General features: G+C 63.1%; 52 protein-coding genes and 1 other RNA gene (1 of these 53 running past the window's edge). 25 read left to right on the plus strand and 28 right to left on the minus strand.

Annotated features, from left to right (window positions below; genetic code table 11):
- From carB to grpE, 6 genes are all read right to left on the minus strand, one after another.
- Positions 1-950 carry the start of a carbamoyl-phosphate synthase large subunit gene (gene carB / locus LOY22_RS23050; protein ID WP_045199739.1) on the minus strand. 2,272 nt of this gene lie to the left of the window's left edge, so 950 of the gene's 3,222 nt are visible here — the first part of the coding sequence; the start codon lies at positions 948-950; its stop codon lies beyond the left edge, outside the window.
- Between the two features lie 106 nt (positions 951-1,056).
- A complete protein-coding gene (gene carA / locus LOY22_RS23055) occupies positions 1,057-2,193 on the minus strand; it encodes a glutamine-hydrolyzing carbamoyl-phosphate synthase small subunit (protein ID WP_045199740.1) in 1,137 nt (378 codons plus the stop codon).
- A 302-nt stretch (positions 2,194-2,495) separates the two neighbouring features.
- On the minus strand, positions 2,496-3,299 hold the full coding sequence (dapB, locus tag LOY22_RS23060) for a 4-hydroxy-tetrahydrodipicolinate reductase (protein WP_038998653.1): 804 nt from the start codon (positions 3,297-3,299) through the stop codon (positions 2,496-2,498).
- 13 nt (positions 3,300-3,312) lie between these two features.
- Positions 3,313-4,437, minus strand: a complete 1,125-nt coding sequence (gene dnaJ / locus LOY22_RS23065) for a molecular chaperone DnaJ (protein ID WP_045199742.1) — start codon at positions 4,435-4,437, stop codon at positions 3,313-3,315.
- Positions 4,438-4,647: 210 nt separating this feature from the next.
- Positions 4,648-6,567: a molecular chaperone DnaK gene (dnaK, locus tag LOY22_RS23070; protein ID WP_038998651.1), complete on the minus strand. Its 1,920-nt coding sequence runs from the start codon at positions 6,565-6,567 to the stop codon at positions 4,648-4,650.
- A 101-nt stretch (positions 6,568-6,668) separates the two neighbouring features.
- A complete protein-coding gene (grpE, locus tag LOY22_RS23075; protein WP_045199745.1) occupies positions 6,669-7,223 on the minus strand; it encodes a nucleotide exchange factor GrpE in 555 nt (184 codons plus the stop codon).
- A gap of 231 nt (positions 7,224-7,454) precedes the next feature.
- Here grpE and recN point away from each other — a divergent pair, with 231 nt between their 5' ends.
- A complete protein-coding gene (gene recN, locus LOY22_RS23080; RefSeq protein WP_195885067.1) occupies positions 7,455-9,128 on the plus strand; it encodes a DNA repair protein RecN in 1,674 nt (557 codons plus the stop codon).
- A gap of 89 nt (positions 9,129-9,217) precedes the next feature.
- On the opposite strand, the gene fur is transcribed toward recN, so the two are convergent.
- Complete coding sequence (gene fur / locus LOY22_RS23085) at positions 9,218-9,622, minus strand: ferric iron uptake transcriptional regulator (RefSeq protein ID WP_045199750.1); 405 nt, start codon at positions 9,620-9,622, stop codon at positions 9,218-9,220.
- A 97-nt stretch (positions 9,623-9,719) separates the two neighbouring features.
- On the opposite strand from fur, the gene LOY22_RS23090 reads away from it, so the two are divergent.
- The gene (locus LOY22_RS23090; RefSeq protein WP_045199752.1) at positions 9,720-10,244 is read left to right on the plus strand and encodes an outer membrane protein assembly factor BamE; all 525 of its coding nucleotides are present in this window, start codon (positions 9,720-9,722) and stop codon (positions 10,242-10,244) included.
- 56 nt (positions 10,245-10,300) lie between these two features.
- Here LOY22_RS23090 and LOY22_RS23095 read toward each other — a convergent pair whose 3' ends face one another.
- The gene (locus tag LOY22_RS23095) at positions 10,301-10,618 is read right to left on the minus strand and encodes an RnfH family protein (protein ID WP_045199754.1); all 318 of its coding nucleotides are present in this window, start codon (positions 10,616-10,618) and stop codon (positions 10,301-10,303) included.
- Entirely contained in the window at positions 10,611-11,045 is a 435-nt protein-coding gene (locus LOY22_RS23100) for a type II toxin-antitoxin system RatA family toxin (protein WP_045199756.1), read from the minus strand. Before LOY22_RS23100 ends, LOY22_RS23095 begins: the two co-directional genes overlap by 8 nt.
- 160 nt (positions 11,046-11,205) lie before the next feature.
- Between LOY22_RS23100 and smpB the strand changes: the two genes are divergently transcribed.
- On the plus strand, positions 11,206-11,688 hold the full coding sequence (gene smpB, locus LOY22_RS23105; RefSeq protein WP_028944546.1) for an SsrA-binding protein SmpB: 483 nt from the start codon (positions 11,206-11,208) through the stop codon (positions 11,686-11,688).
- 68 nt (positions 11,689-11,756) lie between these two features.
- Here smpB and LOY22_RS23110 read toward each other — a convergent pair whose 3' ends face one another.
- Positions 11,757-12,524: a GntR family transcriptional regulator gene (locus tag LOY22_RS23110; RefSeq protein WP_045199761.1), complete on the minus strand. Its 768-nt coding sequence runs from the start codon at positions 12,522-12,524 to the stop codon at positions 11,757-11,759.
- Positions 12,525-12,778: 254 nt separating this feature from the next.
- Here LOY22_RS23110 and LOY22_RS23115 point away from each other — a divergent pair, with 254 nt between their 5' ends.
- From LOY22_RS23115 to LOY22_RS23145, 7 genes are all read left to right on the plus strand, one after another.
- Entirely contained in the window at positions 12,779-14,446 is a 1,668-nt protein-coding gene (locus LOY22_RS23115) for a lactate permease LctP family transporter (protein ID WP_093379286.1), read from the plus strand.
- Between the two features lie 67 nt (positions 14,447-14,513).
- Positions 14,514-15,659, plus strand: a complete 1,146-nt coding sequence (lldD, locus tag LOY22_RS23120; RefSeq protein ID WP_045199765.1) for an FMN-dependent L-lactate dehydrogenase LldD — start codon at positions 14,514-14,516, stop codon at positions 15,657-15,659.
- Positions 15,660-15,737: 78 nt separating this feature from the next.
- A complete protein-coding gene (locus LOY22_RS23125; RefSeq protein ID WP_093379281.1) occupies positions 15,738-18,548 on the plus strand; it encodes an FAD-binding and (Fe-S)-binding domain-containing protein in 2,811 nt (936 codons plus the stop codon).
- A gap of 74 nt (positions 18,549-18,622) precedes the next feature.
- Positions 18,623-18,901, plus strand: coding sequence for a hypothetical protein (locus LOY22_RS23130; protein ID WP_045199770.1), 279 nt, complete (start codon positions 18,623-18,625; stop codon positions 18,899-18,901).
- Between the two features lie 104 nt (positions 18,902-19,005).
- Positions 19,006-19,397, plus strand: a transfer-messenger RNA (tmRNA) gene (gene ssrA, locus LOY22_RS23135).
- A gap of 217 nt (positions 19,398-19,614) precedes the next feature.
- Entirely contained in the window at positions 19,615-20,394 is a 780-nt protein-coding gene (locus tag LOY22_RS23140) for a class I SAM-dependent methyltransferase (protein WP_045199772.1), read from the plus strand.
- Between the two features lie 26 nt (positions 20,395-20,420).
- Positions 20,421-20,831 carry a DUF4952 domain-containing protein gene (locus tag LOY22_RS23145; RefSeq protein ID WP_258594979.1) on the plus strand — a complete coding sequence of 137 codons (411 nt, stop codon included), beginning with the start codon at positions 20,421-20,423 and terminating at the stop codon, positions 20,829-20,831.
- A 7-nt stretch (positions 20,832-20,838) separates the two neighbouring features.
- Here the strand turns inward: LOY22_RS23145 and LOY22_RS23150 are convergent, their stop codons facing one another.
- On the minus strand, positions 20,839-23,859 hold the full coding sequence (locus LOY22_RS23150) for an FAD-binding and (Fe-S)-binding domain-containing protein (RefSeq protein ID WP_213603196.1): 3,021 nt from the start codon (positions 23,857-23,859) through the stop codon (positions 20,839-20,841).
- 159 nt (positions 23,860-24,018) lie between these two features.
- Here LOY22_RS23150 and LOY22_RS23155 point away from each other — a divergent pair, with 159 nt between their 5' ends.
- Positions 24,019-24,903 carry a LysR substrate-binding domain-containing protein gene (locus LOY22_RS23155; RefSeq protein WP_195885075.1) on the plus strand — a complete coding sequence of 295 codons (885 nt, stop codon included), beginning with the start codon at positions 24,019-24,021 and terminating at the stop codon, positions 24,901-24,903.
- 9 nt (positions 24,904-24,912) lie between these two features.
- Here LOY22_RS23155 and LOY22_RS23160 read toward each other — a convergent pair whose 3' ends face one another.
- A complete protein-coding gene (locus LOY22_RS23160; RefSeq protein WP_045199781.1) occupies positions 24,913-25,923 on the minus strand; it encodes an NAD(P)-dependent alcohol dehydrogenase in 1,011 nt (336 codons plus the stop codon).
- 140 nt (positions 25,924-26,063) lie between these two features.
- Between LOY22_RS23160 and LOY22_RS23165 the strand changes: the two genes are divergently transcribed.
- From LOY22_RS23165 to LOY22_RS23175, 3 genes are all read left to right on the plus strand, one after another.
- The gene (locus tag LOY22_RS23165; protein ID WP_045199783.1) at positions 26,064-26,564 is read left to right on the plus strand and encodes a sigma-70 family RNA polymerase sigma factor; all 501 of its coding nucleotides are present in this window, start codon (positions 26,064-26,066) and stop codon (positions 26,562-26,564) included.
- A gap of 1 nt (position 26,565) precedes the next feature.
- Complete coding sequence (locus LOY22_RS23170; RefSeq protein ID WP_258594982.1) at positions 26,566-27,513, plus strand: FecR domain-containing protein; 948 nt, start codon at positions 26,566-26,568, stop codon at positions 27,511-27,513.
- A 106-nt stretch (positions 27,514-27,619) separates the two neighbouring features.
- The gene (locus tag LOY22_RS23175; protein WP_093379261.1) at positions 27,620-30,091 is read left to right on the plus strand and encodes a TonB-dependent siderophore receptor; all 2,472 of its coding nucleotides are present in this window, start codon (positions 27,620-27,622) and stop codon (positions 30,089-30,091) included.
- 72 nt (positions 30,092-30,163) lie between these two features.
- On the opposite strand, the gene LOY22_RS23180 is transcribed toward LOY22_RS23175, so the two are convergent.
- The 3 genes from LOY22_RS23180 to LOY22_RS23190 form a co-directional block, all read right to left on the minus strand.
- Complete coding sequence (locus LOY22_RS23180; protein ID WP_093379258.1) at positions 30,164-30,757, minus strand: HAD family hydrolase; 594 nt, start codon at positions 30,755-30,757, stop codon at positions 30,164-30,166.
- The gene (gene tesB, locus LOY22_RS23185; RefSeq protein ID WP_045199789.1) at positions 30,754-31,623 is read right to left on the minus strand and encodes an acyl-CoA thioesterase II; all 870 of its coding nucleotides are present in this window, start codon (positions 31,621-31,623) and stop codon (positions 30,754-30,756) included. Before tesB ends, LOY22_RS23180 begins: the two co-directional genes overlap by 4 nt.
- 77 nt (positions 31,624-31,700) lie before the next feature.
- Entirely contained in the window at positions 31,701-32,270 is a 570-nt protein-coding gene (locus tag LOY22_RS23190; protein ID WP_093379253.1) for a GNAT family N-acetyltransferase, read from the minus strand.
- A 142-nt stretch (positions 32,271-32,412) separates the two neighbouring features.
- Here LOY22_RS23190 and LOY22_RS23195 point away from each other — a divergent pair, with 142 nt between their 5' ends.
- Both LOY22_RS23195 and LOY22_RS23200 read left to right on the plus strand, forming a co-directional pair.
- Entirely contained in the window at positions 32,413-33,105 is a 693-nt protein-coding gene (locus LOY22_RS23195; protein ID WP_258594986.1) for a histidine phosphatase family protein, read from the plus strand.
- A 3-nt stretch (positions 33,106-33,108) separates the two neighbouring features.
- The gene (locus LOY22_RS23200) at positions 33,109-33,957 is read left to right on the plus strand and encodes a phosphatase PAP2 family protein (protein WP_258594987.1); all 849 of its coding nucleotides are present in this window, start codon (positions 33,109-33,111) and stop codon (positions 33,955-33,957) included.
- Here LOY22_RS23200 and LOY22_RS23205 read toward each other — a convergent pair.
- On the minus strand, positions 33,923-34,351 hold the full coding sequence (locus LOY22_RS23205; protein WP_123565145.1) for an EamA family transporter: 429 nt from the start codon (positions 34,349-34,351) through the stop codon (positions 33,923-33,925). The two genes, LOY22_RS23200 and LOY22_RS23205, sit on opposite strands and share 35 nt — an antisense overlap.
- A gap of 98 nt (positions 34,352-34,449) precedes the next feature.
- Between LOY22_RS23205 and LOY22_RS23210 the strand changes: the two genes are divergently transcribed.
- Both LOY22_RS23210 and LOY22_RS23215 read left to right on the plus strand, forming a co-directional pair.
- Entirely contained in the window at positions 34,450-35,364 is a 915-nt protein-coding gene (locus LOY22_RS23210) for a histone deacetylase (RefSeq protein WP_093379240.1), read from the plus strand.
- A gap of 149 nt (positions 35,365-35,513) precedes the next feature.
- Positions 35,514-36,749, plus strand: a complete 1,236-nt coding sequence (locus LOY22_RS23215) for a TIGR03862 family flavoprotein (RefSeq protein ID WP_213603190.1) — start codon at positions 35,514-35,516, stop codon at positions 36,747-36,749.
- 11 nt (positions 36,750-36,760) lie between these two features.
- Here LOY22_RS23215 and LOY22_RS23220 read toward each other — a convergent pair whose 3' ends face one another.
- The 3 genes from LOY22_RS23220 to yedA all read right to left on the minus strand — a co-directional run bounded on the left by LOY22_RS23220 (position 36,761) and on the right by yedA (position 40,049).
- Positions 36,761-38,092 (minus strand): DEAD/DEAH box helicase, encoded by a 1,332-nt coding sequence (locus LOY22_RS23220; RefSeq protein ID WP_045200051.1) that lies wholly within the window; start codon positions 38,090-38,092, stop codon positions 36,761-36,763.
- A gap of 74 nt (positions 38,093-38,166) precedes the next feature.
- Entirely contained in the window at positions 38,167-39,075 is a 909-nt protein-coding gene (locus LOY22_RS23225) for a hypothetical protein (RefSeq protein ID WP_143013258.1), read from the minus strand.
- Positions 39,076-39,116: 41 nt separating this feature from the next.
- Entirely contained in the window at positions 39,117-40,049 is a 933-nt protein-coding gene (yedA, locus tag LOY22_RS23230; RefSeq protein WP_258594991.1) for a drug/metabolite exporter YedA, read from the minus strand.
- A 153-nt stretch (positions 40,050-40,202) separates the two neighbouring features.
- On the opposite strand from yedA, the gene LOY22_RS23235 reads away from it, so the two are divergent.
- On the plus strand, positions 40,203-40,661 hold the full coding sequence (locus LOY22_RS23235; RefSeq protein ID WP_045199806.1) for an Lrp/AsnC family transcriptional regulator: 459 nt from the start codon (positions 40,203-40,205) through the stop codon (positions 40,659-40,661).
- On the opposite strand, the gene LOY22_RS23240 is transcribed toward LOY22_RS23235, so the two are convergent.
- The 3 genes from LOY22_RS23240 to LOY22_RS23250 form a co-directional block, all read right to left on the minus strand.
- A complete protein-coding gene (locus LOY22_RS23240; protein ID WP_045199808.1) occupies positions 40,658-41,260 on the minus strand; it encodes a PolC-type DNA polymerase III in 603 nt (200 codons plus the stop codon). The genes LOY22_RS23235 and LOY22_RS23240 overlap by 4 nt on opposite strands.
- Before the next feature lie 19 nt (positions 41,261-41,279).
- Positions 41,280-41,759, minus strand: coding sequence for an NYN domain-containing protein (locus tag LOY22_RS23245; RefSeq protein ID WP_036996945.1), 480 nt, complete (start codon positions 41,757-41,759; stop codon positions 41,280-41,282).
- Between the two features lie 101 nt (positions 41,760-41,860).
- Positions 41,861-42,607, minus strand: a complete 747-nt coding sequence (locus tag LOY22_RS23250) for a DUF2076 domain-containing protein (RefSeq protein WP_213603186.1) — start codon at positions 42,605-42,607, stop codon at positions 41,861-41,863.
- 153 nt (positions 42,608-42,760) lie between these two features.
- On the opposite strand from LOY22_RS23250, the gene LOY22_RS23255 reads away from it, so the two are divergent.
- Positions 42,761-43,429: a membrane protein gene (locus tag LOY22_RS23255; RefSeq protein WP_045199812.1), complete on the plus strand. Its 669-nt coding sequence runs from the start codon at positions 42,761-42,763 to the stop codon at positions 43,427-43,429.
- Positions 43,430-43,440: 11 nt separating this feature from the next.
- A complete protein-coding gene (locus LOY22_RS23260) occupies positions 43,441-44,520 on the plus strand; it encodes an endonuclease/exonuclease/phosphatase family protein (protein WP_258594995.1) in 1,080 nt (359 codons plus the stop codon).
- Here the strand turns inward: LOY22_RS23260 and hrpB are convergent, their stop codons facing one another.
- Complete coding sequence (gene hrpB / locus LOY22_RS23265) at positions 44,521-47,046, minus strand: ATP-dependent helicase HrpB (protein WP_258594997.1); 2,526 nt, start codon at positions 47,044-47,046, stop codon at positions 44,521-44,523.
- 118 nt (positions 47,047-47,164) lie between these two features.
- Between hrpB and LOY22_RS23270 the strand changes: the two genes are divergently transcribed.
- Both LOY22_RS23270 and LOY22_RS23275 read left to right on the plus strand, forming a co-directional pair.
- Positions 47,165-47,584, plus strand: a complete 420-nt coding sequence (locus LOY22_RS23270; RefSeq protein WP_093379221.1) for a polyribonucleotide nucleotidyltransferase — start codon at positions 47,165-47,167, stop codon at positions 47,582-47,584.
- A gap of 25 nt (positions 47,585-47,609) precedes the next feature.
- Positions 47,610-48,482 carry a cation diffusion facilitator family transporter gene (locus LOY22_RS23275; protein WP_093379218.1) on the plus strand — a complete coding sequence of 291 codons (873 nt, stop codon included), beginning with the start codon at positions 47,610-47,612 and terminating at the stop codon, positions 48,480-48,482.
- A gap of 53 nt (positions 48,483-48,535) precedes the next feature.
- On the opposite strand, the gene LOY22_RS23280 is transcribed toward LOY22_RS23275, so the two are convergent.
- Entirely contained in the window at positions 48,536-49,285 is a 750-nt protein-coding gene (locus LOY22_RS23280; RefSeq protein ID WP_258595000.1) for a DUF6515 family protein, read from the minus strand.
- A 406-nt stretch (positions 49,286-49,691) separates the two neighbouring features.
- Here LOY22_RS23280 and LOY22_RS23285 point away from each other — a divergent pair, with 406 nt between their 5' ends.
- The gene (locus LOY22_RS23285; RefSeq protein ID WP_010222927.1) at positions 49,692-50,168 is read left to right on the plus strand and encodes an Lrp/AsnC family transcriptional regulator; all 477 of its coding nucleotides are present in this window, start codon (positions 49,692-49,694) and stop codon (positions 50,166-50,168) included.
- Positions 50,169-50,223: 55 nt separating this feature from the next.
- Positions 50,224-50,427: a DUF2788 domain-containing protein gene (locus LOY22_RS23290; RefSeq protein ID WP_010222926.1), complete on the plus strand. Its 204-nt coding sequence runs from the start codon at positions 50,224-50,226 to the stop codon at positions 50,425-50,427.
- On the opposite strand, the gene LOY22_RS23295 is transcribed toward LOY22_RS23290, so the two are convergent.
- The 4 genes from LOY22_RS23295 to LOY22_RS23310 all read right to left on the minus strand — a co-directional run bounded on the left by LOY22_RS23295 (position 50,424) and on the right by LOY22_RS23310 (position 56,325).
- Positions 50,424-51,053: a pseudouridine synthase gene (locus LOY22_RS23295; protein WP_045199823.1), complete on the minus strand. Its 630-nt coding sequence runs from the start codon at positions 51,051-51,053 to the stop codon at positions 50,424-50,426. The genes LOY22_RS23290 and LOY22_RS23295 overlap by 4 nt on opposite strands.
- Before the next feature lie 6 nt (positions 51,054-51,059).
- Positions 51,060-52,565 (minus strand): AMP nucleosidase, encoded by a 1,506-nt coding sequence (gene amn / locus LOY22_RS23300; RefSeq protein WP_371128634.1) that lies wholly within the window; start codon positions 52,563-52,565, stop codon positions 51,060-51,062.
- A gap of 32 nt (positions 52,566-52,597) precedes the next feature.
- A complete protein-coding gene (locus tag LOY22_RS23305; RefSeq protein WP_093379208.1) occupies positions 52,598-54,250 on the minus strand; it encodes an acyl-CoA dehydrogenase family protein in 1,653 nt (550 codons plus the stop codon).
- Between the two features lie 83 nt (positions 54,251-54,333).
- Positions 54,334-56,325: a hybrid sensor histidine kinase/response regulator gene (locus LOY22_RS23310; protein ID WP_258595004.1), complete on the minus strand. Its 1,992-nt coding sequence runs from the start codon at positions 56,323-56,325 to the stop codon at positions 54,334-54,336.
- Positions 56,326-56,433 lie beyond the last annotated feature (108 nt).

Here is a 56,433-nt window from a genome sequence, read left to right on the forward strand (position 1 = left end):
AAGCCGGTGGCTTTCGAGGCCAGCGCCGAGGAACGGGAAACCCGCGGGTTCATCTCGATCACGACCATGCGGCCGGTGTCCGGGCAGATACCGAACTGCACGTTGGAACCGCCGGTCTCGACACCGATTTCACGCAGCACCGCCAGCGAGGCGTTGCGCATGATCTGGTATTCCTTGTCGGTCAGGGTCTGTGCTGGCGCCACGGTGATCGAGTCACCGGTGTGCACGCCCATCGGGTCGAAGTTCTCGATCGAGCAGACGATGATGCAGTTGTCCTTTTTGTCGCGGACCACTTCCATCTCGTACTCTTTCCAGCCGATCAGCGATTCGTCGATCAGCAGCTCTTTGGTTGGCGACAGGTCCAGACCACGGGCGCAGATTTCTTCGAATTCTTCACGGTTGTAGGCGATGCCGCCACCGGTGCCACCCATGGTGAAGGACGGACGGATGATGCACGGGAAGCCGAGCTTCTCGAGCACCGCGTTGGCCTCTTCCATGCTGTGGGCGATGCCGGAGCGCGGGCACTCAAGGCCAATGGCCTTCATGGCGGTGTCGAAGCGCGAACGGTCTTCAGCCTTGTCGATGGTGTCGGCGTTGGCGCCGATCATCTCTACGCCGAACTTTTCCAGAACGCCTTCGCGCTCCAGGTCCAGGGCGCAGTTCAAGGCAGTCTGGCCACCCATGGTCGGCAGCAGCGCGTCAGGACGCTCCTTCTCGATGATCTTGGCAACGGTCTGCCACTTGATCGGCTCGATGTAGGTGGCGTCGGCCATGGCCGGGTCGGTCATGATGGTGGCCGGGTTGGAGTTCACCAGGATGACGCGGTAGCCCTCTTCGCGCAGGGCTTTACAGGCCTGGGCGCCGGAGTAGTCGAATTCGCAGGCCTGGCCGATCACGATCGGGCCAGCGCCGAGAATCAGGATGCTTTTGATGTCTGTACGTTTTGGCATGGGTTGTCACTCAATTCCGCAGGTCAGTCGGCAAGCCGCATTGAACAATCTTGGGGGCGGCACCTGAACGCGGCTTGCACCGGTCCAGGGCCTTCTCGCCAGATGCTCAGCGGCGCTTGGCCATGGCATCGATGAAACGGTCGAACAGTGGCGCGACGTCGGTCGGGCCCGGGCTGGCTTCAGGGTGGCCCTGGAAGCTGAACGCGCTCTTGTCGGTGCGCTCGATACCCTGCAGGGTACCGTCGAACAGCGACTTGTGGATGGCGCGCACGTTGCCCGGCAGGGTCGCTTCGTCAACCGCAAAGCCGTGGTTCTGGCTGGTGATCATGACCACGCCGGTGTCCAGGTCCTGGACCGGGTGGTTGGCGCCGTGGTGACCATGACCCATTTTCACGGTCTTGGCACCGGAGGCCAGGGCCAGCAACTGGTGGCCCAGGCAGATGCCGAATACCGGGATCTCGGTTTCGAGGATGTCCTTGATCGCCTGGATCGCGTAGTCGCAAGGCTCCGGATCGCCAGGGCCGTTGGACAGGAACACGCCATCAGGGTTGAGTGCCAGAACTTCGCTGGCCGGGGTTTGCGCCGGCACTACGGTCAGGCGGCAACCGCGGGCAACCAGCATGCGCAGGATGTTCAGCTTGACGCCGAAGTCGTAGGCAACCACGTGGTAAGGCAGCTCGGACGCCTCGATTGTGGCGTGGCTGTCGGTCTTCAGCTCCCAGACGCTGGAGCGCCATTCGTAGCTGCTCTTGGTGCTGACGACTTTCGCCAGGTCCATGCCCTTCAGGCCCGGAAAACCGCGAGCGGCGGCGATTGCAGCCTCTTCGCTGATGTTGTCGCCGGCGAGGATGCAGCCGTTCTGCGCGCCCTTCTCACGCAGGATGCGGGTCAGGCGACGGGTGTCGATACCTGCGATCGCCACTACGTTGTTGGCCTTGAGGTAGTCAGGCAGGGATTGCTTGTTGCGCCAGTTGCTCGCGATCAGAGGCAGGTCGCGAATCACCAGGCCCGCCGACCAGACGCGGTCGGACTCGGCGTCTTCCGGCGTGGTGCCGGTGTTGCCGATGTGCGGGTAAGTCAGGGTAACGATTTGCTGCGCATAGGAAGGGTCAGTCAGGATTTCCTGATAGCCGGTCATTGCGGTGTTAAACACCACCTCACCAACGGTTTGTCCGTCGGCTCCAATGGCTTCACCGCGAAAAATGCTGCCATCGGCAAGGGCGAGTATGGCTGGCTTAGTCAAGAAGACCTCCCGTAAATCAAGCCTGAAGGGGCGATCGCAGGTTGCAAAAAAGCGGAATGACGTATAGACACGTCACCCCGCTTTCTTCGTCGAATTATCTGCGCGCTTTTAGTGGACACACTAAAGCTGTAGCTTACAGAAAAACGCTTTTTTGGTCTACCACTGATGTGCCTGAAAGGCGCAGGAATGCGACAGGGCGCACTGGGAGGGTCTTGTGGGAGCGGGCTTGACCCGCGATTGCGGCGTGACAGACAAACCGCAATCGCGGGTCAAGCCCGCTCCCACAGGGGATACAGCGCAGGTCAACGCAGGTCGAGCACGTCCTGCATGTCGTACAAGCCAGGCTCGCGCCCGTCCAGCCACAGCGCGGCACGTACCGCACCCTTGGCGAAGGTCATGCGACTGGAGGCCTTGTGGGTGATCTCCAGGCGCTCACCTTCGGCAGCGAACAGCACGGTGTGATCACCGACCACATCGCCAGCGCGCACAGTGGCAAAACCGATGGTCTTGCGATCACGCGCGCCGGTCTGGCCTTCACGGCCATACACCGCCACTTCCTGCAGGTCACGGCCCAGGGCATTGGCAACCACTTCACCCATGCGCAGCGCGGTACCCGACGGCGCATCGACCTTGTGCCGGTGGTGCGCCTCGATGATCTCGATATCGACATCATCGCCCAGCACCCGCGCCGCCATGTCCAGCAACTTGAGGCTGAGGTTGACGCCAACGCTGAAGTTGGCGGCGAAGACGATAGGAATGTCCTTGCCCGCCTCGGCCAGCAGTTGCTTTTCTTCGACCGAGAAACCGGTGGTGCCGATGATCATCGCCTTGCCTGCCTTGCGGCAGAACGCCAGGTTCTTCAGGGTCACCGAGGGGTGAGTGAAGTCGATCAGCACGTCGAACTCGTCGGCAACCTTGGCCAGGTCGTCCGACAGCAACACACCGATTCGGCCCAGAGCCGCCAGTTCACCGGCATCAGCGCCGACCAGCGAACTGTCCGGGCGATCGATCGCTGCGGTCAGCCCGGCACCCGGGGTTTGCTGCACCGCTTCGATCAGGGTCTTGCCCATGCGCCCTGCAGCGCCCATTACCGCTATACGTCGCATGCCCTATTCCTTCTTACAGATCGCCGAAGAAGCGTTTCACGCCTTCGAACCAGCCATTGGCTTTCGGCGAGTGGGAACTGTCGCCCTCCAGCGAATCACGCAGCTCTTCGAGCAGCTCACGCTGGCGACGGCTGAGGTTGACCGGGGTTTCCACCGCGACCCGGCACATCAGGTCACCGGCACCACCACCGCGAACCGGTGCCACACCTTTGCCGCGCAGACGGAACTGCTTGCCGGTCTGGGTGCCTTCCGGGATCTTCAGCTTGACCCGGCCATCGAGGGTCGGCACTTCCAGCTCGCCACCCAGGGCAGCGTCGGTGTAGCTGATCGGCACTTCACAATACAGGTGCTTGCCGTCGCGCTGGAAAATCGGGTGCTCACGCACGTTGATGACAACGTAAAGGTCGCCAGTCGGTCCGCCGTGCGAACCGGCTTCACCTTCACCAGACAGACGAATACGGTCGCCGGTATCAACGCCAGCCGGGACCTTGACCGACAGTGTCTTGTACTCTTCGATGCGCCCTTCGCCGTGGCACGAGTCGCACGGGTCGGTGATGATCTTGCCCTGGCCGTGGCAGCGCGGGCAGGTCTGCTGGACCGAGAAGAAGCCCTGCTGCATGCGCACCTGGCCGATACCGCCGCAGGTCGGGCAGGTCGACGGCGACGAGCCTTTCTTGGCCCCGGAACCGTCGCACGGCTTGCAGTTGACCAGCGTCGGCACACGGATATTGACCGTGGTGCCGCGCACGGCTTCTTCCAGGTTCAGTTCCAGGGTGTAGCGCAGGTCGCTGCCACGCTGGGCGCCACCGCGCGAACCACCACGGCCACCGCCGAAGAAATCGCTGAACACATCGCCGAAGATATCCGAGAAGTTCGCGCCGCCGAAACCGGCACCGCCGCCACCCATGCTCGGATCCACGCCGGCATGACCATACTGGTCATAGGCCGCACGCTTGCTGGCATCGGAGAGCACTTCGTAAGCCTCGTTGGCTTCCTTGAATTTCTCTTCCGAGTCCTTGTCATCAGGATTACGGTCCGGGTGATGCTTCATCGCCAGGCGGCGATAGGCCTTCTTCAGGTCCGCTTCACTGGAGCCGCGCTCAACTCCCAGAACTTCGTAATAGTCACGCTTTGCCATAAGTCTTTGCACTCTTGAGGACGTTCGGCAAACCTCTGCGCATTCCGCGCTGTGCCGCCAGCACCCGCCTCACCTGCCCCACGGGCGGCTGACAGATGCTGTAAAAATTCGGGTATTGCAGACACGCCAACGCGGGAGCAAGCCCCCGCGCGGCGACATCCTACCAGCCAACCATCAATAAACAGTCAACTGGCCGACAACCTGTAGCAATTACTTGTTGTCTTTGACTTCTTCAAACTCGGCATCGACGACGTCGTCGTGCTTGGCTTCCGGCTCAGCTTGCTGGGCGCCACCCTGAGGCTGTTCAGCCGACTGCTCGGCGTACATCTTCTGGGCAACCGGAGCCGAGACCTTCGACAGCTCTTCGACTTTAGCGTCGATGGCAGCCTTGTCGTCGCCCTTGATGGCGGCTTCCAGGGCAACCACGGCCGCTTCGATCGCGGTTTTCTCGTCAGCAGTGACCTTGTCACCAGCGTCAACGACCATCTTGCGAGTCGAGTGAACCAGTGCATCACCCTGGTTACGGGCAGCGGCCAGCTCTTCGAACTTGCGGTCTTCTTCCGAGTTCGCTTCAGCGTCGCGGATCATCTGCTGAATTTCTTCATCAGACAGGCCGGAGTTGGCCTTGATCACGATCGACTGGGTCTTGCCAGTGGCCTTGTCTTTGGCGCCGACGTGCAGGATGCCGTTGGCGTCGATGTCGAAGGTCACTTCGATTTGTGGCACACCACGTGGAGCAGGTGGAATGTCGGCCAGGTCGAACTTGCCCAGGGACTTGTTCTGTGCAGCCTGCTTACGCTCACCTTGCAGCACGTGAATGGTCACGGCGCCCTGGTTGTCATCGGCAGTCGAGAACACTTGCGACTTCTTGGTCGGAATAGTGGTGTTCTTCTCGATCAGCGCGGTCATCACGCCGCCCATGGTTTCGATACCCAGGGTCAGCGGGCTGACGTCCAGCAGCAATACGTCCTTGACGTCACCGGCCAGTACCGCACCCTGGATGGCAGCACCCATGGCAACCGCTTCGTCCGGGTTGACGTCTTTACGCGCTTCTTTGCCGAAGAAGTCGGTAACCGCTTTTTGCACCAGCGGCATACGGGTCTGACCGCCGACCAGGATCACGTCGTCGATCTTGCTGACGTCGATACCGGCGTCTTTCATGGCGATGCGGCATGGCTCGATGGTGCGCTGAACCAGGTCTTCTACCAGCGATTCCAGCTTGGCGCGGGAGATCTTCACGTTCAGGTGCTTAGGACCGGTGGCGTCTGCAGTGATGTACGGCAGGTTGACGTCGGTCATCTGGCTCGAAGACAGCTCGATCTTGGCCTTTTCAGCGGCTTCTTTCAGGCGCTGCATAGCCAGCGGGTCACCCTTGAGGTTCATGCCGCTTTCTTTCTTGAACTCGTCGACGAGGTAGTCGATCAGGCGGATGTCGAAGTCTTCACCACCGAGGAAAGTGTCACCGTTGGTGGCCAGAACTTCGAACTGGTGCTCGCCATCGACTTCGGCGATTTCGATTACCGAAACGTCGAAGGTACCGCCACCCAGGTCATAAACGATCACGGTGTGATCGCCCTTGGCCTTGTCCATGCCATAGGCCAGCGCAGCCGCGGTCGGCTCGTTGATGATCCGCTTGACGTCCAGACCGGCGATACGGCCGGCGTCTTTGGTGGCCTGGCGCTGGCTGTCGTTGAAGTAGGCCGGAACGGTGATCACCGCTTCGGTCACTGGCTCGCCGAGGTAGTCTTCGGCGGTCTTCTTCATTTTTTTCAGGATTTCAGCCGAGATTTGTGGCGGCGCCATTTTCTGGCCGTTCACTTCAACCCAGGCGTCGTTGTTGTCAGCTTTGACAATTTTGTACGGAACCATCTGGATGTCTTTCTGCACCACTTCTTCTTCGAAGCGACGACCGATCAGACGTTTTACCGCGTACAGGGTGTTGTGCGGGTTGGTGACCGCCTGGCGCTTGGCCGACTGGCCAACCAGGATTTCGCCGTCGTTGGCGTAGGCGATGATCGACGGCGTGGTACGAGCGCCTTCGGCGTTCTCGATGACCTTGACGTTGCCGTTTTCCAGAATGGAGACACAGGAGTTGGTGGTCCCCAGGTCGATACCGATGATTTTACCCATGTTAACTCTCCCGAAACTTGAATTTGGTTGCCGCAGCAGTGGTGGCTAACTGCGGTAATACTTGAATGCTTGACACCTAGATGGGGGCGCCGAAAACGATTTCAAGCCTGCTCGTCAATCGACGGCGAAACCGCTGCCGGGGCCTTGCTGACCACGACCATGGCCGGGCGCAGCAGGCGACCGTTGAGCTGGTAGCCCTTCTGGAACACCTTGAGCACGCTGTTGGGCTCGACCTCGGCGCTTTCCTGCATGGCCATCGCCTGATGGTGCTCGGCATTGAACGGTTCGCCGTGCGGGTCGATGGCCTCGAGGTTGTAGCGCTTGAGGGTGTCGTGGAACATCTTCAGGGTCAGCTCGATACCTTCGCGCATCGGGCGAATGCTCTCGTCGTCGGGGCTGGACAGTTCCAGGCCGCGCTCGAGGCTGTCGATGACCGGCAGCAGGTCACCGGCGAATTTTTCCAGGGCGAACTTGTGCGCCTTTTCTACGTCCTGCTCGGCGCGGCGGCGCACGTTCTGCAGGTCGGCGGCGGTGCGCAGGGATTGATCCTGGGCCGCCGCCAGCTGCTCTTCGAGCACCTGCACGCGGGCGCTCAGCTCTTGGTCGCCAGTCGCTTCGGCGTTCAGATTCTGTTCATCCAGCTGTTCGTCAGCCATAAAATCTCTCCTCTCGAATAAGGTCTGCGAGCATTACTCGCGCGTCTGCCGGCTATATGGGGTCGCAAAACCCAGGTTCAAGGGCCGGCAACACAGCTTGTACACATTCGCTCATAACCCAGCGCAATCAGAACCGCGCCGCGATTACCAAATTGAACTAAACATCAGCATTGTCAGCGGATTTGAAAACACTGTATAAATAACCAGACCTAACGCCTGGGAGCCGCCCCAATGCTGGTGCACCTGTCCGTACACAACTACGCCATCGTCGAACACCTGGACCTCGAGCTCGCCCGCGGGATGAGCGTCATCACCGGTGAAACCGGGGCCGGCAAATCGATCATGCTCGACGCCCTGGGCCTGACCCTGGGCGATCGCGCCGACAGTGGCGTGGTGCGCCCAGGGGCCGACAAGGCCGACATCCTTGCCACCTTCGACCTGGTCGACATCCCCGAGGCGCGCAGCTGGCTCGCCGAACGCGACCTCGACAGCGACGGCCCGTGCATCCTGCGCCGGGTGATCACCGCCGAAGGCCGTAGCCGTGGCTATATCAACGGCACGCCCTGCCCGCTCGGCGACCTCAAGGCCCTGGGCGAGCTGCTGATCGATATCCACAGCCAGCACGAACACCAGTCACTGCTGAAAACCGACACGCATCGGCGCCTGCTCGATGAATACGCCGGCGCCACCGACCTCGCCCGCCAGGTCCAGCTTGCCGCCCAGCGCTGGCGCCAGACCCGCCAGGAGCTGGAGCGGCTGTCCAATTCCGGCGACGAGCAGCGCGCGCAGCACCAGTTGCTCAGCTATCAGCTCGAAGAACTCGACAACCTTGGCCTGGGCGAGAACGAGCTGGAACTGCTGGAGCAGGAACACAAGAACCTGACCAACGCCGAAGCACTGTTCGGCATCTGCCGCCAGGTCATCGACCACTGCAGCGAGAACGACTCGGGCAACGTGCTCAATGCTCTGACCGCCAGCCTTAACCGCCTGACCGCCGTGCACAACGCGCCCAAGGCCCTGGGCGAGGCAGCCAGCATGATCGCCAGTGCGCAGATCCAGGTAGAAGAAGCGGTTGGCGAGCTGAACCGCTTCCTCGACAACTTCGACGCCGACCCGGCGCGCCTGCAACAGCTCGAAGAGCGCCTCGACACCATCTATACCCTCGCCCGCAAACACCGGGTGCACCCCACTGAGCTGGCTGGCCTGCAGCAACGCCTGATGGAAGAGCTGGAGAACCTCAACGCCAACGACGAATCGATCGAGCGCCTGGGTGAAGAACTGGCCGCCTATGCCCGCCACTACCAGGACAAGGCCGGCGAACTGAGCGCCCTGCGCCAGCAAGCCGCCAGCCAGCTGGCCAGTGCAGTGGAGCAGGAAATCCAGCGCCTGGGCATGCCGGGCGGGCGTTTCAGCATCGAGCTGCGGCCCAACAGCAGCGACGAACTGCAACCCCAGGGCCTGGAGCAGGTCGAGCTGCTGGTCAGCGCCAACCCCGGGCAGCCGCTCAAGGCCCTGGCCAAGGTGGCTTCCGGTGGCGAGCTGTCGCGGATCAGTCTGGCGATCCAGGTGATTACTGCACAGACCTCGCGCATCCCGACCCTGGTGTTCGACGAAGTCGACGTCGGCATCGGCGGGCCAACGGCAGAGATCGTCGGCCAGCTGCTGCGCCGCCTGGGCGAGCGCGGCCAGGTGCTGACCGTCACTCACTTGCCGCAAGTGGCTGCCCAGGGCCATCACCACCTGTTCGTGCACAAGGTGCGCGACAGCGATGCCACCCACACCGCAGTGGCCAACCTGGGCAAGCGCGAGCGCGTTGAAGAGGTTGCACGCATGCTCGGCGGCATCGACCTGACCAAAGAGTCCCTGGCCCACGCCCGCAAGATGGTGGTCACCAGCAAGGCCTGAAGCGCGCAGCTATAAAAAGCTGCCAGCCAGAAAGCACGAAGGCGACCCCAGGGTCGCCTTCAGTACATATGCAGCAATGTAATAATTGCTTACTTTTTCTTGCGTACGTACAGGACCAGATTGTGGTCCACCAGCTCGAAACCGTGCTCTTCCACGATTTGCTTCTGGCGCTTCTCGATTTCACTGTCGAAGAACTCGATGACTTCGCCGGAATCGACGTTGACCATGTGGTCGTGGTGACCACCGTCAGCCAGCTCGAACACGGCGTGGCCGCCATCGAAGTTGTGGCGCACGACCAGGCCTGCGGCTTCGAACTGGGTCAGAACACGGTAAACCGTGGCCAGACCGACGTCCTCGCCTGCCTCCATCAGCGCTTTGTAGACATCCTCAGCACTCATGTGACGCTGCTCGGTAGAGTCGAGCATCTGTAGAATTTTCACTCGAGGCAGTGTCACCTTGAGACCGGCTTTGCGCAGTTCGCTATTTTCAACCATGGTCAGCTTTCTCGCCGATGCTGCTTCGCAGCTTCTCTGAATACGGGTATGATCGGGGTTTACGTTGTCCAGCCAAGATAGTGGAAGTCGCCCACCGATGCAAAACACCAAGCTCTTGCTAACCAGCCTCACCTTCGTGGGACTGCTCGCACTCGCCGGTTGCTCGTTCCCCGGGGTTTACAAAATCGACATCCAGCAGGGCAATGTCGTCACGCAAGACATGATAGACCAATTGCGCCCCGGAATGACCCGTCGGCAAGTACGGTTTATCATGGGCAACCCGCTGATCCAGGATACGTTCCACACCAATCGCTGGGATTACCTGTACAGCCTGCAGCCTGGCGGCGGTGAGCGCCAACAGGAACGCATGAGCATCTTCTTCAACGAGAACGACCAGCTCAGCAGCCTGTCCGGCGACTTCATGCCGGGTGTCAGCCGCGACCAGGAAATCCTCGGTGGCAGCGGCGATACGACTGTCAGCCCGACCGGCAGCACCGAACCCGCTGCGCAGGAAAAACCTGCCAAGCCAGGCTCGCTGGAAGACACCATCCAGAAAGACGTCGATACCATTGAGGTTATCCCGGTGCCGGTGCCCGAGCCACTGGATACCTCGCCGCAGTAAGCCTGCAGCGCGTACAAAAAAGCCCGGACCCGTCCGGGCTTTTTATTGCCTGAAATTCAGCGCTTGGCTTTCTTGAAGACCCTTGCAACCTTGGCCGCGCGCTGCTTGCGCACCTCTTTCGGGTCCGCCAGCAAAGGCCGATAAAGCTCGATGCGATCACCCGCCTCAACCTTGTGCGCTTCAGGATTGGCGATCACCCGGCCAAAGACCCCGACCGGGCAGGCCTGAATATCGGCCTCGGGAAAATGCGCGGCGATCCCCGACAGTTTTACTGCTTCATTGATAGTCGCACCCGCCGGCACCTCAACACTGAGCAGCACCTGCCGCTCAGCCACGGCATACACCACCTCGACGGTCAGCAAGGCTTCAGACATGGAGCTGCTTGGCACGCTGGCAGAAAGCATCGACAAGAGTGTTGGCGGCCTGGTTGAACAACGGCCCCAAGGTGGCACGCACCAATGGCCCGGCGTAATCGAACGACAGGTCGAGGCTGATCTTGCAGGCTTTCTCGCCCAACGGCTTGAACACCCAGACACCATGCAGCTGGGAAAATGGCCCTTCTTCAAGGTTCATTTCGATGGACTGGCCCGGCACCAGCACATTGCTGGTTACAAACTGCTGGCTCATCCCGCCCTTGGCTACCTCAAGGCGTGCGCGCATGTGCGTGTCGCTTTCTTCGATCACGGTGCTGGACGAACACCAGGGCAGGAACTCCGGGTAGCGCGCGACATCATTGACCAGGTCGTACAGGGCCTGGGCGGGATATGGCAGCAGGGCCGAACGTTGAATATGGGTAGTCATCCAGGGGTCGATTCCAAAGCTGAGCGGCAAACGCAACCCGAATGCCGATGGGCGCCATTGAGCGCATCAAGTGCGCGCATTGTCCGGGATTCACGGCAATGGCTCAAGCGCACCGCTACCCATAGCCGACAGCGCGGCGACTGCCTATAATGCCGCCCCTATGGCTAAACAAAAGAAACATCCGACAGGGACTATCGCGCAGAATAAAAAGGCGCGTCACGATTACTTCATCGAGCACAAGTTCGAGGCCGGATTGGTCCTGTCCGGTTGGGAAGTAAAAAGTCTGCGTGCCGGCAAGGCGCACCTGACCGACAGTTACGTGGTGCTCAAGGATGGCGAGGCCTGGCTGATGGGCAGCCACATCACGCCGCTGACAGCCGCCAGTACTCACGTCATCGCCGACCCGACACGTACCCGCAAACTGCTGCTCAACCGTCGAGAGCTGGAACGCCTGCACGCGGCTGTCCAGCAGAAGGGCTACACCTGCGTGGCCTTGTCGATCTATTGGAGCAAGCACTTGATCAAGTGCGAAATCGCACTGGGCAAGGGCAAGAAGGAATACGACAAGCGCGATACCCAGCGCGAGCGCGATTCCGACCGCGAGTTGCAGCGCGCGGTACGCAACAAGGGCAAGGAAGACTGATTCCAGCCTGAAGCGCCCTCATCGCGGGGCAAGCCCGCTCCTACAGGGGCGAGTTTGCCCCACGATTGCTAGCGCCCGCTGCGCCGCTCCGCCCGCGCCACCCGCTGAACCTCCTGGCGCACTTCATCGAGCACTTCCTGCACATAGGTGATGTGCCGGCTGGAGACTTCGCGTGCATCTTCGGCACGCCCTTCGACAATCGCCAGGTACAGCTCGCGGTGCTGGCTGATGAGCATGTCGCGGGTTTCGCTGCGCTGTTTGTACATGCCGCCGATGTTGGTCACCACGTTGCGCTTGAGCAGGTCGAACAGGCCACGAATGGTGTGCAACAACACCGCGTTATGACTGGCTTCGGCGATTGCCAGATGAAAACGCGCATCGGCCGCGCCCTCTTCGGCCCGGTCGACTTCATCAGCGCGGGCGTAGCAATCCTGCAAAGTGTCGAAGGCCGCCTTGAGCCGCAGGCGATCCGGCTCGGTGGCGCGGATCGCCGCATAATAGGCGCAGGATGCCTCCAGGGTATGCCGGAATTCCAGCAAGTCGCGCTGCGCTTCAGGGTTGCTTTCGAGCAACTGCAGCAGCGGGTCACTGAAGGTCGAGCCGAGCGATTCGGCCACATAGTTACCACCGCCCTGGCGGCTGACCAACAAGCCCTTGGCCACCAGCTTCTGGATCGCTTCGCGCAACGACGGTCGTGACACGCCGAACTGCTCGGCCAGCGCCCGCTCGGCAGGCAGGCGCTGACCGGCCGTCAAGGTGCCTTCGAGAATCATCCCTTCCAGCCGTTCGACGATATCGTCGGACAAACGGCGTTGGCGGACCTGATCAAAAACCATCACATGCTCTCCACAATCCCGAGTGCGTTCGGGGCTGTCTATTCTGGCGCATCCGCGACCCGCCGACACTAATCAGTTGGCAAATTTCCCTGCCGTTCAGGCCCGCTCCCCTTCAACCATCCCAAGAAAAGTTTCCTGGGACAAATTGACACAGCCACTTCGAGGCTTTTAACCTAGCGCCTCGACATTGTAAATTGGTCTTACCAATTATCCAATGCCAGTGCCTGACCAACAACAATTAGGGGCCACCCCATATGCAAACCTGGCAACAGCTTTACAGTCCGCTTGGTAGTCTTGGCCTGTCCGCGCTCGCGGCAGTCATCCCGATCGTGTTCTTTTTCCTCGCGCTGGCGGTGTTCCGCCTCAAGGGTCACGTGGCTGGCAGCATCACGCTGGGCCTGTCGATCCTGGTGGCGATCTTTGCTTTCCAGATGCCTGCCGACATGGCCCTTGCCGCCGCCGGATACGGCTTTGCCTATGGCCTGTGGCCGATTGCCTGGATCATTGTCGCCGCAGTGTTCCTGTACAAGCTGACGGTCAAGAGCGGCCAGTTCGAAGTGATCCGCAGCTCGGTGCTGTCGATTACCGACGACCAGCGCCTGCAGGTGCTGTTGATCGGTTTCTGCTTCGGCGCCTTCCTTGAAGGTGCGGCAGGCTTCGGCGCCCCGGTGGCGATCACCGCCGCCCTGCTCGTGGGCCTGGGCTTCAACCCGCTGTACGCCGCCGGCCTGTGCCTGATCGCCAACACCGCGCCTGTGGCCTTCGGCGCCCTGGGCATCCCGATCATCGTGGCCGGCCAGGTCACCGGTATCGATGCGTTCAAGATCGGCGCCATGACCGGCCGCCAGCTGCCCTTGCTGTCGCTATTCGTACCGTTCTGGCTGGTGTTCATGATGGACGGCCTGCGCGGCGTCAAAGAGACCTGGCCAGCCGCCCTGGTGGCCGGCCTGAGCTTTGCCGTGACCCAGTACTTCACCTCGAACTTCATTGGCCCAGAACTGCCGGACATCACCTCGGCCCTGGCCAGCCTGATTTCCCTGACCCTGTTCCTCAAGGTCTGGCAGCCCAAGCGTTCGTTCGCCGCCGCCCCCGGTAGTGTTGGCGCCGCTGTGGTACAGAGCGGTGGCAGCCAGCCTTCGCCGTACAGCTTCGGCGAGATCTTCAAAGCCTGGTCGCCGTTCCTGATCCTCACCGTGCTGGTCACCATCTGGACCCTCAAGCCGTTCAAGGCCGCTTTCGCCGCCGGTGGCTCGATGTACAGCTGGGTATTCAACTTCGCCATCCCGCACCTTGACCAACTGGTGATCAAGACCGCACCGATCGTCGCCACCCCGACGGCGATCCCGGCGGTGTTCAAGCTCGACCCGATTTCTGCCACCGGTACCGCGATTTTCTTCTCGGCGCTGATCTCGATGCTGGTGCTGAAGATCAATTTCAAAACTGGTCTGACCACTTTGAAAGAGACCTTCTTCGAACTGCGCTGGCCGATCCTGTCGATCGGCATGGTCCTGGCCTTTGCCTTCGTCACCAACTACTCGGGCATGTCGTCGACCATGGCCCTGGTACTGGCCGGCACTGGCGCGGCGTTCCCGTTCTTCTCGCCGTTCCTCGGCTGGCTGGGCGTGTTTCTGACCGGTTCCGATACTTCGTCGAACGCCCTGTTCAGCTCGCTGCAGGCCACCACCGCGCACCAGATCGGGGTCAACGACACCCTGCTGGTGGCCGCCAACACCAGCGGCGGCGTGACCGGCAAAATGATTTCGCCGCAGTCGATCGCCGTGGCCTGCGCCGCTACCGGCCTGGTCGGCAAAGAGTCGGACCTGTTCCGCTTCACCCTCAAGCACAGCTTGTTCTTCGCCACTATCGTTGGCCTGATCACCTTGATCCAGGCTTATTGGCTGACCGGCATGCTGGTTCACTAAAGTGTCAGGGGCCGGGCGCGTTGTGGTGCGCCCGGCAGCTCCCCTTCACCCAACGCTGCGAGACCCCATGATCATTTCTGCCGCTACCGATTACCGCGCAGCAGCCCAACGCAAGCTGCCGCCATTCCTGTTCCACTACGCCGACGGCGGTGCCTACGCCGAGCACACGCTGCGCCACAACGTCGAAGACCTGGCCGGCATCGCCCTGCGCCAGCGCGTATTGAAGAACATGTCCGAGCTGAGCCTCGAGACCCAACTGTTCAACGAAACCCTGAGCATGCCGGTGGCCCTGGCGCCGGTCGGCCTGACCGGCATGTACGCACGCCGCGGCGAAGTCCAGGCGGCGCGGGCGGCAGCGGCCAAAGGCATTCCGTTCACCCTGTCGACGGTGTCGGTGTGCCCGATCGAAGAAGTGGCGCCGGCCATTGACCGGCCGATGTGGTTCCAGCTCTATGTGCTCAAGGATCGCGGCTTCATGCGCAACGCCCTGGAGCGCGCCAAGGCCGCTGGCGTTACCACCCTGGTGTTCACCGTGGACATGCCGGTGCCCGGCGCCCGCTACCGCGATGCGCACTCCGGCATGAGCGGCCCGAACGCGCCGCTGCGCCGCGTCTGGCAGGCCATGACCCACCCGCAGTGGGCCGTGGATGTCGGCCTGCTGGGCAAACCCCATGACCTGGGCAACATCTCCGCCTACCGCGGCAGCCCCACGGGGCTGGCCGATTACATCGGCTGGCTGGGCGCCAATTTCGACCCGTCGATTTCCTGGAAAGACCTTGAGTGGATCCGCGAATTCTGGGAAGGCCCGATGGTGATCAAGGGCATCCTCGACCCGCAAGATGCCAAGGACGCCGTGAAGTTCGGCGCCGACGGCATCGTCGTCTCCAACCACGGCGGCCGCCAGCTCGATGGCGTGCTGTCGAGTGCCCGCGCCCTGCCGGCGATTGCCGACGCGGTCAAAGGCGATCTGAAGATTCTCGCCGACTCCGGCATCCGCAGCGGCCTGGACGTGGTGCGCATGATTGCCCTGGGCGCCGACACCGTGTTGATCGGCCGTGCATTCCTCTACGCCCTGGCCACCGCCGGTGAAGCCGGGGTGAAGAACCTGCTGGAGCTGTTCGAAAAAGAAATGCGCGTGGCCATGGTGCTGACAGGCGCCAAATCGATCAGCGAAATCACCCGCGACTCGCTGGTCCGCGAACTGGGTGCCTGATAGCCGCGCCTTCGAATCACCGCCTGATTGACCGGGGCACGCGGCGCACCAGACGCCACGGCCCCGCGAGGAGATTGCATGAGTCTGCCCGCCGCGTTTCTCGACTCGGTAGCACGCCTGATACCCGCCGAGCGCCGTTTCGACGATCCGCTGTCGACCCTGGCTTTCGGCACCGATGCCAGCTTCTACCGGCTGATTCCCAAACTGGTGATACGGGTCGAATCCGAAGATGAAGTGGTCGCCCTGCTCAAGCTGGCCCAGCGCGAGCGCGTGCCGGTCACCTTCCGCGCCGCCGGCACCAGCCTGTCCGGCCAGGCCATCAGCGATTCGGTGCTGATCGTGCTCGGCGATAACTGGAACGGCCGCGAGATTCGCCACCAGGGCCAGCAGATCCGTCTGCAACCGGGCGTGATCGGCGCCCAGGCCAATGCCTGGCTGGCCCCGTTCGGGCGCAAGATCGGCCCGGACCCTGCCTCGATCAACGCCTGCAAGATTGGCGGTATCGTCGCCAACAATGCCAGCGGCATGTGCTGCGGCACCGCGCAGAACACCTATCACACCCTGGCCGGCATGCGCCTGGTGCTGGCCGACGGCACGCGCCTGGACAGCGAAGACCCGGCCAGCGTCGCCGCCTTCGAACAGAGCCACGCCGACCTGCTCGATAAGCTCGCGCGCCTGGCCCGGGACACCCGCGCCAACACTGAGCTAGCCGCCAGAATTCGCCACAAGTACCGCCTGAAGAACACCACCGGCCTGTCGCTCAATGCCCTGATCGACTATGACCAGCCGCTGGATATCCTCAGCCACCTGCTGGTCGGCTCCGAGGGCACCCTGGGCTTTATCAGTGCCGTGACCTACGACACGGTGATCGATCACCCGAACAAAGCCTCGGCACTGATCGTCTTCCCGGATGTAGAAACCTGCTGCAACGCCGTTACCGTACTCAAGAGCCAACCGGTATCGGCGGTGGAACTGCTCGACCGACGCAGCCTGCGCTCGGTGCAGGACAAGCCCGGGATGCCGGCCTTCGTCCAGCAACTGTCCGATGGCGCCTGCGCACTTTTGATCGAATCCCGCGCAGCAACCCAGGCGCTGCTGCACGAGCAACTGGCGCAAATCATGGCCTCGCTGGCCAGCTTCCCGGTGGAAAAGCAGGTCAACTTTACCGAAGACGCCAAGGAGAACGCCAAGCTCTGGGCCATCCGCAAGGACACCTTCCCGGCCGTTGGCGCGGTGCGCAAGACCGGCACCACGGTGATCATCGAAGACGTGACCTTCCCGGTCGAGCAACTGGCCATCGGCGTCAATCGCCTGATTGCGCTGTTCGACAAACATCACTATGACGAGGCGATCCTGTTCGGCCATGCCCTGGAAGGCAACCTGCACTTCGTCTTCACCCAGGGCTTCAACAGCGCCGAAGAGGTCGCGCGTTACCAGGCCTTCATGGACGACGTGGCGCAACTGGTGGCGGTCGAATTCGGCGGCTCGCTCAAGGCCGAACACGGCACCGGGCGCAACATGGCACCCTTTGTTGAGCTGGAATGGGGCAGCGATGCCTACCAGTTGATGTGGCAGCTCAAGCGCCTGCTCGACCCCAATGGCATTCTCAACCCGGACGTGGTGCTCAGCGAAGACCCGCAAATCCATCTGAAAAACCTCAAGCCGCTACCGGCGGCTGACGAGATCGTCGACAAGTGCATCGAATGCGGCTTCTGCGAGCCGGTCTGCCCGTCCAAGGGGCTGACCCTGAGCCCGCGCCAGCGCATCGTCATGTGGCGCGATATCCAGGCGAAAAAACGCGCTGGCAGCGATACCCGCGAGCTGGAACGCAACTACCAGTACCAGGGCATCGACACCTGCGCCGCCACCGGCCTGTGCGCCCAACGCTGCCCGGTGGGTATCAATACCGGTGAGCTGGTGAAAAAGCTGCGCGGCCAGGCTGCCGAACACGTGAAGACTGCCGATTGGCTGGCTGACAATTTCCATACCGCCCTCAGTGGCGCGCGCCTTACCTTGCAAGCCGCCAACGGCGCCCGTCGCCTGCTTGGCGCGCCGCGCCTGAGTCGCCTGAGCGCCAGCCTCAGTAAGCTCAGCCACGGCCGAGTACCACAGTGGACGCCGGCCATGCCACAACCGCTAAAAGCGGTGCAGCTCAGCCCGGCCAGCAACGATGCGCGGCCCCGAGTCGTCTATCTGGCCGCCTGTGTTTCAAGGGTGATGGGTCCGGCGGCGGCGGATCGCGAGCAAACCTCGTTGCTGGACAAGACCCGCGCCCTGCTGGAAAAGGCCGGCTATCAAGTGGTATTCCCGGACAACCAGGACAACCTGTGCTGTGGCCAGCCGTTTGCTTCCAAGGGCTATGCCGAGCAGGCCGAGCACAAGCGCCAGGAGCTGATCAACGCCCTGCTGCACGCCAGCCGCGGCGGCCTTGACCCGATCTACTGCGATACCAGCCCGTGCACCTTGCGCCTGGTCCAGGATCTCGCCGAAACGCGCCTGGACCTGTATGACCCGGTGCGCTTCATCCGCACCCACCTGGTCGACAAGCTGGAGTTCACCCCCCAGGACGAGCCGATCGCCGTACACGTGACCTGCAGCACCCAGCACCTGGGTGAAAGCCAGGCGCTGATCGACCTGGCGCGGCGTTGCAGCAAACAGGTGGTGATTCCCGAAGGCATCCATTGCTGCGGTTTTGCCGGTGACAAGGGCTTTACCACCCCGCAGCTCAATGCCCATTCGCTGCGCAGCCTCAAGGATGCGGTGCAGTACTGCAGCGAAGGCATCTCTACCAGCCGCACCTGCGAGATCGGCCTGTCGAACCATGGCGGGATCGATTATCACGGGCTGGTGTACCTGGTGGACCGGGTAACACGGGCGCGGGCTATCTGAACCTTTGTGAGAGCGGAGCAGTCCATCAAATTAGGCCCCCCTTTCCCGAGGCCTTCCCAGCCAAGGAGATTCACATGAAGCGTACTGCGATTTCCGGACTGTTCATTGCCGCCGCACTGCTTGCCTCCCCTGTGTTTGCGGAAGAAGACCTGTGCGCCCTAAACCTACAGAAGATTGAAGATGCCACGGCTACCGCCGGAGCTACCTCCGAAGGTATGGACAACGCCGTGGCCGAGCATGTCAAGGACGCCAAGGCTGCCCAGGCAGCGGGTAACACGAAAGACTGCATTGCTATTACCAGCAAGACTCTGGAGCGCCTGGAGAAAACCGAGAAAGGCAGCAACGGCCAATAACCCGTCTGCCGGGCGATGTCAGACCAGCAGTCGACGTCGCCCGACCGATGGCGTATACTGGACCTCGAGCGTTGAAAAACGCTTACAGCTAGAGCGCAACACATGGGGCCGATTAGGATTCGACGCCGGTAGTGAAACTCTAGGTGCATGCCGAGTTGGTAACAGAACTCGTAAATCCACTGTTGCAACTTTCTATAGTTGCCAATGACGAAAACTACGAGGGTTACGCTCTCGCTGCGTAAGCAGCCGAGCCCGCTCTCCTGGTAGCTTCGGCTCCAGCAATCACTAGGGGATGCCTGTAAACCCGAAGTGATTGTCATACAGAACAGGATCGCCGTGCAGTACGTTGTGGACGAAGCGGCTAAAACTTACACAACTCGTCCAAAGCACCCTGCCCGTCGGGCGGCTGCGGATTAACTCAATAGACACGGCTAAGCATGTAGTACCGACAGCGGATCACTGGCGGACGGGGGTTCAAATCCCCCCGGTTCCACCAAATACGCAAAACGAAAAAGGCATCTGGCGCTTGCGCCGATGCCTTTTTTGTTGCCCGCAGAACCCTGACTGAACCCGCCTGTCGGCCATCGACACGCTGCGGACAAAACCGTGCTCATCCTATTGGCGCAGCGGTCGATAAACACCTGGAAGGACCGCCCCGTCTCGTATCCTTGTCGACTCCGGGGGGCCGCAACCACCACAGAACAGGAGCAGGCATGAAAGTCTGTATGACCCACCGCGAGACCTTCTACCACGTTCTCAAGGCAGTGTTTGACGCCTGCAATAAAAAGCCGGTCATCGCCGAGCTTGGCGTCTTGCGCGGGCAAAATGCGCTGAACCTCTATAACGCCCTCAGCCCTGAACAGATGGTCTTGATCGACAGCTGGAGCCCCTCGGCCACCGAAGCCTACAGCCCGTTCGACCAGCTGCCACCTTGGGTTGACCCTGTAGATAGCTATGATTACTACTATGGCGGCTCGCTTTATGACATGGCCACCTGGGACAACCTGTATGAAGAATGCCAGGGCAAATTCGCCGACAAGCCCAACGTCACCCTCATTCGCGCCGAGACGATCGACGCCATTCCTGAGATCCAGCCAAGAACCGGTATCGAGAAATTCGACCTGATCTACATTGATGCCAACCATCAATACGAGTACATCCTGCGCGACATGATGTACTACCAGGACCTGCTGGCCGATGATGGCTTCATGCTTCTCAACGATTGCTGCCATAGCCTGCAAGGCACCAAGCAGAACCTGGGTGTACTGGAAGCCCTCAGCAGCTTCCTCAAGCGTTCCGACTTCGTGCCTGTGGCCGTGACCAACACTGACTGGTCGGATGTCATCCTGGTCAAAAAGAACTCGATGATGCTGCAACTTGTGGACATCGCCATCACCAACTCGGATATCCCGTTCGTCGAAATCCCGCATCAACTGATGTCCGCCGCCCGGGTTGTTTACGGCAAGCAGCGCACCAACATCAGCTTTGCCTGATCCGGCGTACTTCAAGGACGAAGCCATTGCGCCCATTGATTATCCTGACCCTGCTCCTGCTGTGCGGGTCGCTGCAGGCCGCACCTAAGTGCGAGGACTTCCTCGGCACATTGGGCGCGTACCCCAAGGGCATCCAGTACCAGGGCTGCCATCAGGACATCGAAGGACAGACGGCGCCCTTGATCGCGACCTACAAGGTCAGGGGCACCGAAGCAGCGGTGGCCGAGGCCCACCTGCAGCAAACCTATGGCATGGGCCGCCTGCAGTTTTTCTGCTGCATGTGGGACTCGCTGCGCCACTTCCACCGCGACCCACACAGCGACATCACTTACCAAGTCCTCATGGCCTCCGAAGAGACGCTGGCCAACCAGCGCTCGCAGTGGGCACAGATCGAGTTCTTCTACATCACCGTCAGCGTCGATACCCTCGAACCCTGAGCGGCCATCAGCCCTTGGCGAACTGCAGCAGCACCTCCAGCGGATGACGCAACTGGCGCTCAGCCATGCGCTTGACCTGGCTGCGGCAGGAATAACCGGTGGCCAATGCTTCCCCCGGTTTATCCAGCTTGCCGGCCCAGGATTGCTCGAAGATGGTCCGCGAGGTGTCCTGGTTGCGCGCTTCGTGGCCATAGGTACCCGACATGCCACAGCAGCCAGTGGCTTCGGTAACCAGTTTCAGCCCCAGGCGGGCGAATACCTGTTCCCACTGACGGGTGCTGGCCGGCACGTTGGTTTTTTCGGTGCAGTGGGCCAGCAGGCGGAAGGTTTCGCTGGCGCCCGCAGCCTGTTCAGGCAGCACGTCGATCAACCATTCCTGCGGCAGCAGCACCTTCGGGCAATCGCTCAGGCCTTCGACCTTCTGGTATTCCTGGCGATACACCAGGGTCATGGCCGGATCGAGGCCGACCAGCGGCACGCCGCAATCGGCCAGGGCCTTGAGCTGGGTGGCGTTGCGAATCGCCGCTTTGCCAAAGGCTGCGAGGAAGCCCTGGACATGCAAGGGTTTGCCGTTGGCGCTGTAGGGCGCGAGGAACACCTTGTGACCCAGCCGATGGGCCAGTTCGATGAACGACGCCAGCAACGGTGTTTCGAAGTAGCGGGTGAAGGCATCCTGAACCAGAACGATGCTGCGCTCGCGCTGGGCAGGGGTCAGCTCGCGCAGCGCGGGTACGCTGGCCGCGCGCACGTTGCAGCGGGTCAAGGTGTTCTGCAGGTTGTAGCGGCTGATCAGCGGGCTGTCGAGCATGCCGACATGGCGCTCAAGCAGGCGGCTGACCCACTTCGAACCCATCACCGCGTTGTACAAGCCTGGCGCATAAGCCATGTAAGGAATGCTGAACTCCAGCGAACCGATCAGGTAGTCACGCAGCGGACGCTGATAGCGGCCGTGGTACAGCTCCAGAAAGCGTGAACGAAACTCCGGCACGTTGACCTTGATCGGACACTGCCCCGCGCAGGATTTGCACGCCAGGCAGCCGGCCATGGCTTCGTAGACTTCGTGGGAAAAGTCAGCCTCGCCACGGGAGCGGGCCTGGTTGTTGCGCAGGCGCTTGGGCAGCTCCTTGAGCCAGGAGGTCTTGTTCTTTGCCGCCGCCAGCACATCGATACTGGCCGCACCCTGCAGGCGCAACCATTCGCGGATCAGCGAGGCACGGCCCTTGGGCGAATGCTGGCGTTCGCGGGTGGCTTTCCACGATGGGCACATGGCGTCGTTGGGGTCGAAGTTGTAGCAGGCGCCGTTGCCGTTGCAGTGCACGGCGCTGCCAAAGCTCTGCCACACCCGCTCATCAATCTGCCGGTCAAAGTCGCCGCGCATCGGTGCTTCGTTGACCTTTATCAGACCCTGTTCGCTGTCCGGCGGGGTGCAGATCTTGCCGGGGTTGAGCTGATTGTAGGGGTCGAAGGCGCCCTTGAGCGATTGCAGCGCCGGGTACAGGGCGCCGAAGAAATCCGGCACGTATTCCGAACGCAGGCCCTTGCCGTGTTCGCCCCAGAGCAGGCCGCCGTAGCGATGGGTCAGCGCCGCCACGGCATCGGAAATCGGCTTGACCAGCGCCGCCTGGGCCGGATCTTTCATGTCCAGCGCCGGGCGCACGTGGAGCACGCCGGCATCGACGTGGCCGAACATGCCGTAGGCCAGGCCGTAGCTGTCGAGCAAGGCACGGAAATCGGCAATGTAGTCGGCCAGTTGCTCGGGCGGTACGGCGGTGTCTTCCACGAACGGCTGCGGGCGCACTTCGCCTTCAACGTTGCCAAGCAGGCCCACCGAGCGCTTGCGCATGGTGTAGACGCGGGTCACCGCTTCGGCGCCTTCAGCCAGGGTGTGGCCCAGGCGCTCGACGCCGGTATCGGCCTGCAGGTGGGCGACGAAGGCTTGCACCCGCGCGTTCACTTCTGCCGGATCATCACCACAGAACTCCACCAGGTTGATACCGAGGGTCGGGCGCTCGGCTTCGGCGGGGAAGTACTCGGCGACGCTGTGCCAGACGATGTCCTTCATCGCCAGCATCAGCACCTTGGAGTCCACCGTCTCGATCGACAGTGGCTTGTGCGCCATCAGCGCATTGGCATCGCGCAGGGCATCCATGAAGCTGCTGTAGCGTACGTTGACCAGCACGGCGTACTTGGGAATCGGCAGCACATTGAGCTTGGCCTCGACCAGGTAACCCAACGAGCCTTCGGCACCGCACAGCACGCTGTTGAGGTTGAAGCGGCCCTGCTCGTCGCGCAGGTGCGCGAGGTCGTAGCCGGTCAGGCAGCGGTTGAGCTTGGGGAAGATGGTCTCGATCAGTTCGGCCTGGGTTTCCTGAATCTGCCGGGCCATGCGGTACACCTCACCGCTGCGGCCTTCTTGTGCACAAGCCTGCTCCAGCGCCTGATCATCAATCGGCAGGCTGTGCAGGCGCTCGCCGCCGAGCAGCACACTGTGCAGTTCGAGCACGTGGTCGCGGGTCTTGCCGTAGGTGCAACTGCCCTGGCCGCTGGCATCGGTGTTGATCATGCCGCCGACGGTGGCGCGGTTGGAGGTCGACAGCTCCGGGGCGAAGAACAGCCCGTGGGGCTTGAGCGCTGCGTTGAGCTGGTCCTTGACCACCCCGGCCTGTACCCGCACCCAACGCTCCTCGACGTTGATCTCGAGAATGTTGTTCATGTGCCGCGACAGGTCGACGACGATGCCGTCGGTCAGCGACTGGCCGTTGGTGCCGGTGCCACCGCCGCGCGGGGTGAGCTTGATCTGGCGAAAGCGCGGTTCGGCCATCAGCGTAGCGACGCGGGCAACATCCTCGGCATCCAGCGGAAACACCGCCGCTTGCGGCAGGCGCTGGTAGATCGAGTTGTCGGTGGCGAGCACCGTGCGGGTGGCATAGTCGGCGCTGAACTGGCCACGGAAACCGCTGGCGCGCAGGGCGGCGAGAAAATCGGCATAGTCGCCAGCGGGGGCGCTGGTCGGCAACTGGGCGATCATCAAAGGATGGCCTCTTTAATTTGGCTAATCACGGGAATATCGGAACACTTGCTGGCTGAGCATAATTAGGTCAGCCTCAAGACACTGATATGCCAATGATCCCGGAGCGCGACGCTGCGGACAACTGGATATTTCTGCCGCTATCGATGACTTTTACGAATGAATTACCGCCATCTCACACCGTCCATGTCATTGCTGCTGGCGTTCGAAGCCGCCGCCCGGCATGAAAGCTATACCCGCGCCGCCACCGAGCTGTCGCTGACCCAAAGCGCGGTGAGCCGCCAGGTGCAGGCGCTGGAGCAGCAACTGGGCCTGACCCTGTTCCGCCGCGAAGGCCGCCAGGTGCGCCTGACCGATGTCGGCCGGCTGTATCAACGGGAGATGAGCGAAGCCCTTGGGCGCATTCGCAGCGCCACCTTGCAGGCCATGGCCTATCAGTCCGGCGAAGGCAGCCTGCGCCTGGCCACCCTGCCGACCTTCGGTTCCAAGTGGCTACTGCCGCGCCTGCATGAATTCTACAAATTGCACCCGGGCATGCTGGTGCACATCAATTCGCGCATCGAAGCCATCGATTTCGAAACCAGCGGCATCGACGCCGCCATTGTCGTCGGCAATGCCGACGTGCCGGGCCTGGTCTGTCATCGCCTGCATGCCGAAGAGTTGCTGGTGATTCTGTCGCCGGAGACTGCCGCCAGCCAGGCCGACTGGTCGCCGCCGCGCCTGCCTGAGCAATTGCTGCTTAACGTGGCCAACAACCCCAACGCCTGGGGCGAGTGGTTTTCCCATCATGGCCTGGCGCACCGCAGCATGCGCCTGGGGCCAAGCTTCGAGCTGACCTCGCACCTGATCCAGGCGGTGCGCGCCGGCATCGGTATCGGCCTGGTGCCGCGCATCCTGGTGGCCGACGAGCTGGCCAGCGGGGAGCTGGTCAGCGTCGGCGCGCCGTTTGCCAGCCAGCGCAGCTATTACCTGATCTACCCGCCGCGCAACCAGTCGCTGCCGTCATTGGCGGCATTTCGCGGCTGGTTGCTGGGGCAGATCTGAGGCGCTGGCTCAGATGCTCAGGCAGATCTTGCCGAAGTGCTGGTTGCTTTCCTGGTAACGGAAGGCCTCGACGATCTGTTCCAGCTCGAAGGTCTTGTCGATCACCGGGCGCAGGCCATTGGCATCGATGGCGCGGACCATCGCCTGCTGCTGGGCGCGGCTGCCAACCAGCACACCCTGCAGGCGGATCTGCCGCACCAGCGCCTGGACCAGCGGCAGGTTGCCCGCCACGCCGGTAAGAATGCCGATCAGCGACACATGCCCGCCGATACGCGCGGCGATCATCGACTGCTCCAGGGTCGCCGGACCACCGACCTCGATCACGTGATCGACACCGCGGTTGGCGGTGAGCTGGCGTACTTTCTCGCCCCAGGCCGGGGTTTTGCGGTAGTTGATCAGGTGGTCGGCGCCCAGGGCCTTGAGGCGTTCGAGCTTGTCGTCGCTGGAGGACGTGGCGATCACCGTGGCGCCCGCCAGTTTGGCGAACTGCAGGGCGAAAATCGACACGCCACCGGTGCCTTGCACCAGCACGGTATCGCCCGGCTTGAGCGAGTCGTCGGCCATCAGCGCACGCCAGGCAGTCAGGCCGGCGGTAGTCAGGGTCGCCGCTTGCGCGTGGCTGTAGCCCTTGGGTGCATGAGTAAAGGACGTCGCGCGAGCGGTGACCTGTTCGCGGGCGTAACCATCGATGCCGTCGCCCGGAACGCTGGCGAAACCTTCGACCAACGGTTGGCCATCCAGCCAGTCCGGGAAAAACGTACTGACCACCGAATCACCGACAGCGAACTCGTTGACGCCAGTGCCCACTGCGGTCACCACGCCAGCGCCATCGGCCATGGGGATACGCGGCGCAGTCGGCCCCCACATACCGCTGACCACGGCAAAGTCGTGATAGTTGAGCGAGTTGGCATGCAGGCGCACGCTGATTTCGCCGGCTTGCGGGGCGGCTGCCTCGCGGGTGCCTACCTGCACCTTGTCGTAACCACCGCCGGTCTGGACGATAATGGCCCTGCTGGTCATGGAAACCTCCTGAGTCGATTCGGCAAATAGCTGACCAGTCTTCGCCCGACCCTGCCCCAGGTCAAGCACGAGCGCTTGCATAGTGCGCCAGCAAACCACAATAATGCGACTAATTATCAATTACTCGATATTGCCCCGCCATGCCCGCTCCCGATCATGCTGCCCTGCACGCGCTCTACAGCGAACATAACGGTTGGTTGAAAAACTGGCTGCGTACCCGCCTGGGCAATGCCGCCGATGCCGCCGACCTTGCCCAGGACACCTTTATCCGGGTATTGAATGCACGCAATGCAGACACCATTCGCGAGCCGCGCAGCTACCTGGGCGCCATCGCCCATGCGCTGATGATCGACAAGTTTCGCCGCAAGGCGCTTGAACAGGCCTATCTGGACGAACTGGCGCTGCGCCCGGAGCGGGTCGCCGAATCACCGGAAAGCCGCTTGCTGATCCTCGAAACCCTGCTGGCGGTGGACCAGATGCTCGATGGCCTGGGCGAGCGCACGCGCTCTATCTTCCTGGCCGTGCAACTCGAAGGCCTGAGCTATGTGGCTACCGCCGAACGCCTGGGGATATCGGTGACCACGGTGAAAAAACACCTGATCCGCGCCATGACCCACTGCCTGCTGCTCACGGACGACTGACATGGCCCAGCCGCTGGACTATCGCACCCTCGAAGCTGCCGCCACCTGGTACGTGCAGCTCAACGCCGCGCCGCCCAGCGCTGCGCAGTTGCAGGCCTGGCAAGACTGGTTGGGCAAGAACCAGGCCCATGCCCAGGCCTGGGCGCGGGTCGAAAAGCTGCAGCGCCAACTGGGCCGGCTGCCCGCTGATGTCGCCCTGCCGACGCTTGCCGGCGTGCGCGCCCGGCGCCGCGCCGTGCTCAAGACCCTGGCGCTGCTCATGGCCGTTGGCGCAACCGGCTGGGCGGTACAACAAAGTACCCCGGGCCAGGCGTGGATGGCCGAGCTGCGCACCGGCAAGGGCCAGCGCCGCCAGGTGCGCCTGGACGATGGCAGCCAGCTTGAACTGAACACCGACAGTGCCGTGGATATCCGCTACGACAGCCAGCAACGCCTGCTGCGCCTGTACAGTGGTGAGATCATGGTGCAAACCGCCCCTGACAGCGCGGCGCGCCCGTTCATGGTCGAAACCGCCGAAGGCCGGGTGCGCGCCCTCGGCACGCGCTTCAACGTGCGTAGCGACAATGGCCTGAGCCGGGTCAGCGTGCTCGAACATGCGGTGCAGGTGCGCCCGCTCGACCAGCCGCTGCTGATGCTGCGCCTGGAGGCCGGGCAAAGCGTCAGCTTCAACCGCACGCAGATTGCTGCCGCCAGCACCGCCCTGCCTGGCACCGGCGCCTGGACCCAGGGCATGCTGACCGTGATCGAATGGCGCCTGGCCGATTTCATCAGCGAACTGCGCCGCTACCGCCCCGGCGTGCTGCGCTGCGCCGAGGGCATCGCTGACCTGCGCCTGTCAGGTGCGTTTCGCATCGACGACACCGACACGATTCTGGAAAACCTCGGCGTGTCGTTGCCGGTCAGGGTGCGTTACATGACTCGCTACTGGGTCAGCATTGAAGCTGTCTGAAGAAATTTCGTACAAAGGGTTGCCGATTTTCATTCTCATTCGGCTACGCAGTTAAAGCGGCAAATTTCGACCGCCCCTCTGCCCAGCCAATCGAAGGAAATCCTGCATGACCCCGACTTGTCCGCGCGCCCCTCGCCCGCTGGTTCGCGCTGTCCACCTGGCGCTGTTCGGCCTGACCCTGGCACCGCTGCCGCTGCTCGCGCTGCTGCCGGCCCAGGCCATGGCGCAAAGCGCCAGCACCCAGTTCCAGATCGCCCCGGGCCCGCTGGGCACTACCCTGAGCCTGTTCGCCACCCGCGCCAACATCACCCTATCGTTCGATGCCCGCCAGACTCAAGGCCAGCAGTCGGCCGGCCTGCACGGCACCTACTCGGTCGAGGAAGGCCTGGCGCGCCTGCTCAGCGGCACCGGCCTGCAGGCCCAGCGTCAGTCCAACGGCGGCTACGTGCTGGTGCCCGCCAATACTGGCGCGGCGATGGAACTGGGCGCCACCAGCATCAATGCTCAAGGCCTGGGTGAAACCACCGAGGGTACGCATTCCTACACTACCGCAGCGACCCGTACTGCGACCAAGCTGCCGTTGTCGATCCGCGAGACGCCACAAACCATCACCGTGGTTACCCGCCAGCAGATGGACGATCAGGGCGCCCAGAGTATTTCCGATGTGCTGCGCAATACCCCCGGCGTCTCGGCGCAAACCTATGACAGCGACCGCACCGAGTTCACCAGCCGCGGCCTGGTGATCACCAACTACCAGTACGACGGCGTCAACACCGTGTATGACGGGGTGTACGGTGAAGGTACCGCGCATGTCGACATGTCGATCTATGACCGTGTGGAGGTGCTCAAGGGCGCCACCGGCCTGATGACCGGCTCCGGCGACCCGTCGGCCACAGTCAACCTGATCCGCAAGAAACCGACCGCGCAGTTCCAGGGCTCGCTCACCGGCAGTGCCGGCAGCTGGGACAACTACCGCGGCGAAGTCGATGTCTCCGGCCCGATCAACAGCAGCGGTAGCGTGCGTGGACGTTTCGTCAGCGCCCAGCAGGACAAGAAGGGCTACCAGGACCATTACCAGCAGAACAAAGAGGTGTACTACGGCATCCTCGAGGCCGACATCACCCCGGATACCCTGCTGACCGTCGGTATCGACCAGCAGACCACCACCCCGCGCGGCAGCTCCTGGACCGGCAACCCGGTGTACTACACCGACGGCGGTCGCACTGACTTCTCCCGCTCGTTCAACCCGGGCGCCGACTGGAGCCGCCGCGACTTCCAGAACCGCACCTATTTCGCCTCGCTGGAACAGGCGCTGGCCAACGACTGGTCGCTCAAGCTCAGCGTCAACCAGTTGCAGAGCGATCACGACACCCGCCTGGCCTCAGCCAGCGGTGGCGCGCCGGATCGCAATGGTGACGGCATGTACTTTTTCTGGGGCCGCTGGGAAGGCCACCGGGTGCAGAACAGTGCCGACCTGAATATCTCCGGCCCGTTCACCCTGTTCGGCCGCCAGCACGACCTGGTCGTCGGCCTTGACACCAACCATTCGCGCCAGACCGGCGCCACCTGGGACACCGGCGAATTTGGCACGGTGCCCGGCAGCATCTTTGACTGGGACGGCCACATCGGCGTGCCGGACTTCCCGAAAAACGGCAAGTACGAACAGAAGAAGAGCCAGAACGGCGCCTACATCGCCACCCGCCTGCACCCGACCGATGACTTTTCAGTCATCCTCGGCACCCGGGTCAGCACCTTCAAGTACAGCGACAATTACGACTACGACGGCCTGAACCCGAACTTTGCCGACAGCCAGGCCAGCTACAAGCAACACGGCGTGGTCACGCCCTACGCCGGAGTGGTCTATGACCTGAACGACACCTACTCGGTGTACGCCAGCTACACCTCGATCTACCAGCCACAGAGCAACAAAGACAGCAACGGTGCCACCCTCGACCCGGTCGAAGGCGACAGCTACGAAACCGGCCTGAAAGCGGCCTACTTCGACGGCAAGCTCAACGCCAGCCTGGCGCTGTTTCGCATCGAGCAGGACAACGTCGCCGAGTCGATCGGCACCAACCCTGCGACCAATGAGGGCATCTACAAGGCGACCAGTGGCGCCACCACCCAGGGCATCGAGCTGGAAGTGGCTGGTGAGCTGCAGGAAGGCTGGAACCTCTCGGCCGGCTATACCTACGCGCGTTCACGCGATGCCGACGAGCAGCGTATCTATGGCTTCCCGATGAGCACCAGCAAACCTGAACACCTGGTGCGGCTGTTCACCACCTACCGCCTGCCGGGGGTGCTGGACAAGGTGACAGTGGGGGGTGGAATCAACTGGCAGAGCGCGTTCTACGGCAAGATCTACAACCGCTCGATCGAGGATTACAGCTTTATCAAGCAAGGCGGCTATACCCTGGTCGATCTGATGACCCGTTATCAATACAACGAGCAGCTGAGCTTCACGGTCAATGCCAACAACGTCTTCGACAAGCGCTACCTGACCGGGCTGGGCAACTTCGACACCACCTACTACGGTGATCCGCGCAATGTGATGCTGACGACGCGCTGGGAGTTCTGAGGCCCCATCGCGGGGCAAGCCCGCTCCTGCGCACCGAATGCAGGAGCGGGCTTGCCCCGCGATGAATTCAACTCAATTGTCGAGCATCACCTGCAACGCCCGGCAATCCGCTGCATGCCAGTCGGCCAGCTCTGGCCAGGGGTTATCCGGCAGGTTCACCAGAATCGTCCGCGCCCCCGCCGCCCGGCCGCAGTCCAGGTCAAAGCGGTAGTCGCCGACCATGACCATCTCGCTCGGCGCCACCGCCCAGGCGTCGGCCAGCTTCAGCAAGCCGCCAGGGTGTGGCTTGGGCGGTGCTTCATCACGCCCGACCACGTGCTCGACGGCAAAGCAGTCGGCCAGGCCGATTGCCTCAAGGGTGATATGCGCAAGCTCCCGGGCATTGCGGGTAAGGATACCCAGCTGGCAACCGCGCGCCGCCAGCTCGCGGACCAGCTCCACGGCACCGGTAGCCGGGCGTGAACCAATCGCCAGCTCACGTTCATGCTCCAGCAACCAGGCGTGCTTGGCTGCGGCTTCATCGGCCGGCAGGGCCGCCAGGTGGGTGAGGATGTCGTGGGTCTGGGGAATTTCCAGCGCCACCTTGATCGCGGCAAAATCATGCACGGCAACGGTCAGGGTGCCGTCCATGTCGAACACCCAGTGGCGAATCTGCTGCAGGCTCATTGCCAGTCCTGGCGATGACGAATCAGGCCTTCCTGGCACGACGAGGCCACCAGTTGCCCGGCCTGGTTGTAGATGTTGCCGCGGGCAAAACCACGGGCATTGCCGGCCCACGGGCTGTCCATGGCGTACAGCAGCCACTGGTCGGCGCGCAGGTTGCCGTGGAACCACAGCGCGTGGTCGAGGCTGGCGATCTGCATGTCCTTGTGCCACACCGATTTGCCATGGGGCAGCAGCGAGGTGGTCAACAGGCCAAAATCCGAGGCATAAGCGAGCATGTACTTGTGCAGCGCCGGCACGTCCGGCAGGTTGCCGTCAGCACGGAACCAGACGTACTTGACCGGCTCGCCGGGCTTGGGGTTGAACGGATCCTCGGCAGTTACCGGACGCATTTCGATCGGCTTGGCGCAGAGCATCTTGTCGCGAATGGCTTCAGGCAGGCGATCGGCCATGCGCTTGGCCAGCTCGACTTCCGACGGCAGGTTTTCCGGGCCGACCACCTTGGGCATCTGGCTCTGGTGCTCGAAGCCTTCCTCGTCGTACTGGAACGAGGCGCTGCAGGTGAAGATGGTCTTGCCCTTCTGGATCGCCGTCACCCGCCGGGTGCTGAAACTGCCACCATCGCGTACGCGGTCGACCGAATAGACCACCGGCATGCTGGCGTCGCCCGGGCGCAGGAAGTAGCCGTGCAGCGAGTGCACGTGGCGCGCCTCCTCGACCGTCTGGCTGGCCGCCGACAGCGACTGGCCCAGTACCTGCCCACCGTACAACTGACGAAAGCCCAGGTCCTGGCTTCGCCCGCGGAACAGGTTTTCCTCGATCGATTCCAGGCTCAACAGGTCAACCAGATCGTCCAACACGTGGCTCATTCAAGATTCTCCAAGGCAATGCGCAACTGCGGCAAATAATACAGGGTTTGTCATTGCCGGCCCGTATGTTGTGCAATTCAGCCGCGCAGGGTGGCCTGCCACTGGGCGCGGTCGATGCGGTACAACACGTGCGCTCGCAAAGGGTCGCCAGGCTCTAGCCTGGGGTGTTCGAAGCTGCCGGCCAGGTCCTGCTGCATGCCGATGGCCTGCATGACTTTTTGCGATGGCAGGTTGCTCTCGGTGGTGAACGACACCACCTGCTCCAGGCCCAGTTGAGCGAAGGCGCAGCGCAGGCTGGTCCAGGCCGCTTCACTGGCAAAACCCAGCCCCCAGTGGCGCCGGGCCAGGCGCCAGCCGATCTCCACCGCCGGGGTAAAATCGGCGGCAAAACTCACGTTGAGCAGGCCGGTCATGCCGATAAAGGCGCCGGTGTCCTTGCGCTCCAGGGCCCACAGGCCAAAGCCGTATTCATTGAAGTGGCCGCGAATCCGGCCGATCAGCGCAGCGCTCTCGACCCGGGTCAAGGGTGCAGGAAAGTAACGCATGACCTGCGGGTCGGCGCACATCGCGGCGAACTCCCTGAGGTCGTCATCCTGCCATTGGCGCAACAGCAACCGTGCGCTTTCCAGTTGCAATATCGGGGTCATGCTCGGCTCCTTATCCACAGCCTGCTGTTTATAGCGTAGGTAACAACCTCGGCTCCAAGCTATTTTTCACATCCCTTTCACTGGTTCTGAACCTGACCTTTTCTACAGTGCGTTCACTCTTGAACCTGCCTGAAGTGGTCCTATGTCATCTTCCCACCTGACGCCTGCGCTTACCGCCAGCACTGCCACCCAGCGACGACGCGGCGCTCCCTGGCGCCAACCGCTGACCGGGCTGGGCCTCCTGCTCGCCCTGGTCATCCTTGCACTGTGGTGGACATCGAGGACACCGATCGTGGACCTGGGCAGCGACAATCAGATGCACAACAGTGGTGTTTACAGCGAATGGGTCAAGGGCGCGGTCATCGTCCTGATCCGCCATGCCGAACGTTGCGACCGTTCGCACAACCGCTGCCTGGGCGACCCCAGCGGCATTACCCTCGAGGGTAGCCAGGCGGCCAGCGACGTCGGTAACGGCATCCAGCGCCTGGGCCTGAACAACGCTCAGGTGCTGAGCAGCCCGGAGGTGCGCACCCAGCAAACTGCGCACTTCATGTTCGGCAAGGCGATCGCCAGCGAGGACTGGCTCAAGCAATGCGACAAGGGTTTTGCCGATGCCGCCTTCAAGCACAAGCGCGCCGACCATAACCTGGTGCTGGTCACCCACAGTGGTTGCATCGATCATCTTGAGCGGCAGTTGAATGTGCCCGGTGGTGAACGCTCCAGCGCCTATGCCAGTGCCTTGTTCGTGTCCATGGGCAGCAACGGCAAGGCGCGGATTCTCGGGCAGATGAACGCCAATGAATGGCGCAAACTTGTCGCCAGCGCAGGAATGTAAAGCATGCCGGGCCCCTCTCGCCGCGACTTCTATCTGATCAACCTGGGTTTGCCGCTGCTGCTGGCTGCCGTGGTTTTTTTGCTGTTCGACCTCACCAGCCTCGACCGGCTGATCAGCAACCTGCTGCTCGACCCGGCCAGCGGCCAGTTCCCGCTGCTGCACAACCAATGGTTCGAGAAAGTGACCCACAAGTGGCCGCGCATCTTGCCGAACTGGACCGGCGAGCTGGCAGTCATCGGCTCGCTGTTGTCGTTTATCTGGCCACGCTTTGCCGCTTATCCACAGTCCACTGCCAGCCGCGTGCTGAACACCTGGCGTATCGCTGCGGTGCTGCGCTTGACCACCCGCTACCGTCGCGACTTGCTGTTCGTGGTGGTGGCCTTCGCCCTGAGCACCACGGTCATCCATTACCTGAAAAGCCACACCAGCGTGTACTGCCCGGTGGAGACCACCCTGTACGGTGGCAGCGAGCTGCGCCAGGAATGGTTCGAGAACTTCACCTGGCTGGACAAGGCCGGTGCCGGGCGTTGCTGGCCGGGTGGCCACGCCTCCAGCGGCTTTACCTTGCTGGCGCTGTACTTCGTTGCCCGGCGCCATCGCTGGGCGCATGCGCGCAAACTGCTGGTGGCGGTGTTGTTGCTGGGGCTGGTGTTTGGCACCACCCGCGTGCTGCAGGGCTGGCACTATATGTCGCACACCTTCTGGGCAGGGATTTTCGTCTGGCTGACGACCTGGCTGACAGCACTGTTCTTTTACGGCCGGCTGGCATTACAGGCTCCCGCGCGGGTGGCGACCAGGGCACGGACGCCGGCATTGATCAACGCCACGCCAGCATCACTACGCCCAGAGTGACCAGGCTGATACCGGCCCACTGGCGCAAGTCAAGCCGCTCGCCCAACAGGGTTACGCCAAGTACCGCCACCAGCACCACGCTGAGTTTATCCACAGGCGCCACCTGTGACGCCTGGCCCAACTGCAGGGCTCGGAAGTAACAGATCCACGAGGCGCCGGTGGCCAGCCCCGACAACACCAGAAACAGATAGCTGCGGGCCGGGATCGAACTCAGCGACTGGTACTGGCCGGTGGCATACAGAATCAGCGCCAGGCTGATCAGCACCACCACCGTACGCAGCAAGGTGGCGAAGTCGGAGTTGATGCCGCTGATGCCGACCTTGGCGAAGATCGCGGTCAACGCGGCGAACACGGCGGATAACACCGCCCAGAAAGTCCATGAAGCCAACACCATAAGTACGCCTGTGCAAGGAATTGCTACTCATTGTAGAAGCTGGCGTAACGGCCTTGGTAACTGGCAAGATCAGCTTCTGTCTCGCTCAAGACCCTGCCATGCCGCTGCCGCTGATCTACCACGACGACTACAGCCCGGAGTTTCCCGCCGAGCACCGCTTTCCGATGGACAAGTTCCGCCTGTTGCGCGACCACCTGGTCGCCAGCGGCCTGACTACCGACGCGGCGTTGCTACGCCCCGAGGTTTGCCCCAACGACATCCTCGCCCTGGCCCATGACCGCACCTATATCGAGCGCTACATGAACGGCGAGCTGTCGCGTGAAGACCAGCGCCGCCTTGGCTTGCCCTGGAGCGAAGCCCTGGCGCGGCGTACCGTGCGCGCGGTCGGCGGCTCGCTGCTGGCAGCCGAGCAGGCGCTGGAGCATGGCATCGCCTGTCACCTGGCCGGTGGCACCCATCACGCCCATTACGATCACCCGGCCGGCTTTTGCATCTTCAATGACCTGGCGGTGATCAGCCATTACCTGCTCGCCGCCGGGCGGGTGCACAAGGTGCTGATCTTCGATTGCGACGTGCACCAGGGCGACGGTACCGCGCGCATCCTCCATGACACCCCGGACGCGATCACCGTATCGCTGCATTGCGAGCAGAACTTCCCCGCGCGCAAGGCCGAAAGCGACTGGGACATCCCTCTACCGCGCGGCATGGGCGACCAGGCGTACCTGAAGGTGGTCGATGACGCGCTCAACTACCTGTTGCCGCTGTACCGCCCGGACCTGGTGCTGTACGACGCCGGGGTCGATGTGCACAAGGACGACGCCCTGGGTTATCTGCAACTGACCGATGAAGGCGTCGCCGCCCGTGACCAAAGCGTGCTGCGCCACTGCCTGGGCCGGGACATTCCGGTGGTTGGGGTGATTGGTGGTGGCTACAGCAAGGACCGCGAAGCCCTCGCCCGCCGCCACGGCATACTGCACCACAGCGCCAGCCGTGTGCTGGGTTACTCACAATGACTGTGGAACCGCCTGTGGATAACCTGCGGGAAAGCCCCTCAAGGCCTTTAACCACGGGGCCTTGAGGCCGATGTACGTTTTTTGATCAGTGATTCCGGACGCCGCGCTAAGGTAGAATGCCGGCTCTTTTTTCCAGCTTGCAGCCGACCATGACCGACACTTGCACCACCGACCGCCCACACGTTGCCATTATCGGAGGCGGGCCGGCCGGGTTGATGGCCGCCGAAGTGCTGAGCCAGGCCGGGGTCGCCGTCGAGCTGTACGACGCCATGCCCTCGGTGGGGCGCAAGTTTCTCCTGGCCGGGGTCGGTGGCATGAACATCACCCACTCCGAGCCTTACCCGGCATTCATCGCCCGTTATGCCGAGCGCACGCAAGACGTTGCCCGCCTGCTCGAAGGCTTCGATGCCGATGTGCTGCGCCAGTGGATTCACGACCTGGGCATCGAAACCTTCGTCGGCAGTTCCGGCCGGGTGTTCCCCCGCGACATGAAAGCCGCGCCACTTTTGCGCGCCTGGCTCAAGCGCCTGCGCGATGCCGGGGTCGTTATCCACACCCGCCATCGCTGGTTGGGCTGGAATGCCGATGGCAGTTTGCGAATCGCTTATCCACAGGGCGAGCTGGCGCTCAAGCCGACCGCCACCGTGCTGGCGCTGGGCGGCGGCAGCTGGGCACGCCTGGGCTCCGATGCGGCCTGGCTGCCCTGGCTGCAAGCGCAAGGCGTGCAGATCGCGCCATTGCAGGCGGCCAACAGCGGCTTCGAGGTCGAGGGCTGGAGCGCGCTGCTCAAGGACAAGTTTGCCGGCGCGCCGCTGAAGAACATCGCCCTGAGCCTTGCCGGCCAGGCGCCGCGCCTGGGCGAATGCGTGCTCACTGCCCAAGGCCTGGAGGGCAGCCTGGTGTACGCCTGGTCGGCGCAGATCCGCGAAGCGATCAACCGCGATGGCAGCGCCAGGGTGCTGGTCGACCTGCTGCCCAACCGGCCTGTGGATAAAATCCAGCAGGCCCTGGCCAAGCCGCGGGGTTCGCGCTCAATGGCCAAGCACCTGCACAGTCAACTGGGGCTGGACGGGGTCAAGGCGGCGTTGTTGCGAGAGCAGACCGATCAACCGACCTTTGCTGACCCGGCCTTGCTGGCGCGGGCGATCAAGGCCTTGCCGATCACCCTGGTGCGCCCTCGCCCGCTGGACGAAGCGATCAGCAGTGCCGGCGGAGTAACCTTCGAAGCACTGGATCAGCGCTTGATGCTCAAGCAGCTGCCCGGCGTGTTCTGTGCCGGTGAAATGCTCGACTGGGAAGCGCCAACCGGCGGCTATCTGCTGACTGCCTGTTTTGCCAGTGGGCGCAAGGCCGGGTTGGGGCTGCTGGAGTGGCTTAATGGCTGAATAATCGCGGGTCAAGGCTTGCGCTTGCGCGGCCCGGTATTGAAGGCCGGCACCTTGCGTACCGGCTTGGCCTGCGGCGCTGCCGCTGGCGCTTCAGCGCTGTCCATCCAGCGCCCGAGGCTGCGCTTGCTGCTGCTTTCCTTGGGCTTCTTCGGCTTTTTCGGCTTCTTCAGCACCTGGCCGCTGGCATCGGTCATCGGCACCTTGTGGTCCGGAATGAAATCCGGCTCTTCGTGGCGTGGCAAGGTCTTGCGGGTCAGGGTTTCAATCGCTGACAGCAGCTGCACTTCGTCGGCGCACACCAGCGAAATCGCCTCACCGCTATTGCCTTTGCGCCCGGTACGACCGATGCGGTGAATGTAGTCCTCGGCGACGATCGGCAGGTCGAAGTTGACCACCAGCGGCAGGTCGTCGATATCCAGCCCGCGCGCCGCCACATCGGTGGCGACCAGGATCTGGATCTCGCGGGCCTTGAAGCTGTCCAGGGCACGCTGGCGGGTTGCCTGGGGCTTGTCGCCATGAATGCCGTCGGCATTGACGCCCTGGCCACGCAGGCGCTCGACCAACTGGTCAACGCCATTGCGGGTCTTGGCGAACACCAGCACCTGCTTCCAGCGCTGCTTGCGCATCAGGTGGCTGAACAGCTCCGGCTTGCGCTTCTTGTCCACCGGCACGATCCACTGTTTGACCGTACTGGCGGTGACATTGCGCGGGCTGACTTCGATGCTCAGCGGGTCATTGAGGGTCTGCGCGGCCAGTTGGCGGATCTCGTCAGAGAACGTCGCTGAGAACAGCAGGGTTTGCCGGCGTGCCGGCAGGGCGGCGTACACCGCGCGCAGCTCTTCGGCAAAACCCAGGTCGAGCATACGGTCGGCTTCATCGAGCACCAGCGCCTGCAACTGGTTGAACTTGACTGCGTTCTGGCGGAACAGGTCGAGCAGCCGGCCCGGGGTGGCCACCAGCAAGTCGATGCCCTTGCGCAGCTTCATCATCTGCGGGTTGATGCTGACCCCGCCGTACACCGCATAGGTGCTCAGCGGCAGGTGCTCGGCGTACTCACGAATGTTGGCGTGAACCTGTTCGGCCAGTTCACGGGTCGGCACCAGCACCAGGGCGCGCACCGAGTTGCTGGCGACCTTGGCCCCTTCCAGGGTCAGGCGTTGCAGCAGCGGCAGGGCAAAACCTGCGGTCTTGCCGGTGCCGGTCTGGGCGGCGGCCATCAGGTCGCGGCCGGCCAGTACGGCAGGAATGGCCTGGGCCTGGACCGGCGTCGGGGTGTTGTAGTCCAGGCGCTCGAGCGCGCGCAGCAAGGGTTCGATCAGGCCGAGTTTGGCGAAAGTCATGGCAATACCGTCAAGGGAATTCAGCAATGGCGGCAGTTTACCTTGTTCAGGCCCGGCGCGTGCCGCCATCGCTATCAGCCTTGCGGTGCAAAGCGTACCTTGAGCAGGCGATCGAGCCCTTCACCCAGGTAGAACGAAAACGGCCTGCCGCTCTGGTAGGCAATCGCACGACATGCCGCGAATGCTTCGGGATCGCTGCGGATGAAAAACAGGTAAGGCTGATCCCTGACAGTGCCAATTTTGCCGAACTCGAACACCAACCGGTCGATAGTCTCCGGGCGCTGGATCCGCACCCGCATATCGCCCATTTCCAGGCGCTCAAGCAATCGCTGCTCATCGAACGACAATTGCGCCGGCGCCCGCAGTTGTAAACCGCTGGGCATGCGCAGTTTCATCTCGCCGCGCAGATCGGCGCCACTGACATTGAAGTCGGTGACTTCGAAGGGCAAGGCGCCATTCAGCCTGGCGCTAGCCTCGCAGATCATATCGGCCTGCGGCTTTTGCGCAGTCGCCTGCTCGTTGCGCCGCAGTTGCACATCGATTTGCGAAGGAAAGCTGAAGTGCAGCGCCAGCGACATCTCGCCAAGCGCGACGACTTCAGCGGGCGCCGGGCCAAAATCGTAAACACCCAGGCCCACCTGACGCGCCTGACGCATGTCGACCAGCAGCCGGCCAGTGGGCCGAACCTCTTCCCGAGCGGGCTCGAATGACTCGAACAGCGCCCGCAGTTGCTGACGCTGCCCGGCGTCCAGGGCATCCTTGGCAAAACGCACCTGCAACGCTTGCCGGTTGCCGGGCTCAAGACGCAGTTCGAGCTTGCCCGCCGGGATCGGCCAGGGGGCCATGGCTTGGCGCACGGCCTGCAAATAGGCGGCCTCGATTTCGAAACTGTTTTCCAGAGAGATGGGTTCCTGGAAATACAGGGTCATGAAGGTTTGCTTACCGTCATACAGCATCACCACGCCCATTACGAGCAAGGCCACACAAGCAAAAATCTTCACTGCCTTCCTGGCAAAACGTCCTTTCATTTACACAGTTCACCTTCCACTTCGCCAACAGTTTTGGCTTTTTCCACTGCCGGCCGGCGCCACTGCGGCACACCGATCAGCACAACGGCGCCAATGATAACCGCCATTGCCACGCATTCCTCGAAACCAATTTGCTCGCCGGCAAAAACAATCCCCAGCAACACCGCCACCGCCGGGTTGACATAGGCATAACTGGTGGCCGCGGCCGGGCGCACATGCTTGAGCAGGTACATGTAGGCGCTGAAGGCCAGGATCGAGCCGAAGAACACCAGATAGGCCAGCGCCCCCCAGCCAGCGGCGGTAGGCATCTGGGTCATGCGTTCGCCACTCAGGGCGCTGCCGAGCAGCAAGACCACGCCACCGACAAGCATTTCTGCGGCGCTGGCCATCGGCCCGGCGGGCAGCGGCAGGCTTTTGCTCCAGACCGAACCGAAGGCCCAGGAGGCGGCGGCAAACAGGATCAGCGCAGCGCCGACCGGGCTGGCCTGCAGGTTGGAGCCGAGGTTGAGCAAGGCGATGCCGACCAGGCCGAGGACAATCCCGGCCCATTCCAGACGGGTGTTGCGATGGCCCCAGAGCAGGCCGAACATCAAGGTGAACAGCGGCACTGTGGCCACCGCCAGCGCTGCCACGCCTGAAGCTACACCGGCATGTTCAGCCAGGGTTACGCCGCCGTTGCCGCAACTGAGCAGCAATACGCCGATGACACTCGCCGCCCGCCATTGCGGCCAGGTCGGCGCCGGCAAGCCGCGCCAGCGCAAAAAGCCGTAGAGCAAGGAGCCGGCAATGACGAAACGCACCCCGGCCATCAGCAACGGCGGCCAGGATTCGACGCCGATGCGAATCACCAGGTAAGTCGAGCCCCAGACCAGGTACAAGGCGAGAAAGGCGCCGATCAAGACTAACGGGAAGCGACGGGAGGCAGGCATGGGGGGCTCGAATTATGGGTGTCGGGCAGTTAGTTTAGAAAGGCAGCGCAGTAAACATAAGTTACAAAACCTGTTTAAACGAACCGTACACTTTTGAAACAACGGATCTTTTGGCCTTGCGCCTTGGAATCAACAACCCGCCCCTGGAAACCCATGGACAAATACGATCGCATGCTCCTCAGCGCCCTGCTGGACAACGGCCGCGCCTCCTTCGCCGAGCTCGCGCGCAAGGTCAATCTCTCCGCTCCGGCGGTGGCCGAGCGGGTGGCCAAGCTTGAGGCCAGCGGGGTGATTACCGGCTACCAGGCCAAGGTCGACCTGGAGAAGATCGGCCTGCCGATCCAGTGCGTGATCGAACTGCGCCTGGCCAGCCATGGCAACCAGCAAACCTACGAAGAACTCACGCAGATTCCGCAACTGACCGAGTGCCACCGGGTGACCGGCGACCCCTGCGTGATCATGCAGGCGGCAGTGGGTTCGATGCCGGAACTCGAAGAGCTGATCAACCGGGTCGCCCGGTTCGGCTTCAGCAAGACCTCGATCATTCTCTCCAGCGCCGTGGAACGGCGCTTGCCGCTGGGCCACCTGGAACACAACGGCAAGAAGGCCTAGCGATAGGTTTTAAGCGCTTCGCCGATCTTCGCCGCGGGGACTTTCTGCAGGCTGCAGAACAATTGGTGGGAAACGCCGTTGACGCCCTGCTGGCGCAATTGTCCGGCCAGGTGCTGGGCGAGGTTGGCGGCCATTTCGGCATCGGCCATGGCCCGGTGCGCGGTGCCGGTGTCAGGCAGGCCGGCCCAGCGGGTCAGGGTGCCGAGCTTGTGGTTTGGCGCCGAGGGCATCAGGCGCCGCGCCAGCAACATCGAGCAGGCGAAACGCTGACTACGGCTACGGCCGATCTGCGCCAGCTCGTAGTCCCAGAACTTCTGGTCGAACGAGGCGTTGTGGGCGAGCATCGGCGTATCGCCAACGAACTCGGCTACTTCGTTCATCACCCGGGCAATTGGCGGCGCGCTGCGCAGCATGGCGGTGGTGATACCGGTCAGGCCGGCGACAAACGCCGGTACCGGTACCCCGGCATTCATCAGGCTTTGGTAGCGCTCGACGATGCGCCCGCGTTCCAGCATGACCACCGCCACTTCGGTGGCGCGGCAACCGGCGCCGGGTGAAATGCCAGTGGTTTCAAAGTCGATGACAGCGATACGTTCCAAAACGACAACCTCAAAAATCTTAATGCTTGAGCAGCAGGCTGCCCTCGATGGGCACATATCGGCTAGCAGCGCGAATCAGTGAATTGGCGGTCAGCCCCGGCACGCCATAGGCAACGGCCTGAATGCCGTGACGGCTGATGACCCGTTCCAGCAGCAGGTCGAAATCGCCGTCGCCGGAGGCCAGCACCACCTCATCGACCCGCGCGGCGGCATCGATCACATCGAGGGTGATGCCCACGTCCCAGTCGCCCTTGGCCGAGCCGTCGCTGCGCTGGATGTAGGGTTTGAGTTTGACCGTGAAACCGAGGTTGCGCAGGATCTGTTGAAACTGCTGCTGCTTGCTGTCGCCGCGGTCGATGGCGTAAGCCACCGCCTCGACGATCTGCCCGTGCTGGCTGATATCGGCCCACAGCGCCGCGTAGTTGAAGTGGCAACCGTAGGCCTGGCGCACGGTGTAGTAGAGGTTTTGCACATCGGCGAATACCGCGATCTTCTTCACCGCTTTTCCTCATGGCGCCACGGCGCTGTTGCCGGCCGCCGCACACCGGGGCCGTTTCGGCGCCCAGTATGCCAGCCCGCGGGCCATGCGGGTAAGCGCGGTCAGACGAAGCTGTCGTCGTCGCCGCCGAAGAAGCCGCCATCATCGCTGCCGTAGTCGGTGTCGATGAAGCCGCCCTGGTCGTTGCCATAGCCGCCGTTGTCGGCGGTCAGGCGCTGCTCGTCGTTGCTGCCCCAGCCGCCGCTATCGCTGGCGGGTGCTGGTTCTTCCTTGATCACTTCGACCACCTCTTCAGGCTGCGAGTGATGGTTGAACAGGCTGCTGATGCCCTGGGCCAGCATCACCCCGCCGGCCACGCCTGCAGCAGTTTGCAGCGCGCCACCAAGGAAGCTGCTGGCACCGCCGCGGGCCGGGGCCTGGGCGGGAGCTGCGTTGAAGCCCTGCTGCTGGGCAGGCGGGTTGAACGAGGGGCGCGACGGTTCGCGCCAGCCGCCACCACTGGCAGGAGCGCTGGCCGCCGCCTGGTTTTGCACCGGCTGCGGGTCGCGGGTACCGCTGCCGAAGATGCTCGACAGGAAGCCGCCACTGCTGCTCGGTGCGGTAGCGGCTACCTGGGCCTTGGCCTGTTTGAGCTCGGCCTGCAGTTGCTTGTTCTGTTCATCCAGGCGCTTGAGCGCCGCTTCCTGCACCAGGATCGCCTGGGCCATGTAGTAAGGCGCCGCCGGTTGCTGCTGCAGGTGCTCGCCAATGCGCGCCTGGGCCTGGGCATCACGCGGCACGGCCGGATCTTCGGCCTGCTTGAGCCGACCGAACAGGCCGTCGATCAGGGTTTGTTCTTCACTGTTCATGGGCAACCTCACTGCAAAAGCGGAAAAACGGGTACCGGTAAAATGGGGTGCCGAGGCGCCAGATTCAACACAAGCCGGGATTAAACTTTCTTCAGGTTGGCCAGCGCCTGGGCTAAAGTGACGCCCTGCTTTTATTCAATGCGATATCGACCGATGAATCCGCTTAGTGTTCTGCGCGACTCCCTGTATTTCTTCCGCCGTCACCTGCTGAGCATTGCCCAGTTGTGCCTGCCGCTGGTGGTGCTCGAAGCCCTGTGCGCCCAGTTGCTGTACCAGCAACTGGGCAAGGACGCCTCGCCAGGCTACGGCATGCTGGTCAGCCTGCTGTTCTACCCGCTGTACAGCGCCGCGCTGATCCTCTACCTCGACAGCCGCAGCAACGGCTACGCCCCGCTCAAGCGCAACCTGCTGGCCATGGCCTTGCGCCTGTGGCCGTCGTTTGCGCTGATGGTGATGCTCAGCTCGTTGCTGATCATGGCCGGCGCCGCGCTGTTCATCATTCCCGGCATCTGGGTGATGATCCACCTGGTGTTTGCCGAATACGCCCTGGTATTGCGCGGCCAACCACCGATCGAAGCCATGCGTACCAGTTTCCAGATGACCACCGGCAACTTCTGGCGCATCTTCAGTTGCGTCCTCGGCGTAATGGCAGTGCTGTGGCTGATCGACGGCCTGAGCATGATGCTGGTGCCCGAGCCGTCGCCGCTGGCGCAACTGGCTCTGGATAGCGGCAACGGCTTTTTGCAGCTGTTCAGCACCGTAGTGATGTTCCGCCTGTACATGCTGGTCAGCGAACCGGCGACAGAGCCACCGCTGTCCTGACTGGTTAGCCGATGACCCGACTCCTGCGCAACGCCCTGCTGACCCTGCTTGTTGTGATCGCCCTGCTGTGGCTGCTGGCCAGCCAGCTGAGCTGGCAACCTGAACCGCGCGAGAGCCTGGCGGTCAGTTGCCGGGCCAGCACGGCGGCGCTGGTACCCGGCCAGGTGCTCAAGGTGATGACCTGGAACGTGCAGTACCTGGCCGGCAAGCGCTACGTATTCTGGTACGACCAGGGCCGCGGCGACGATACCCGCCCTACCCCTGAAGACCTCGCCTTCAACCTTGATGAAGTGGCGCGGGTAATCCGCGCCGAGCAGCCGGACATCGTCCTGCTCCAGGAACTGGACAACAACGCCAAGGCCAGCGGCTACCAAGACCAACTGGCACTGCTGCGCGAACGGCTGGTGGATATTTACCCCTGCGCGGTGCAGGCCTACGACTGGAAAGCCGATTTCGTCCCCGACTGGCACATCTTCGGCAGTGTCGGCCGCAGCCTGGCGACCCTGAGCCGCTACCCGATCAAGCAGGCCGAGCGCCTGCAATTGCCGGTCGACGCCAGCAATGCCTGGCAGCGCTTGCTGCAACCGCAGCAGGCGATTGTTGCCAGCTACCTGCCGCTGCGCGATGGCGGTCAGCTGGCGGTGCTCAACACCCGCCTGGCGACCTTCGAAGCCGGCAGCGATATCCAGCGCCAGCAGGTGCAACAGGTGACGCGCCTGCTCGACAAGCTGGAAAGCCAAGGCACGCCGTGGTTGATCGGCGGCGACTTCAACCTGCTGCCGCTCGGCCAGTACCGCCGCCTGCCGGCCGAACTGCGCGGCCAGTACGTTGCCGACAGCGACCTGCATCTGCTCTGGGACAAATACCCGATGATCCCCAGCAACGCCGAAGCCAGCGGCGCCGACCGCGCGGCCTGGCTGACCCACTACCCCAACGACCGCAACCTGCAAGGCCCGGACCGCACCCTCGACTACCTGTTCCACAGCCCCAAACTGCAGCGTCTGGGGGCACAGGTAATTCAGCAGGACACCCTGGAGATTTCCGATCACCTGCCAGTGACGGCGCGCCTGCTGTTGCCGGCGCAGCCGTGACTACTTGCGCGGCTTGGCCCGCGCCGTGGCTTCGGCCACCAACGGATCATCCGGCCAATAGTGCTTGGGGTAGCGCCCTTTGAGGTCTTTCTTCACTTCGGCATAGGTACTGCGCCAGAAGTTGGCCAGATCCTGGGTCACCTGTACCGGCCTGCGCGCGGGCGACAGCAAATGCAGCAGGACTTGCTGACGGCCCTGGGCGATGCGCGGAGTTTCGGCCAGGCCGAACAGTTCCTGCAGACGCACGGCGAGAATCGGCGGGGTTTCGCTGTAGTCCAGGCGAATGTTCGAACCCGAGGGCACACTCAGGTGCACCGGCGCCTGCTCATCCAGGCGCTGGGGCAGCGGCCAGGGCAGCAGGTTGCGCAAGATCGACGCGAGGTCGAGCTGGGCAAAATGGCTCAGGCGGGTGACCTTGCCCAGGTAGGGTTGCAACCACTCGGACAGGTTCGCCAGCAGCGCGGCATCCCCCAGGTCCGGCCACTCGCTTTCACCACGGCTTGCCAGGTCGAGCTGGCGCAACAGCGCCACCCGTGCCTGCCACTGGCGCAGCTCGGGCGTCCACGACAGCAACTCCAGACCCTTGCGCCGCACCAGTTCCAGCAAGGCCCGGGCGCGGGCGTCTTCATCCAGGCCGGTCAAAGGCTCGCGGCTGAGCACCAGCTCGCCGACCTTGCGCTGACGCTCGGCACGCAAAACGTTCTCGCGTTCGTCCCAGTCAAGGATATCCAGGCTGCGCACCTGTTCGGCCAGCACCCCGTCGAACAGTGCCGGGTCGAAATCGGCGGCCAGGTAAATGCGCTCCTCGCGCTGGCCCTGACGGCTGCCCAGATCGGCGATCACCAGCCACGAATGTTTCATCAAGGCATCGGCTTCGCCAAACAACGCAGCGCGACCGTTGGCCAGGCGATATTCCGCACCGCCGGCACGCCGCTGCTGCGCAACGCGGTCGGGATAAGCCAGTGCCAGCAGGGCGCCGAGCCAGCGCGAATGCTCGGGGTCGGCGACGGCTGCAGTGGCGTTGCCACGCAGGTAACCGCGGTACTGGCGGGCCAGTTGCCGGGCGCGCTGCACACCGCCCTGCGCGCCTTTGGCCGCGCGGGTTTCGCCGCTGAGCAGGGCCAGGCGGCTATGCAGGTCGGCACCGCCGCCGCGCAGAATGTCGCGCTCACCGAGCAAGGCGGCGACATCGCAGGCCATGTCGGCCAGGCCCAGGTCCTGGCCGCGCAGCAGCAGGTGGGCGATGCGCGGATGCGCCGGCAGTTCGGCCATGGCCTGGCCGTGGGCGCTGAGGCTGTCCGGGCTGTCGGCCTTGAATGCGCCCAGGCGCTGCAACAGCTCCAGCGCCTGGCCATAGGCGGCCGCAGGCGGTTGGTCGAGCCAGCGCAGTTGTTCGGGGGTAACGCCCCAGCGCGACAGTTGCAGGGCCAATCCAGCCAGGTCAGCCTGGAGAATTTCGGCCGCGCCATAGGCCGCCAGTTGCTCGTGCTGGGCTTCGGACCACAAGCGATAACACACGCCGGGCTCCAGGCGCCCAGCGCGGCCAGCACGCTGGGTGGCGCTGGCGCGGGAGATGCGCTGGGTGTCCAGGCGGGTCATGCCGCTGCCAGGATCAAAGCGCGGCACCCGCGCCAGGCCCGCATCGACCACCACGCGCACACCGTCGATGGTCAGGCTGGTCTCGGCGATGTTGGTCGCCAGCACCACTTTGCGCAGGCCGGCGGCTGGCGTGTCGATGGCGGCGCGCTGGGCATTGAGATCGAGCTCGCCATGCAGCGGGCACAGGAGGATATCGCGGCGCTCGCCCAGGGCCTCCTGCAGTGACTGATGCACGCGGCGAATCTCCGCCTGCCCCGGCAGGAACACCAGCACGCTGCCCGACTCGTCGCTGATGGCCTGCAGCACCGTCTCGACCACCCGCGGCTCGATGAACTCGCCTGCCTGGAACGGCCGGCTCCAGCGAATATCCACCGGGTACATGCGCCCTTCGCTGCTGACCACCGGAGCATCGTCGAGCAGGCTCGACAGGCGCTCGCCCTCAAGGGTCGCCGACATCAGCAGGATTTTCAGCGGCGGGTCGTCACGCAACAGTTCGCGACCATTGAGGCTCAGGGCCAGGGCCAGGTCAGCATCGAGACTGCGCTCGTGGAATTCGTCGAAGATCAGCAGGCCCACTCCGTCCAGCGCCGGATCGGCCTGCAGGCGGCGGGTGAGAATCCCTTCGGTGACCACCTCAATGCGCGTGTTCGGCCCGACCTTGCTGTCCAGGCGGATGCGGTAACCAACCGTTTGCCCGACCTGCTCACCCAACTCGCTGGCCAGCCGTTCGGCCGCCGCCCGCGCCGCCAGGCGCCGAGGTTCGAGCATGAGGATGCGCTGCCCGGCCAGCCACGGCTCATCGAGCAGCGCCAGCGGTACGCGGGTGGTCTTGCCGGCGCCAGGGGGCGCTTCGAGCACCGCTTCGTGGCGCTGGCTCAAGGCGGCGCGCAAGGCTGGCAGTGCGGCATCGATCGGTAATGATTTCATGGTGGCCCTCAAACAATCCGCCGAGTATAACGGCGAACCGAGCCTGCCTTATCATGGTCTTAGCTGTAGATACAGGCTCTTTGCCTGTATCTTTGTCGCCTTCATTCCGGAGACTTCCATGCGTATTCCCTCCCGTGTCATTGGCGGCGTCGTGATCGCCACCCTGCTGAGCCAACTGACCGCCTGCGGCACCCTGTTCTTCCCCGACCGGCGCGGCCAGATCGAAGGCAAGATCGACCCGGTGGTCGCTGCCCTCGACGCCATCGGCATTCTTTTCTATGTGATCCCGGGCCTGATCGCTTTCGGCATCGACTTCGCCACCGGCGCCATCTACCTGCCCGGCGGCACCACCGCCCAGGTCGCGCCTGAAAAACTCAATGAAGCCATCAGCGCCGACGGCAAGGTCGACAACAGCAAGCTGCAGGCTATTCTCGAAAGCGAACTGGGCCAGCGCCTACCGCTCAACGACCCGCGCCTGATCCAGCACAAGGGCAGTGTCGAGCAACTGGCCATGTACGGCCTCAAGCCCGCTGCTTGATCTCTGACAGGAAGCCACCTTCGGCATGACTCCCTCGGCTGAACACCAACGCCTGCTGCGCCTGGCCACCCGCGCATCGCTGGCGGTGGCCAGTATCCTGATCCTGACCAAGGCGCTGGCCTGGTGGCTCAGCGGTTCGGTCAGCCTGCTGGCCGGGTTGACCGACTCGGCGCTCGATGGCGTCGCCTCGTTCCTCAACCTGCTGGCGGTGCACTACGCCCTGCGCCCGGCCGATGACGACCACCGTTACGGCCACGGCAAGGCCGAAGCCATGGCCGGCATGGCCCAGGCGCTGTTCATCGGCGTCAGCGCGGTGCTGATCGGCGTGCAGGCGGTTGAGCGGCTGCAGAATCCGCAGCCTCTGGGTGACACCGGCATCGGCATTGCGGTGATGCTGTTGTCGCTGGTGCTGACCATTGCCTTGCTGATGCTGCAGGGCAAGGTGATCCGCATCACCGGCTCGACAGCGGTGCGCGCCGATTCACTGCATTACCGCTCTGACCTGCTGCTCAACGGCAGCATCCTCGTTGCCCTGGTGCTGGCGCGCTTTGGTTGGCCACAGCTGGATGCAATCTTCGGCCTGGGCATTGCCCTGTACATCCTCTGGAGCGCCCTGCAGATTGCCCGCGAGAGCAGCTCGATCCTGATGGATCAGGAGCTGCCCGGCGACATCAGCGATCAGATGCTGGCGCTGGCCTGCAGTGTGCCGGGGGTGCGCGGCGCCCACGACTTGCGTACGCGGGTGTCGGGTAGCCACTGGTTCGTGCAATTGCACCTGGAGTTGCCCGGGGACCTGCCGCTGACCCAGGCCCATGCCTTGTGTGACCAGGCAGCGGCGGCGATCAACAGCAAGTACCCCAAGGCTGAAGTGCTGGTGCATGCAGATCCGGTGATGTGAGGCAGTTGGCAAGGCTGCTCTTTGCCAGCGAGGGGCTGCGCAGCAGCCCTGGGTCAATTGACGCTATAACCTCGCCCGCTCAAACAAGCACCCTGCGCCCGCCGATAGTTATCGGCCACCTGCGCCGACGGCGCATAGCTGGCCGCAGCCGGGTCAAAACCGGTCTGCTGCACCGCCCAGCGATGGCATTCGTAGCGGTCGCGATCAAGCTGCTGCGGGCTCTGGCCCTGCGCGGGATAAGCAATCACGTCATAACCTGGGCCGCTTCGGGCCGGCGTACTGGCCGCCGGCGGGTTGACCACCACATACTCGCGGCTGTCTTCCAGGTACTGGTAATACGTCCCTGCCGCCAGAAAGAACAGCGCACTGCCTATCCACACTTGCTGGGCATAGTCGGGCAGGTAGTTGACCCGCACGCCATAGGGCGGAGTCACCACTACATAGCGCGGGCCTTGCGGGCGATACCAGTAACCGCCGGAATAGAAGTAGTCATGCCCGCGATAGGGTACTTTCCAGTACTGCTCGGGGAAGTGTTCGATGGTTTGCCCCGGGCGGTATTGCGGCCCCGGCCCCCAGCCATTGCCGTGGCCATTCCCATGCCCGCCGCCACCGGCGTGGTAATAGCGGTTGTCGTTGCGCCGCGGGATATCCTGGTAATAGCCGGTGCGTGGCTCCTGGGTCTGGCGCACTTCATCGGGCCGCGACTGCAGGGGTGAAGCTCCCCGCCCCTCAGCCAGCAGCGGCAGATTGACACTCATGCACAGCACACCCACACCCGCCATACGCCAGACACGCGACTTCATACTTTCCTCTCGGACCGATAACAAGGGGCCTGTGATTACTCTATCAGGCCGTCTGCCAGGGGTTATCGGCCGCCAGATGAAATTTGAGTAATAAAAAAGGGAGACCCTGGGGTCTCCCTTTGAGAATTTTGTCCGTGCTCGGCGCTTGTGACACCGGCTCACCTCACGCCGTCTTGTGGACAGTGTGTAGCCCGGGGGCCGAGCACAACCTGGTGGGGTTGCTGGCCGCAGCTGGCCTGATTCGGCCCGCCGCACTGGACTGATGTCCGGGCAGTGATTCTGGTGATAAGAATACGGCGATGGCAGCGGCAGAGGATTGCGAAGATTGCTCATTTAAATATCACTTGCGCAATTTTTGCCTACAGATTGATAATTCGACGCAATCGAAACAGAAAAGGCCAATCCCATGAGCAAGCTCGACCGTTATGACCTGAGCATTCTTGCCGAATTGCAGCGCGATGCGCGTATCTCCAACCAGGAACTGGCCGAGCGCATCGGCCTGTCACCTTCGCCCTGCTCGCGTCGGGTCAAGCAACTGGAAGACGACGGTTATATTGCCCGCCAGGTCGCCCTGCTCGACCGCAAGAAGCTCGGCCTGAGCCTGACCGCCTATGTGCTGATCGGCATGGACCGGCACACTCCCGAGCGCTTCGAGACCTTCGAGGCGGCGATCCGCAGCCTGCCGCAGGTGCTCGAATGCAGCCTGGTGACCGGGATGGATGCCGACTACCAACTGAAAGTCGTGGTGCCCGACATGGACCATTACCAGCAGTTGCTGCTCGGCCACCTGACCCGTATCGAAGGCGTGACCAGCGTGCGCTCCAGCTTTGTTCTCAACCAGGTACTGGCCAGCACCGAACTGCCGCTCACGCACCTGCGTTAGTCAGGCTGGCAACGGCGGCGTATAATCGCGCGCCTCAACCTGCCGGAGAGTATCGATGGATCCTGCGTTGTTCGAAGAATGGATGATGACCATCCTGGTCACCATCCTGATTGGTTTCATGGGTTTTATCGTCTGGGACCTGGCGAAAAAATCCAAGGCCGGCAAGTTCGGCACCTTCATCCTGTTTTTCGTGCTGGGCCTGGGCATCCTCGCCTTCATCATCAAAAGCGTGGTGATCGGCTTCATCGAAGGCGTCTAAAGCCTGGCCGGGACTTCCCGCCACTGGCCCTGATCGAGGCCATCCAGGCTCCAGTCGCCGATCCGCACGCGCACCAGGCGCAGGGTCGGCAAGCCGACGGCAGCGGTCATGCGCCGCACCTGACGGTTGCGCCCTTCCTTGATGACCAGCTCCAGCCAGCTTGTCGGTACGCTTTTGCGAAAGCGTACCGGCGGGTTGCGTGGCCACAGTTCGGGCTCGTCGAGCTGACGGGCCTGGGCCGGCAAGGTCGGGCCGTCGTTGAGCTCGACGCCATCGCGCAAACGCTGCAGTTGCTCCTCGCTCGGCTCCCCTTCTACCTGTACCCAATAGGTTTTCGCCAGCTTGTGCCTGGGGTCGGCGATCCGCGCCTGCAACTGGCCGTCGTTGGTCAACAGCAGCAGGCCCTCGCTGTCACGGTCCAGGCGCCCAGCCGGGTAGATGCCGGGGATGGCGATGAAGTCCTTGAGGGTCGCGCGCCCTTCGCCGTCGCTGAACTGGGTCAGCACGTCAAAGGGCTTGTTGAACAGGATCAACCGCGGCTCGGCCGGCGGCGCCTTGGCGTGGCGACGCGGGCCGGCGGGTTTGGCCGCGGGGCGCCGCGGCTTGGAGCGTGGGGGTAACGACATGGGGCCTCAGCGGAACGGCGGCTCGTCAAAACTGCGCAGTTTACGCGAGTGCAGCGAGTTGAGCTCGGTACGCAGCAGGTCGAGGGCAGCGATGCCGATCTTCAGGTGCTGGCTGACCGCCCGGTTGTAGAAGGCATTGGCCGCTCCCGGCAGTTTAATTTCGCTGTGCAGCGGTTTGTCGGAGACGCACAGCAAAGTGCCGTAGGGTACCCGCAGACGATAGCCCTGGGCGGCGATGGTGCCGCTTTCCATGTCCACCGCCACCGCCCGCGACAGGTTGATCAACGGCCGTTCCTGCGCCCAGCGCAACTCCCAGTTACGGTCGTCGTAGGTCAGCACGGTGCCGGTGCGCAGGCGCTTTTTCAGCTCGTCGCCACGCTCGCCGGTCACCTGCGCCGCCGCTTCCTGCAGGGCCAGTTGCACTTCGGCCAGGGCCGGAATCGGAATGTTCGGCGGTACTACCCGGTCGAGAATCCCGTCGCGGCGCATGTAGGCGTGGGCCAGCACGTAGTCGCCGATGGTCTGCGATTGGCGCAGGCCGCCACAGTGGCCGATCATCAGCCAGCAATGCGGGCGCAGTACCGCCAGGTGGTCGGTGATGTTCTTGGCGTTGGACGGGCCGACGCCGATGTTGACCAGGGTGATGCCGTCGCCATCAGCGGCGATCAGGTGGTAGGCCGGCATCTGGTAGCGGTGCCACACCACTCCGGCAACCAGGGCCTGGGCTTCACCGTTGTCCATGGCCTTTTCGATGATCACGTTGCCGGGCAGGACCATGCGTACGAAACGCGGGTCGTCACGCAACCGCTCAAGGCCGTGGCTGATGAACTGGTCGACATAGCGGTGGTAGTTGGTCAGCAGGATCCACGGCTGCACATGGCGCCAGTCGCTGCCGGTGTAATGCACCAGGCGGCGCAGGGAAAAATCCACCCGCGCGGCGTCGAACAGCGCCAGCGGCAACGGGTCGACGTTGGCCCAGTCGTACAGGCCGTCAGCGATGCCGTCGGTGGCGGCAGAAAGATCGGTGCTGGGGAACACCCGCGCCAGCGCCGCAGCCGTAATGCCCGTACCGGCCAGCTCATCGCCCTGCTCGACCACATAGGGGTAAGGAATGTTCTGCTGGCTGACGCCCACTTCAACCGTGACGGTGAAGTCGCGCATCAGCGGCTTCAATTGCTCCAGCAGGTAACCCCGGAACGCCGCCGGCTGGGTCACGGTCACGCTGTAGGTGCCCGGCAACTGGACCTTGGCATAGGCGCGGGTGATCGCCGGCACTTCGCCATGGTACTGGTAGGTCAGGCGCAGCTCGGGGTAGCGGAACAGTGCGCGCTCCTCGGCATCCGGCTCGGTACGGTCCTTGAGGTAGCGCTTGAGCGCCTGGCTCAGGGCCGCGGTGGCTTGTTCGTGCAGGGCGGCGAGGCGATCGACGGCCTGCTCGGCGGTTTCTACGACAACGAAGGCTTCATCAGTACGGCTCACAATGTACTTCCTGTCTGACATGCATACGCCCATCTTGCCTATATCCGGCGGCAAAGGCACGCACGTTAGAGCGGCCAGTTCGGGGTCGAGCGTTGCACCAGCGCGGCGACGTCGACACCACGGGGCAGTACGCCATACACCCGGCCATTGCCGCCCAGGCGGCTGGCAATAAAGGCATCGCTGACCGCGGCGTTACCGGCTTCGAGCAGCAGCTTGGCCTGCAGGCCGACGGCGATGTCTTCGGTGAGCTGGCGGGCGCGGTACTGGATGTCCGCGGTGTCGGCAAAGGCCGCCTTGAGGTTACCGATATGTGCGGCCAGGCGCGGGTCGCCGTGGCCATCACCGAGCTCGGCGAACAACGTGTCGAGCACACCTGGCTCCTTGGACAGTGCGCGCAACACGTCCAGACACTGGACATTGCCCGAACCTTCCCAGGTCGAGTTGACCGGCGCTTCGCGGTACAGCCGCGGCAGGATGCTGTCTTCGACATAACCGGCGCCGCCCATGCATTCGGCCGCTTCGTTGATCATTGCCGGCGCACGCTTGCAGATCCAGTACTTGCCCACGGCGGTAATCAAGCGGGCAAAACGCGCCTGGTGCGGATCATCCGGCTGGTCGAGGGCACGGCCCATGCGCAGGCTCAGGGCCAGCGCCGCTTCGCTTTCCAGGGCCAGATCGGCCAACACGTTCTGCATCAATGGCTGCTCGGCCAGCAAGCGCCCGCCGACCTGGCGATGGGCACAATGATGGGCAGCCTGGGTCAGGGCCTGACGCATCAGGGCGCTGGAGCCGACCATGCAGTCGAAGCGGGTCATGGCCACCATCTCGATGATGGTCGGCACGCCGCGGCCTTCTTCGCCGATCATCCAGGCCAGGGCACCACGGAACTCGACCTCGCTGGAGGCGTTGGAGCAGTTGCCGAGCTTGTTCTTCAGGCGCTGGATATAGAACTGGTTGCGGCTGTCATCCGGGCGGTGGCGCGGCAGCAGGAAGCAGCTCAAGCCCTTGTCAGTCTGCGCCAGGGTCAGGAAGGCATCACACATCGGCGCCGAACAGAACCATTTATGCCCGACCAGCTCATAGGCCTGGCCCGGGCCGGGTGCTCCCACCGGATAGGCGCGGGTGGTGTTGGCACGCACATCGGTGCCGCCCTGCTTCTCGGTCATGGCCATGCCCAGGGTCACGCCGGCCTTGTGGCGATCGCCGACATTGCGCGGGTCGTATTTGGTGGCCAGCACTTTCGGCAGCCAGTACTCGGCCAGCTCAGGTTGCAGCTTGAGCGCCGGCACCGCGGCAAAGGTCATGGTTAGCGGGCAACCACTGCCGGCTTCGGCCTGGCTGTGCAGGTAGGTCATCGAGGCGCGGGCGACATGCGCGCCTTCACGCGGGTCGGTCCACGGCAAGGACGGCAGGCCATGCTCGATGGCCGTGCGCATCAGTTCATGATAGGCCGGATGGAACTCCACCAGGTCGATGCGATGGCCATAACGGTCATGGCTGCTGAACTGCGGCTTGTTCTGGTTGGCCAGAAAGCCTGCGGCCATCAGCGGCCCGCCGGCCAGGGCACCGTACGCGTCGATGCGCTCCTGCGCCCAACCCGCCCCGTAGCGCCGCGACCATTCCTGCAGTGGCAGGTCGATGCGGTACAGGTTGGCCCCGTCCAGGGACGGTGGCTGGTTGGTGACCTCATGGGTTTCAGCGTACTGGTGCAGGTTCATCGAGGGGCCTCCTGGATCCTGGCGTGACTGAATTTTCAGTGAATCACGCCCTGCCCCCCTGTCAAAGTGACAAAAACGCCTAACTAGCCGTGGTTTAACCCTGGCCGAGGCATGCCCAACTGCGCCTGGGGCGGGCTCAAGGGCACGCTCAGGTTCAGCTCGAAACGGCTGCCCAGGCCCGGGTTGGATTCGTGCTGCAGGCGTGCACCGATCAACTCGACCAGCTGCCGGCAAATCGCCAGGCCAATGCCCAAGCCGCCGTATTCACGGGTCATCGAACCGTCGACCTGGAAGAAGCGCTGGTACAGCGTGGCTTCGTCCAGGCAGTCAAAACCGATGCCGCTGTCGCTGACACTGATGCTCAGGCCCAACAGGTCCGGCCCCAGCCGTGTGCCGCGGGCCTGCAACATGACTCCACCCTGGTGGGTGAATTTGATGCCGTTGTCCATCAGGTAACCCAGGCACATGGCCAGCTTGTGTCGATCGCCGATCAGTACGTCAGGCAGCTCCGCCGGGATATCCAGGCTCAGGTACAAGCCCTTGGCCATGGCCGGCGCGGCGTATTCGGCACGCACTTCCTGCAGCAGCGAGCGCAGGCTGAACGCTGCATTTTGCGCGCTGAGGCGGCCGGCCTGCAGTTCGGTGAGGATGAGGATGTCATCGACCATGCCCATCATGTCCTGGGCCGCGGAGCTTGCGGTGTGCTGGTACTGGGCCAGCTCGCCGTCCAGCGACATGGTCTGCATCAGTTCCAGCGAACCGATCACACCGTTCATCGGCGTGCGCAGTTCGTGGGTGACGGTAGCCAGGAACTGGTCCTTGAGACGGTTGCTGTTGGCCAGCTCGATGTTCAGCTGTTCCAGGGTGCGGCCGGTTTCGCGCAGGGTCCGGGCCTGCTCGTCGCGCATGCTGTTGATGCGGTCGGCCAGGGCCAGGGACAACAGGCCGACCTCCAGCGCCGAACCGATCTGGCTGGCATACATGGTCAGGAACACGTTCGGCAGATAACCCAGCACCATCAGGGTGTTGACCAGGCCGCCGAGCAAGAATGCCGACCAGGCGATGATGAAGTAGCGGGCCACGCGCAAACCGCGGCGCCAGGCGAAAATCCCGGCGGCGAAAATGCACACGGTAAACAGCAGGGCCAAAGCGGTGGCCAGGCGCAGGGCAACACCGTAGCTGCTGGTCAGCGACAACAGCATGACCAGCGCGCCGCAGCCCATCAGCACCTTGAGCACTGCATCGAAGACACGGCTGTGATTGCTCAATTGCAGGAAACTGCGGGCAAACTGGCAACCGAACAAACCTGCCGCGCCGATGAACATCGGCGTGGCGGCGTTCGCCCACCAGGGACTGTCCGGCCAGAAATACGCCACGCCAGCGCCGTTGACCGACACCTGGTACAGGCCGAACGAGGCGATGTAGAGGATGTAATACAGGTAACTGGTGTCGCGTACGCTCAGGTAGATGAACAGGTTGTACACCAGCATCCCCAGCAATACGCCGTAGATCAGGCCCAACACGTACAAGCGGGTGGGCTGTGCTTCGAGGTAAGCCTGGGCCGACCACAGGGTCAGCGGCGCTTGCACCGAACCTTCGCTGTGCAGGCGCAAATAAGCGGTGGTGGTCTGGCCGGGGGTGAACGGTAATTCGAACAGGTAGTTGTTCTGTTTGATCTGCCGGCTGGCATAGGGCAAGGCGTCGCCGGTGCGCTGGGCCAGGTGGAAGGTGCCGCTGGCGTCGGCCAGGTAGAGTTCCAGGTGATCGAGCGGCGGGTAGGCCAGTTCCAGCAACCAAGCGCGGGGCGCAGCCGAGGGCAAGGCGGTGTAGCGCAGCTGGACTTTCAGCCAGAACACCGAGGTGGAGTAACCGGCGTTGAGGACCTCGGCCCGGTGCGGGCGAAAATGCTCGGCGAACGAGGGCGCACTGACCTGCGCAATGCTGGCATTGCCATCGCGGTCTTCGAACACTTGCATCACTTGCCCCAGCGGCAAGCTGCGGGTGGAGTCGTCGAAATCGACCGCCGGGGCCAGTAACGGCAACCAGCCCAGCACAACAATCAGCAAATAGCGCATACAGCCCCAGCATGGCCTGTCCCGGTCGCGTCGCGTAGCCTCCTGTCCGTTTGAGGCGATGCAATCCGGCAGTAACCGTTATCGGTTTATTCGAGCACTCTAGCATAG

This window comes from Pseudomonas sp. B21-035 (assembly GCF_024748945.1).
Taxonomy (GTDB): Bacteria; Pseudomonadota; Gammaproteobacteria; order Pseudomonadales; family Pseudomonadaceae; genus Aquipseudomonas.

Coding starts and splice junctions, on each gene's coding strand:
- LOY22_RS23170 (WP_258594982.1), top strand. CDS start 26,566: ATGGCCCAGCCGCTGGACTATCGCACCCTCGAAGCTGCCGCCACCTGG.
- dapB (WP_038998653.1), bottom strand. CDS start 3,299: ATGCGACGTATAGCGGTAATGGGCGCTGCAGGGCGCATGGGCAAGACC.
- LOY22_RS23290 (WP_010222926.1), top strand. CDS start 50,224: ATGGATCCTGCGTTGTTCGAAGAATGGATGATGACCATCCTGGTCACC.
- LOY22_RS23100 (WP_045199756.1), bottom strand. CDS start 11,045: ATGACTACCCATATTCAACGTTCGGCCCTGCTGCCATATCCCGCCCAG.
- LOY22_RS23125 (WP_093379281.1), top strand. CDS start 15,738: ATGAGTCTGCCCGCCGCGTTTCTCGACTCGGTAGCACGCCTGATACCC.
- LOY22_RS23155 (WP_195885075.1), top strand. CDS start 24,019: ATGAATTACCGCCATCTCACACCGTCCATGTCATTGCTGCTGGCGTTC.
- hrpB (WP_258594997.1), bottom strand. CDS start 47,046: ATGAAATCATTACCGATCGATGCCGCACTGCCAGCCTTGCGCGCCGCC.
- LOY22_RS23235 (WP_045199806.1), top strand. CDS start 40,203: ATGGACAAATACGATCGCATGCTCCTCAGCGCCCTGCTGGACAACGGC.
- LOY22_RS23250 (WP_213603186.1), bottom strand. CDS start 42,607: ATGAACAGTGAAGAACAAACCCTGATCGACGGCCTGTTCGGTCGGCTC.
- LOY22_RS23165 (WP_045199783.1), top strand. CDS start 26,064: ATGCCCGCTCCCGATCATGCTGCCCTGCACGCGCTCTACAGCGAACAT.
- LOY22_RS23285 (WP_010222927.1), top strand. CDS start 49,692: ATGAGCAAGCTCGACCGTTATGACCTGAGCATTCTTGCCGAATTGCAG.
- fur (WP_045199750.1), bottom strand. CDS start 9,622: ATGGTTGAAAATAGCGAACTGCGCAAAGCCGGTCTCAAGGTGACACTG.
- LOY22_RS23255 (WP_045199812.1), top strand. CDS start 42,761: ATGAATCCGCTTAGTGTTCTGCGCGACTCCCTGTATTTCTTCCGCCGT.
- LOY22_RS23210 (WP_093379240.1), top strand. CDS start 34,450: ATGCCGCTGCCGCTGATCTACCACGACGACTACAGCCCGGAGTTTCCC.
- LOY22_RS23095 (WP_045199754.1), bottom strand. CDS start 10,618: ATGTCTGAAGCCTTGCTGACCGTCGAGGTGGTGTATGCCGTGGCTGAG.
- LOY22_RS23130 (WP_045199770.1), top strand. CDS start 18,623: ATGAAGCGTACTGCGATTTCCGGACTGTTCATTGCCGCCGCACTGCTT.
- LOY22_RS23090 (WP_045199752.1), top strand. CDS start 9,720: ATGCAAAACACCAAGCTCTTGCTAACCAGCCTCACCTTCGTGGGACTG.
- LOY22_RS23270 (WP_093379221.1), top strand. CDS start 47,165: ATGCGTATTCCCTCCCGTGTCATTGGCGGCGTCGTGATCGCCACCCTG.
- LOY22_RS23200 (WP_258594987.1), top strand. CDS start 33,109: ATGCCGGGCCCCTCTCGCCGCGACTTCTATCTGATCAACCTGGGTTTG.
- LOY22_RS23160 (WP_045199781.1), bottom strand. CDS start 25,923: ATGACCAGCAGGGCCATTATCGTCCAGACCGGCGGTGGTTACGACAAG.
- smpB (WP_028944546.1), top strand. CDS start 11,206: ATGGCTAAACAAAAGAAACATCCGACAGGGACTATCGCGCAGAATAAA.
- LOY22_RS23260 (WP_258594995.1), top strand. CDS start 43,441: ATGACCCGACTCCTGCGCAACGCCCTGCTGACCCTGCTTGTTGTGATC.
- LOY22_RS23110 (WP_045199761.1), bottom strand. CDS start 12,524: ATGGTTTTTGATCAGGTCCGCCAACGCCGTTTGTCCGACGATATCGTC.
- LOY22_RS23280 (WP_258595000.1), bottom strand. CDS start 49,285: ATGAAGTCGCGTGTCTGGCGTATGGCGGGTGTGGGTGTGCTGTGCATG.
- LOY22_RS23275 (WP_093379218.1), top strand. CDS start 47,610: ATGACTCCCTCGGCTGAACACCAACGCCTGCTGCGCCTGGCCACCCGC.
- LOY22_RS23115 (WP_093379286.1), top strand. CDS start 12,779: ATGCAAACCTGGCAACAGCTTTACAGTCCGCTTGGTAGTCTTGGCCTG.
- LOY22_RS23180 (WP_093379258.1), bottom strand. CDS start 30,757: ATGAGCCTGCAGCAGATTCGCCACTGGGTGTTCGACATGGACGGCACC.
- tesB (WP_045199789.1), bottom strand. CDS start 31,623: ATGAGCCACGTGTTGGACGATCTGGTTGACCTGTTGAGCCTGGAATCG.
- amn (WP_371128634.1), bottom strand. CDS start 52,565: ATGGGCGTATGCATGTCAGACAGGAAGTACATTGTGAGCCGTACTGAT.
- LOY22_RS23310 (WP_258595004.1), bottom strand. CDS start 56,325: ATGCGCTATTTGCTGATTGTTGTGCTGGGCTGGTTGCCGTTACTGGCC.
- LOY22_RS23295 (WP_045199823.1), bottom strand. CDS start 51,053: ATGTCGTTACCCCCACGCTCCAAGCCGCGGCGCCCCGCGGCCAAACCC.
- LOY22_RS23305 (WP_093379208.1), bottom strand. CDS start 54,250: ATGAACCTGCACCAGTACGCTGAAACCCATGAGGTCACCAACCAGCCA.
- LOY22_RS23215 (WP_213603190.1), top strand. CDS start 35,514: ATGACCGACACTTGCACCACCGACCGCCCACACGTTGCCATTATCGGA.
- LOY22_RS23195 (WP_258594986.1), top strand. CDS start 32,413: ATGTCATCTTCCCACCTGACGCCTGCGCTTACCGCCAGCACTGCCACC.
- LOY22_RS23190 (WP_093379253.1), bottom strand. CDS start 32,270: ATGACCCCGATATTGCAACTGGAAAGCGCACGGTTGCTGTTGCGCCAA.
- dnaJ (WP_045199742.1), bottom strand. CDS start 4,437: ATGGCAAAGCGTGACTATTACGAAGTTCTGGGAGTTGAGCGCGGCTCC.
- yedA (WP_258594991.1), bottom strand. CDS start 40,049: ATGCCTGCCTCCCGTCGCTTCCCGTTAGTCTTGATCGGCGCCTTTCTC.
- LOY22_RS23140 (WP_045199772.1), top strand. CDS start 19,615: ATGAAAGTCTGTATGACCCACCGCGAGACCTTCTACCACGTTCTCAAG.
- LOY22_RS23150 (WP_213603196.1), bottom strand. CDS start 23,859: ATGATCGCCCAGTTGCCGACCAGCGCCCCCGCTGGCGACTATGCCGAT.
- LOY22_RS23175 (WP_093379261.1), top strand. CDS start 27,620: ATGACCCCGACTTGTCCGCGCGCCCCTCGCCCGCTGGTTCGCGCTGTC.
- dnaK (WP_038998651.1), bottom strand. CDS start 6,567: ATGGGTAAAATCATCGGTATCGACCTGGGGACCACCAACTCCTGTGTC.
- recN (WP_195885067.1), top strand. CDS start 7,455: ATGCTGGTGCACCTGTCCGTACACAACTACGCCATCGTCGAACACCTG.
- LOY22_RS23205 (WP_123565145.1), bottom strand. CDS start 34,351: ATGGTGTTGGCTTCATGGACTTTCTGGGCGGTGTTATCCGCCGTGTTC.
- LOY22_RS23220 (WP_045200051.1), bottom strand. CDS start 38,092: ATGACTTTCGCCAAACTCGGCCTGATCGAACCCTTGCTGCGCGCGCTC.
- lldD (WP_045199765.1), top strand. CDS start 14,514: ATGATCATTTCTGCCGCTACCGATTACCGCGCAGCAGCCCAACGCAAG.
- grpE (WP_045199745.1), bottom strand. CDS start 7,223: ATGGCTGACGAACAGCTGGATGAACAGAATCTGAACGCCGAAGCGACT.